Genomic DNA, 56,141 nt, shown 5'->3' on the forward strand with positions numbered 1-56,141 from the left:
TCCTCCCATGTCCAAGTCGTCGGCTGGCAGCAACCGCCGGATCATCCTGGCGGGGGCCAACCCTGGGCTGCGGCTGTTCGACGAGAACGGCAAGGTGACGGCGTACGCCTCGATCTGGATGGTCGACTGGTCCATCCGCGGCTCCGGTACGGCGGTCGTGCTCTGGTTCGACGGCATCGTCCGGGTGGTGTCGGAGGACGTCGATCTCGCCTCCTGGCTGGAGCGGTACTTCGTTCGCTCGTTCATCGAGGTGCAGGGTCTGCCGTGGCACGAGCCGGCGGTCGAGCGCGACCTGGTCCAGGTGTCGATGAACCTGGCCGACGGCCTCAGCGCCAAGGCGGCCGACATCCAGATCGAGATGGGCGGCGTACTGGACCGGCGGCTGTTCGCCACCGACGACTTCCCGCTCGCCGAGGGCAGCCACAGCCTGAGCCTGGTGATCGCCCCGGTCCGGTCGGCGACGGTCTCGATCGGCGGCGCCTCCGTGCCCGGCTTCGTCCAGGTCGACGGGTCGCCCGACAAGCCCGGCTCGTCCGCGTTCCTCACCACCGCCGAGGTCTGGCAGCGCTGAACCCTGCCTTACGCTGTACGAATCAAGCGTAGGAAGGGGATCCGCGTGGCGCTGCAGGCGAACTCCGAACCCCGGATCCCGTTGAGCCGGGACCGGGTACTGCGGGCCGCGGTCGCGATCGCCGACTCCGACGGGCTGGAGTCCGTCACGATGCGGCGGATCGGCGAGGCACTCGGCGCCGAGGCGATGTCGCTGTACTACCACGTCGCGAACAAGAACGACCTGCTCGACGGCATCGTCGACGTACTGATGGCCGAGCTCAACGAGACCGTCGACCGCGATGACGGTGCGCCGGGCGACTGGAAGGCCGCGATGCGGCGACGGATCCTGATCGCCCGGCACGTCATGCTGCGGCATACGTGGGCGCCGAGACTGCTCGAGAGCCGTACGGCGATGCGCCCGGCAGTGGTGCTGTACCACGATCGCCTGGTCGGGCTGATGCGGTCCGGAGGATTCTCGTACGACCTTGCCCACCACGCCCTGCACGCGCTGGGCAGTCGGGCGCTGGGGTTCTCCCAGGAGCTGTTCGATCCGTCCGCCGGCGGTGCGGGCGACCAGTCCGAGCGGATGATCGTGGACCTGGCGGACCAACTGCCGAACCTGGTCGGCATGCTGTCCGAGATCGCCCACGACGACCCGGAGTCCACGCTGGGCTGGTGTGACGACCAGGCCGAGTTCGAGTTCTCCCTCGACCTGATCCTCGACGGTCTGGACCGGCTCAAGTAGATCGCCTCCTCGCGAACTGTTGCATTTTCTTACGTCGTAAGGCAGCCTTACGACGTAAGAAACTTGGGGGTGGATGCGATGAAAGCCATCGTTCAACGCCGGTACGGATCGCCGGACGTTCTGGAGTTCACCGACGTCGAGCAGCCGGTGCCGGCCGATCGCGAAGTGCTGGTGAGGGTCCGTGCGGCGTCGGTCAATGCCCGCGACTGGCACGTGCTGCGCGGCGATCCGTACGTCGCCCGCCCGTCCGCCGATCTCGGCTGGCGCCGGCCCAACGTCCCGATCCGCGGCACCGACTTCGCCGGCACCGTCGAGGCGTTCGGCCCCGCGGTGACCGGGGTGCAGCTCGGCGACGAGGTGTACGGCGAAGCGAACGGAGCATTCGCCGAGTACGTCGCCGTCCACGTGGAGTCGTTCGAGACCAAACCCACCAACCTCAGCCACGAGCAGGCCGCGGCCATCCCGCTGGCCGCGAACACCGCCCTGATCGGCCTGCGCGACACGGCGAAGCTCCAGCCTGGCCAGCGCCTGCTGATCAACGGCGCATCGGGCGGCGTGGGGACGTTCGCAGTCCAGCTCGGCAAAGCCCTCGGCGCGGAGGTGACCGGAGTCTGCAGCACAGGGAACGTCGCCTTGGTCCGGTCACTCGGCGCTGACGACGTCGTCGACTACCGGCAGACCGACTTCAGCCGGACCGGTCAGAAGTACGACATCGTGCTCGACCTGGTGGGGAATCGGTCCCTGACGGCCCTCCGCCGGGCGCTGGTTCGCCGCGGCACCCTCCTCATGTCCGGGGGCGGGCTGTTCACCGGTGGCAGCCTCTTCGGTCCGCTAGGGCTGATGGTCAGAGGGAAGTTGTCAGCCCCCTTCGTGCCGCAGCGAGTGGCGCTCTTCACCGCGGTCCCGAGCCGGGGCAATCTGGCGACCCTTCGCGACTTCGCCGAGGCCGGCAAGCTCACGCCGGTGATCGACCGGACCTACCCACTCGCAGCCGCCGCCGACGCGATCCGCCACATCGAGACCGGCCACGCCCGGGCCAAGGTGGTCATCACCGTCTGAGCGCCCACCAGTTGTCCATCCGCTCCACTGCGGCCTGACCGCCGCCCAGCACCCGTTCGATCCGGAACAGGTACGCCGCAATCCCGGCCGCACCCTGCATCCAGCCCACACCCGGTGGCAGCAGCGGATCCTCGTTCTTGTGCTCCACGAACCGCCAGTACGCTGACCCGCCATCATGGATCGCCCGATCCACCACGGCATCCGCGAGCCGTACGGCGAATTCCAGGTCCCGCGGGTCACGATCGCGCTGCCACGCGTCCAGGAACGCGTCGCCGGCTCCCGCCGTACCACAGCAGCGTCCGTCGTTGTCCCAGAAGCCTGGGTGGAGTCGCTCGGGGATCCCGGAGTACCGGACGCTGTCCAGACACCGTCGGCGCCAGATCGTCGGCGACTCACCGGCAACCTGGTCCACGCCGGCGTACTCCAATGCGCTGAACAGCAACGCCGTACCGGCGCCGCCGTGGCACCAGTTGTACGTGTACTCGTCGCCATGGCGCTCTGCCCACGGGATCACCCGCGGCACCCGGAATCCCTTGCTGTCGTTGATCCCAGCGTCACGAGATGCTCGGCACCACGCCGTCCCGCGTCGACGAACTCCGGCCGCTCCAGTTCAACCCCGGCGACTGTCAGCACCGCCGCGATCCCTGCCAGCCCGTGCGAGAAGTTCGGCATCTCGAGCGGTTCCTCGGTCTTGAACCGTCGCGACACGAACTGCCAGTTCAGACCGGTGGGCAACTCCTCCTTCTCGCCCAGCAGCAGGTCCGCGGACCGATCGGCCAGGGGGCGGGCGTCCTCGCCGCGGCGGAGGGCCCACAACGCGGCCATCAGCACGGCCCCGGTCCCGAGCGTGACGTCGTTGGCCACCGCACCCTGGTAGTACGTGTCCTCGGCCTCGAGGAAGCCCTCGGGCCAGCCGTCCTTCGTAGCGATCTCCAGCGCGCGCCCGACCGCGCCGCCGGAACCAGGCTCGCCGAGCGCGGTGAGGACGCCGATCGAGCTGGCCAGGCCGTCGAAGTACGTGATCGAGGTGTCCGACGGGATCGTCGTGCGGATGCGGTCGGCGAGGGCTGAGGCGAGGCGTTGCTCGTCGGCGGTCCATGGGCGGGTGAGGTGGATCTCGGCCAGGGTGTGGGCGATGCCGCCGATGCCGCTGTGCATGCCGTCGCGGTACTCAGTCGGCTTCTCACCACCGGCCGCCTCCGGAATCCACGGCCCGTCGTCGTCCCACTGGACCTGCTGGAGCGCCCAGGTCCACGCCGCTTCGCCCAGATCGCCGTACTGCGTCACGGGCGGGCGTTGCGGAGCCGGATGCCGCTCCACTCGAGGGTGCTGGTGGTGGTCTCCGCCCAGAAGTCGTGCAGGCGGGGCAGGACGCGTAATTGAATGCCGGCTTCGTCGTGCAGCTCGAACAGGTCGCCGACGCGTTCGGGCGGACCGAGTGGCCGGACCTCCGTGGTCGCGACGAACGCCGCGTCGAACTCGTCGAACTGCTTGGCCGGCAGGCGATAGGCGTACAGCTCGACGGAGCGCATCGCATCCAGCCAGCCGTATTCGACCGCGTGCACGCGAGTCCCGGAGCCGACGCCGATGATGCGGTCACGGTCGTCAGTGGTGGTGGCGGGTCCGACCCACGCCATCGCGCGCGGGCACTGCCGGGGGAACCAGTAGTCGGGCGCGCGGTCGTAGCCGACGGCCCAGACGTACGGAGTGGCCTCTCGCGTCGTCTTGGCGACGTGCGGCCGGAAGACCTCGATGGTCGGATCTTCGGAGAAGTGCAGGACCTCACCAGCTGCCGGGCGCATGCTCGGCAGCTTAGTCAGATCGGCTGGTGAGGGCCTGAGGAATTACGGGTTGAGGCCGCAGTGGTCGCGCAGCCACGGCATCGGGTCGATCGCCTCGCCGCCGTCCGGGTGGACCTCGAAGTGCAGGTGCGGGCCGGTGGTGTTGCCGGTCGAGCCGACCGCGCCGACCTGGTCACCGGCGTACACGGTCTCGCCGACCGAGACGCTGAACTTCGACATGTGGTTGTACCAGGTGACGGTGCCGTCCTCGTGCCGGACCTGGACCTGGCGACCGTACGCGCCGGCCCAGTCGGCGAAGATCACCACGCCCTTCATCACGGAGTGGATCGGGGTGCCGGTGTCGGCGGCGAAGTCCGTGCCGGTGTGGTTGCGGGCCCAGCGGCTGCCGCCCTGACCGAAGGTCGCGGTGATGTGGTAGCCGCTCAGCATGATCTCGCAGCGGGTGGCGGACTCGCGGGCCTTCTTCTCCGCCGCGTCAGCCGCGGCCTTGGCCTTGGCGAGGGCGGAGGCACGCTTGCTGGTCAGCGCCTGGGTCGCGGTGAGCTTCGCGGCCCGGGCCTTGGCCAGCTGAGCGGCTGCGGCCTGCTTCTTGTTCGTGTCGTTGCCGGCCAACTGGACCCGGGAGGAGTCACGGGTGGCGAGCTGGCGCGCCTGGATGCGGGCCGTGGTGATGCCGGACATCGAACCGTTGTCCAGGCTGAGCGCGGCCAGGTTCACCGCCGAGTTGGCCTGCGTCGGCGAGGCGAGGGTGCTGTGGCTGAATCCCACAGCTCCTGCCGCCGCAGCCAGGGCTGCGGTCAGACCGACGATCTGGGTACTGCTGGGGGTGTTACGCCTGGCGACGCGATGCTTGGCACTGTGACGTCCTGCGCCGGGATTGCGCGCAGCGTTGCCGGGCGTGACGCGGTCTCCCGCGGCACGGTGCTGGGACACAACGTGGCCTTTCGGTCACAGGGGAGGGGCTGGAGGAGGAGGGCTAGGAGTGGGAGGGACTAGGAGGGGCTTGAATCTGTGCACCCTCCGGAGGATTTATTCCCCCGGCGGGCTCATGCACCATAACGGATGGGTCACGAGGCCACAAACCCCGCCACCCCCTTTTGGCGCCGTCCTTCACGAAACCTTTGCATGAGCGGCTGCACGTGCATTCGCCGTCGGCGCCTGGAAAGCTGCCCGGAAAGCTGCTTGGTCAGGCGGTTCCCGCGGCGGCGTCCTGCTCGTCCAGGTGGGCCAGCATCTCGGTGATCTGATGCACGACCTCGCCGTGGAACGGCAGGGACAGGTGGCCCACGCCGCGAACCCGCAGATTACTCGCGACCAGATCGGTGTGCCGGATCCGGGCCCGCCGCTGCGGCACGATCAGTTGGTCGACATCGCTGTAGAACGCGACGAACCTGGTCCGGCACCCCGGCGCCGGCTCGGCCAGTTCGGCCATCAGGTCGCTGTCCGGCCGCACCTGCTTCACCAACGGCCACGGCAGCAGCCGGGCCGCGACGGTGCCCTGGTGCGGCGTCCCGAGCGTGACGCAGGTGTGTACCCGCTGATCACCGCCGAGCCGCTGGACGTAGTACCGCGCGATCAGCCCGCCGAGGCTGTGTCCGATCACGTGGATCTGGTCCGACCCGGACGCCTCGCAGATCGCCTCGATCTCCTCGCCCATCCGTTCGGCGGTACGACGGACGTCCAGCGTCAGCGGTGAGTACGAGAACGTGTGGATGCTGCTGAACCCGCGACGCACCAGTTGGCGGCGCATCAGCGCGAAGATGGTGTGGTTGTCGATGATCCCGTGCGCCAGCAGGATCGGCGTACCGGCGGCTCTGACGTCGCTGACCAGCAGGCTGCGCTGGGCCGGAGTCAGGCCGGTCAGGGTGAGCCGCTCGGTGCGGGAGCCCGAGCTGCCGACCAGGCCGAGTGGGTACATCGCCAGGTGGGTGATGAGCCAGCCGATCTCGACGGCGGCGCCCTGGAGGACCCGCGGTGAGACTGCGGACCGGGCGCCGTACAGGAGTCCGTCCAGCGCGCCACGTACGCCGTCCTGCCAGGCACTCATCGGCGCCTCCTCACGCAACCAGACCCCCCGATTGGTCCGATCTCTTCCACGGTAACCAGTTCCCGCCTGGCGTGTCGGGGAACACACGCGTTCGTGTCTTATCCGGGATGAAGGGACCGGATAGCCTGCGAGCATGCCTCCTACGAGTCCTCTCCGGGTCGTCGTCGCCAAGCCTGGCCTGGACGGCCACGACCGTGGCGCGAAGGTCGTCGCGCGGGCGCTGCGAGACGCCGGCATGGAGGTCATCTACACCGGCCTGCACCAGACCCCGGAGCAGATCGTCGAGACCGCGATCGCGGAGGACGCCGACGCGATCGGCCTGTCGGTGCTGTCCGGGGCGCACATGACGCTGTTCAAGCGGGTCCGCGAACTGCTCACCGAGCGGGAGGCCGACGACATCGTGGTGTTCGGCGGCGGCATCATCCCGGACGCCGACCTGCAGCCGCTGGCCGAGCTCGGCGTCCACAAGATCTTCACCCCCGGCGCGACCACCACCGAGATCGTCGAGTGGGTCCGCGCGAACGTCGGCGACGCCTCCGCCTCGACGGCCTGACCCGGGCGATCCGCTCCGGAGCGTGATGACGACTGCCCGGAGTCGTTCTGAACAGTCACGGCCTGTTCAGCCAGGTTACTAACCGGTAATACCGAATCGTTAAGAAGCACCTGGTTGTGCGGGCTGTCGAATCGCGGTCGCATACAGCCATGCGGCTGTCCGTTTCACGGCTGTTCAGCGGCGGGCTGTGTGGCACAGAACACATAGCCCTCGATGTCGGTTACTGTCCGGACAGGCGGGGACACGGTGCGGTGGGGGACGGTGACCCGTTCTACGCAGGACCAAGCGATATCCCATCGGGAGAGGGCAGGTAGACGATGAGGTTTGAACGATCACATACACGCAGGGCCGCGTTCGTGGCCGTCGCCAGCAGCCTGGTGCTGCTCGCGTCCGCGTGTGGTGGCGGTGACGACGAGAGCAGCGGCGGCAGCGGCTCGTCCGGGGGCGCAGCGCTCGAAGGCCGCGGTCCGATCACGTTTGCCACCGGCAAGGACACCTCCGGGAACCTGACGAACCAGGTCGCGGCGTGGAACTCGCAGCATCCGGACGAGAAGGTCACGGTGTCGGAGTTGCCCGAGTCCGCGGACCAGCAGCGCGCGCAGATGATCTCGAACGCCCAGAACAAGTCCGACGCGTTCAGCGTGCTGAACCTGGACGTGGTCTGGACCGCGGAGTTCGCGGCCAACCGCTGGGTCACCGAGCTGCAGCCGGACCAGTTCCCCGACCTGGGCAAGCTGCTGCCTTCGACGGTCGACACCGCGAAGTACCGCGACAAGCTGTACGCCGTACCGGTGACGTCCGACGGTGGTCTGCTGTACTACCGCAAGGATCTGCTGGACAAGGCCGGTGTGCAGCCGCCGAAGACCTGGGAAGAGATGGTCGCCGCCTGTGCCAAGGTGAAGGCACTGCCGGAGGCCAAGAACATCGGCTGTTACGCCGGGCAGTTCGAGAAGTACGAGGGCCTCACGGTGAACTTCTCCGAGGCCGTCAACGGTGCCGGTGGTGTCGTCGTCGGTGATGACGGCAAGCCGAACGTCGACACCCCGGAGGCGCTCGCGGGTCTGACCGCGCTGACCGAGGGCTTCAAGTCGGGCTTCATCCCGAAGGCCGCCATCACCTACCAGGAGGAGCCGGGCCGCCGGGCGTTCCAGGAGGGCAACCTGCTCTTCCACCGGAACTGGCCGTACGTGTACGCGTTGGCGGGCAAGACCGACGGCTCGTCGAAGATCGCCGGCAAGTTCGCGGTCGCGCCGCTGCCGGGTATGACCGGTCCGGGCGTGTCCACCCTGGGTGGTCACAACTACGCGATCTCGGAGTTCGCCAAGAACAAGGCGACCGCGGCGGACTTCATCAAGTTCATGTCCAGCGAGGAGCGGCAGAAGGCGAACATCGAGAAGACCTCGCAGGCGCCGACCTGGGCCTCGTTGTACGACGACGCGACGCTGAACAAGCAGTTCCCCTACCTGGCTCCGCTGAAGGCCTCCATCGAGGGCGCGAAGTCGCGGCCCAAGGTGGTCAAGTACGGCGATGTCACGACCGCGATCCAGGAAGCGGCGTACGGCGCACTGACCGGCACGATGACGCCGAAGGACGCGTTGTCGGGTCTGCAGACCAAGTTGAGCACGCTCATCACTCAATGACCGAAGCGGCGGGGCCGGTGCGCAGCTTCACAGCTTCGTGCCGGCCCCGACCTGTCGCTGCCCGCTCGATGCGAGCAGAGAGAAGGAGGCAGAGGTGAGTACATCCGCCCCGGTCGCAAAGCGGCCGACACCGGAGACCACCAAGACGCCCAAGCGGCGGAGCTCGTTCAACGAGGGCACCGGCCGGCTGGCGGCGTTGCTGCTGTCGCCGACCATGATCGTGCTGATCCTTGTCGTCGGGTTGCCGATCCTCGCCGCGCTGCGCGAGTCGCTGTACCAGAGTGGTCAGCGGATCGACGAGTCAGGCTTCATCGTCCAGGGCTCCGAGTTCGTGGGTCTCGACAACTACACGGCGATCTTCTCCGGCGAGACCGGCCAACGATTCTGGAACGCCTTCTACAACACCACGTTCTTCACCGTCGCCTGTGTGGTCATCGAGACCATTCTGGGTGTCGCGATGGCCCTGGTGATGCACAAGGCGTTCAGAGGCCGCGCCATCGTGCGGGCCAGCATCCTGGTCCCGTGGGCGATCCCGACCGTCGTCTCGGCGCTGCTGTGGAAGTGGATCTTCCAAGCCGACGGTATCGCCAACGAGATGCTCGGCACTCAGATCCTGTGGTCCACCGAGGGCTGGCAGTCGGTGCTGTCGGTCATCGTCGCCGATACCTGGAAGACCGCGCCGTTCATCGGGTTGCTGGTTCTCGCGGGCCTGCAGACGATCCCGGACGAGGTCTACGAGGCAGCCAAGGTCGACGGGGCCAAGGCGTGGTCGGCGTTCGTCCACATCACCATGCCGTTGGTGAAGCCGGCGCTGCTGGTGGCAGTGCTGTTCCGCATCCTCGACACACTGCGGATCTTCGACCTGCCGTTCGTGCTGGTCGGCCCGAACAAGGAGTCGGTCGAGACACTGTCGATCCTGGCGTACCTCGAAGCCAACCAGACCCGGTACGGGCCGGCGGCGGCGTACGCGACCCTGCTGTTCATCTACGTCGCTGTGGTCGCGTACGTGTTCGTGAAGCTGCTGGGGGCCGACGTGTTCGGTGACGCGATCCAGCGCAAGTCGAAGAAGAAGAACGGCAGGAACGGGCGAGGCCGGGGCAAGCAGGCGGACCCGGGCGCCCCAGTGGCCGGACTGACCGCCGGTGGCGGATTGGGAGGTGAATGATGGCTGTTGTTGCTGAGAAGGCTCCCGCAAGGGTCGACATCAAGGCTGCCGAGGCGCCGTGGTACCGGCGCTGGCTGCCGCTGATCGGTGTCGCGCTGATCGTGCTCTACTGCCTGTTGCCGTTCTTCTGGATGGTGGTGTCGTCGCTGCGGCGGCCGACCGACCAGTTCGAGAACACGATCATTCCGTCGCCCATTTCGTTCACCAACTTCACCGACGTGTTCAAGCCCGGCACCGGGTTCCAGCGTGGTCTGCTGAACAGCCTGATCGTGGCCGGCACGGTGACGATCCTGACGCTGATCATCGGCATGGTGGCGGCGTACACCCTGGCCCGGCTGGAGTTCCGGGGCAAGAACTTCGTGCTGGCGATCATCATCGTCACCTCGATGTTCCCGGGGATCTCGCTGGTGATCCCGCTGAAGAAGCTGTTCGTCAACATCGACTGGATCAACACCTACCAGGCGATGATCGTGCCCAGCCTGTCGTTCGCACTGCCACTGGCGGTGTGGCTCCTGACCGCGTTCTTCCGGCAAATGCCACGAGAACTCGAACAGGCCGCGATGGTGGACGGCTGTACGCCGGCCCAGGCGTTCCGCAAGGTGATCCTCCCGCTGGCCGCACCGGGTGTGTTCACCACCGCGATCATCACCTTCATCGCGGCCTGGAACGAGTTCCTGATCGCGCTGAGCATGGTGAACAAGAAGGAGTACCAGACCGCCAACGTGGTGATCTCGCAGTTCACCGGTACGTCGGGACGTGACCAACCGTTCGGCAGCCAGATGGCCGCCGGTGTGGTCGTCACGATCCCACTCGTGATCGCCGTCCTCATCTTCCAACGCCGAATCGTCGCCGGCCTGACCGCAGGCGGCGTCAAGTAAGGCCCTGAGAACGAAGGCCCGCTCACCCGAAACGGTGAGCGGGCCTTCGTCGTTCTCAGGCTTCGAGCCAGGCGGTGGTGTCCGGGGGGAGTTGGTTGTTGGTGAGCGGCTGGCTGCTCAGGAGGAGCTGCTGGTGGGGTGGAAGCGGGATGGGGGCGTCGCTGAGGTTGACCAGGCAGCGGAAGCCGTCGCGGGTGAAGGACAGGACGCCGGCTGGGGGTTCGTCGTCCCAGGTGAGGCGGCCTTCGCCGAGGGCTGGGTGTGAGCGGCGAATGCGGAGCGCGGCTTTGTAGAGGTTGAGGTGGCTGTCGGGGTCGTTGGCCTGGGTCTCGGCGGTCAGAGCTGACCAGTCGGCTGGTTGCGGAAGCCAAGGCTGGTCGGTGCCTGGGCCGAAGCCGAAGGGCGGCTCCGAGCCGCTCCACGGGATCGGGACACGGCAGCCGTCGCGGCCACGGACGGTGTGGCCGGAGCGTTCCCACGTCGGGTCGTCGAGAACGTCCTCGGGCAGATCCTCGACCTCGGGCAGCGCAAGCTCGTCACCCTGGTAGACATACGCACCACCCGGCAGCGCGAGCTCGAGCAGCGCCGCGGCACGTGCCCGACGGCGGCCGAGCTCCAGATCGGTCGGTACGACGCCCGCGCCGTCCAGCGCGTCCCGCTGATCCCGGCCGTACCGTGTGCGATGCCGGATCGTGTCGTGGTTGCTCAGCACCCAGGTCGCCGGTGCGCCGACGGCCCACAGGTTCTCCGTGGTGTGGTCGATGACCTCCCGCAAGTCCTTCGCGTCCCACGCACACTGCAGTACGTCGAAGTTGAACGCGGAGTGCAGCTCGTGCGGCCGCACGTACTGCGCCAGCCGCTCGGCCGGCGACAGCCACGCCTCGGCCACGAACACCCGCGGTCCTTGTGGCGTATCGGCGTACTCGTCGGCGATCGCCCGCCAGCGCTGGTGGATCGTGTGTACGCCGGGCTGGTCGTAGAACGGGTTGCCGACGTACTTCTCCCGCGTCGGTTCCCCGTTGTGCAGCGGTACGTCGGGCAACGTGGAGTCCTTGGCCATCGAGTCGGCCACGTCGATCCGGAAGCCGTCGATGCCACGGTCGAACCAGAATCGCAGGATCGCGTCGAACTCCTCGATCACCGTCGGGTTGTCCCAGTTCCAGTCCGGCTGGGAGATGTCGAACAGGTGCAGGTACCACTGCCCGTCGTCGATCTGCTGCCAGGCGCCGCCGCCGAACGCGGCCGGCCAGTTGGTCGGCGGCAGGCCGCCTTCCTTGCCGTCGCGGAACCAGAACAGGTCCCGCTCCGGAGAGCCCTTGCCCGCCGCCAGCGCGGCTTTGAACCACGGATGCTCCCAGGAGCAATGGTTCGGCACCAGGTCGATGAGGATCCGCAGGCCGAGCGCGTGCGCCTCGGCGATCAGCGCGTCCGCGTCCGCCAGTGTGCCGAACTCGGGGTTGATGTCGCGGTAGTCGGACACGTCGTACCCGCCGTCGAGGAGCGGGGACGGGTACCACGGGCTGATCCAGATCGCGTCGATGCCGAGGTCGGCGAGGTACGGCAGCCGGGCGCGGATGCCGTTGACGTCACCCGTGCCGTCACCATTGGCGTCGGCGAAGGATCGCGGGTACACCTGGTAGACGACGGCGCTACGCCACCAGTCGTCAGCTGGTCTGGTCCCAGAGTCGAACACTGGATCGGTCATGCGTCCCAGCCTGGCACGGCCTGGGAAGAATCCTGTGACGGTCGTCTCAGCGTGTACCCCGGCTGTTGCCGTGCCCGGCACGGTGGCTAGTCTCAGGCCGACGGAACGCGCCGGCGACCGTGCCCCTCCATTGGGTTCAGCCCGCCTGCCGCGGCCTACTCGAACAGGTGCGAGAGAGGGACCACAGTCGTGGACTTGATGGAATACCAGGCGAAGACGGTCTTCGCCAAGCACGGGGTGCGGACGACCGTGGGTGCGGTCGTCACGACTCCCGAGGAAGCCCGCGCGGCGGCCGAGAAGATCGGTGGCCGAGTGGTCGTGAAGGCCCAGGTGAAGACCGGTGGCCGCGGGAAGGCCGGTGGCGTCAAGCTCGCCTCCTCGCCGGACGAGGCGGAGGAGAAGGCCCGCGAGATCCTCGGGCTGGACATCAAGGGCCACGTCGTCAAGATCCTGAACATCGTGCCGGCCGCGGCGATCGCCGAGGAGTACTACTTCTCCTTCCTGGTCGACCGGGCCAACCGCAACTACCTCTGCATCGCGTCGGCCGCCGGCGGCATGGAGATCGAGGAGGTCGCGCACACCAACCCCGACGCGGTGGCGCAGATCTCGATCGACCCGGCCACCGGAGTGGACGAGGCGAAGGCGCGGGAGATCGCCACGGCGGCGAAGTACCCCGCCGACGTGATCGACGCCGTCGTACCGGAGATCGTCAAGCTGTACGACGTGTTCATCGCCGAGGACGCCTCGCTGGTCGAGGTGAACCCGCTGGTCAAGCTCGCCGACGGCAACGTCGAGGCACTCGACGGCAAGGTCACCCTGGACGAGAACGCGGACTTCCGGCACCCGGACCACGCCGAGTTCGAGGACGTCTCGGCGGCGGACCCGCTGGAGGCGGCGGCCAAGGCCAAGGGCCTGAACTACGTGAAGCTGGACGGTTCGGTCGGCATCATCGGCAACGGCGCCGGCCTTGTCATGTCCACGCTGGACGTGGTCGCGTACGCCGGTGAGGAGTTCGGCGGCCAGAAGCCGGCGAACTTCCTCGACATCGGTGGCGGCGCGAGCGCCGAGGTGATGGCGAACGGGCTGGAGATCATCATCTCCGACCCGCAGGTGGAGAGCGTGTTCGTCAACGTCTTCGGCGGCATCACCGCGTGTGACGAGGTCGCGAACGGCATCGTGCAGGCGTTCGAGCTGCTCGCGAGCCGCGGCGAGGCCGTCAGCAAGCCGCTGGTCGTCCGGCTGGACGGCAACAACGCCGAGGAGGGCCGCCGCATCCTCGACGAGGCCGGCCTGGCCGGTCTGGAGCGGGTCGACACCATGGACGGCGCCGCCAGGCGGGCCGCCGAGCTGGCTGCGAAGTAAGGGATCGCTGAACATGTCTATCTTCCTGACCAAGGACAGCAAGGTCATCGTCCAGGGCATGACCGGCTCGGAAGGCACCAAGCACACCACCCGGATGCTTGCCTCGGGCACCAACATCGTCGGCGGCGTGAACCCGCGCAAGGCGGGCCAGAGCCAGGATTTTGACGGCAAGTCGGTCCCGGTGTTCGGCACCGTCGCGGACGCCGTCAAGGAGACCGGCGCGGACGTGTCGGTCATCTTCGTGCCGCCGAAGTTCACCAAGGACGCGGTGCTGGAGGCCGTCGAGGCCGCCGTTCCGCTGGTCGTGGTGATCACCGAGGGCGTGCCGGTGCACGACACCGCCGCGTTCTTCGCCGCCGCGCAGGCGTCCGGCACCACCCGGATCATCGGCCCGAACTGCCCCGGCATCATCACGCCGGGCCAGGCGAACGCCGGCATCATCCCGGCCGACATCGCGGGTGCGGGCCGGATCGGTCTGGTGTCGAAGTCGGGCACGCTGACGTACCAGATGATGTACGAACTGCGGGACTTCGGGTTCTCCACCGCGATCGGTATCGGCGGTGACCCGATCATCGGGACCACGCACATCGACGCGCTGCAGGCGTTCCAGGAGGACCCGGACACCGACGCGATCGTCATGATCGGTGAGATCGGTGGCGACGCGGAGGAGCGGGCAGCCGCGTTCATCAAGGCGAACGTGACCAAGCCGGTGGTCGGCTACGTCGCGGGCTTCACCGCGCCGGAGGGCAAGACGATGGGCCACGCCGGCGCGATCGTGTCCGGTTCGTCGGGTACGGCGGCCGCGAAGCAGGAGGCCCTCGAGGCCGTCGGCGTGAAGGTCGGCAAGACGCCGACCGAGACCGCCAACCTGATGCGCGAGATCATGCAGGGCCTGACCAAGTAGGCATCAGCAGTAGCAAGCGGGACCTGCGGCATGGGCCGCGGGTCCCGTTGCTGTTTGCAGGGGGCTTACCTGTAGGCGACGGAGCGCTCGGTCGCGCGGATCAGCGTCTCCCGGAAGCCGCTGTCGGTGACGTCGAGGCCCTTCAGGACCGGGAACAGCAGGTAGACCACGCGATCTCCGGAGGCCGCGACACCGATCCGGTAGGTGAACTTCTTCCCGTCACCGGTGTCGAACGACGCTTCCCAGGTCTCGCCCTTCATCACGCTGGTCACGATCTCGCCGGTCGAGTCCACCTTCGCGTTCGAGACTGTCTTCTCGCAGCCGTCGACGTTCTTGCGGATCTGGGCGACGAAGGTGCTTGCCGCCTTCGCGGTCGCGAACTTGGCCACCGTGTCGTCCAGGCCGAACTCGGTCGGCACCTTCGCATCCGGCGTGAGGTAGGTCTGGGAGCCGTACTTGGTCGCCTTCGCCTTCTTCGGATCGAAGTTCTCGCACTGGGTGCCGGGGCCGGTCTTCGCCGGGGTGCTCACCCACGGCTTGTCGATCTCGGACAGCACTGGCAGGTCGACCGGCGCCATGAACCCCGGGGCCTCGGTGCTCGGCAGCAGACTCGGCTTCGCCAGCGGTGCCGCTTTGCTGCAGCCGCCGGACTGCGCGCAGATCCGCTTCGCGGCCGCAGCCGCCGCGGCCAGTACGGCGTTCGGCGGGGGCGGCGTCCCGGCGATCGTGTCGTGCTCCAGCACCATGGTCGCCTGACCGGCCACCGAGACGGCGATGGTCTTGTACTTCGTCTTGGTGCCCGAAGGCTGCCCGAACACGGCGATCCAGCCGCGCTCACCGACGCCGGTGGTCAGGTAGCTCGCGGACAGCCGGGTCTGCTTCTCGGAGTTGCACTGGCCGAGCCAGCCGACGATCGAGGTGTACGCCTTGCCGGCCGCGGCCGCGTCGTTCGAGACCTCGACGTACTGGACCGCGGTCTGCTTGGTGGCCGTGTTCTGGAACGTGCGGACCCAGGTGCGCAGTCCTGCCGGGTCGGCGAACCGCTGGGACTGGCACGCGAACGCGCGGTCCGGCGCGGTGCTGCCGTCGGCGGTCTTGGTGATCGTCCAGGCCCCGGTCGCGCCCAGTGGCTTCGCGGTGGCGCCGTCGAGCAGGGCCTTGTCGTCGGTGAGCACATTCGAGTCGGCGGACTTGTCGTCGGAGGCGCCACTGGCGTTCGCGCCGGGTGAGTTGTCGCCGCCGAACGCGTTCAGGGCGGCGACACCGCCGCCTCCGACCAGAAGAACGACCGCGATACCGGCCGCGATCGTCTGGTTCCGCTTACGCGCCTTCTGCCGGCGCGCCTCCCGGGCAGCGGCACGACCGCCGCCGCGCGGTGCGCGGTGGGAACCGGCCAAAGCTCGACCTCCTGACTGATTCCACCCGACAGTACCGGGTGGATCCCGGTCGCCCACAGTCAGCTACCCGCCGGCGAGAGGGGGTGAACCGAGCGTGAGCAAGCGCGCCGAAGTCTTCCATATCCGGCGTGTCAGAACGAGTGGCATCTCGCGGCAGGGTGACGATGGGAGTCAGATGACCGACATGTTGAGCCGCCCGGGCGCCCGTGACGGCGGACCACACCAGACGCCCGGGCCCGCCCCGTCCGACGTCGTCGCCCCGACCAAGCCGGTGGTCCTGTCGGCGGCGCTCTCGGCCGGAGCCTGCCTGCTGACCGGTCTGCTCACGTGTGCGGCGGTGGCCGTGATCGGCTGGCTGGCCGCGACGTTCGGCGGCGCCTCCGGAGCTCTCCGCGCCGGCGCATCCGCCTGGCTGGTCGCGCACAAGGCCGGTGTGACGCTCGGCAGCGGTTCGCTCACGGTCGCACCGCTCGGTCTGACGTTGTTCTTCGGCTGGTGCCTGTACCGCGGCGGCAAGTCCGCGGCCAGGAACAGCGCCGCCGACCGGACCGGGGACCTGATCCTGCTGTCCGGAGTGTTCGCCGTCGTCTACGGCCTGGGCGGGCTGATCGTGGCGCTGCTCACAGCGGATGGATCGCTGAAGGTGCACCCGCTGGCGGCGTTCCTCGGTGCCGGGACGATCGCGTTCGTCGCCGGGACCCTCGGCATACTGGTCGAGTCCGGTGCGGCGGCGGACATCGCCGATGCGACACCGATCGGTCTCCGCGACACCGTGCCGGCCGCGGCGGCCGCCGTCCTGACCGTGATCGCGATCGCATCGATGCTGTACGGCGTACTGCTCGCGATCCATTTCTCCCGCATCACCGGCATGCTCGAGCTGCTGGACGCCGGTGTGATCGGATCGGTCGTGCTGTTCGCCATCTGCCTGATGCTGGTGCCGAACATGATCCTGTACGTCGTCTCGTTCCTGGCCGGACCCGGCTTCCAGCTGGGCGTGGGTACGACGATCGCCCCGACCGGAGTGGATGTCGGCAATCTGCCGGCGCTGCCGCTGCTGGCCGCAGTACCTGAAGATGGCGCAACACCGACCTACCTGCTCGCATTGACCGCTCTGGTCCCGCTGATCGCTGGCGTCGTGGCCGGGCTGGTCGTGGTGCGGCGCGGTCTGGTCGATGAGGAGGCGGATGCGCTCGGGTGGGACGCGTTCGCGCTCCGCGGTGGTATCGCGGCTCTGATCGCGGGCGTGATGCTCTACGTGCTGATGGCGTTGTCGGGCGGCTCGGCCGGCCCCGGTCGGATGTCGGCCGTGGGGATCCCGGCCGCGTTGCCGGCGGCCGGCGTACTGGCTGCCGGGATGGCGATCGGGGCGGCGATCACCGCCGCGGTGATCGCCTCCCGCCGACCGGCTGACGTTGAGGCGGACACCGCGGGATAAGGTTTGCGGCGTGACAGACCCGGTTGCGCCCACTCCTGAACCTGCACGCCTCGTCGTGCTGGTGTCCGGATCGGGATCGAATCTGCAGGCCTTGCTGGACGCCTGCGCCGACCCGGCGTACGGCGCTCGCGTCGTCGGCGTCGGCGCCGACCGGGACGGGATCGCCGGGCTGGACCGGGCCGCGACCGCCGGTGTGCCGACGTTCGTGCACAAGGTCAAGGACTACGCCGAGCGGGTCGAGTGGGACCGTGCGCTGACTACGTCGGTGTCCGAGCACAAGCCCGATCTGGTCGTGTCGGCCGGCTTCCTGAAGCTGGTCGGCGACGACTTCCTGGCCGCGTTCGGCGACCGGTACATCAACACCCACAACGCGCTGCTGCCCGCGTTCCCCGGCATCCACGGGCCGCGGGACGCGCTCGAGTACGGCGTGAAGGTGGCCGGCGCGACGCTGTTCTTCGTGGACGGCGGCGTCGACACCGGGCCGATCATCGCGCAGGTCGTCGTGCCGGTCGAGGACGACGACACCGAAGAAACCCTCACCGAGCGGATCAAGGAGGTCGAGCGCCGCCAGTTGGTGGAGTGGGTCGGCCGGCTGGTCCGCGAGGGCTGGACCATCACCGGACGAAAGGTTCGACTGAAGTGAGCACCGACCGCAGGCCGATCCGCCGGGCGCTGATCAGCGTCTACGACAAGACCGGTCTGGAGGAGCTCGCGACAGCACTGTCCGCGGCCGGCGTCCAGCTGGTGTCGACCGGTTCCACCGCGGCCCGGATCGCGGCGGCCGGCGTACCGGTGACCAAGGTCGAGGAGCTGACCGGGTTCCCGGAGTGCCTGGACGGGCGGGTCAAGACGCTCCACCCGAAGGTGCACGCGGGGCTGCTGGCCGACGTACGCAAGAACGAGCACGTCGAGCAGTTGGCAGAGATGCGCGTCGAGCCGTTCGACCTGCTGGTGAGCAACCTGTACCCGTTCACCGAGACCGTTGCGTCCGGTGCGTCGACGGACGAATGCATCGAGCAGATCGACATCGGCGGCCCGTCAATGGTCCGCGGTGCGGCCAAGAACCACGCCAACGTTGCCGTCGTCGTCTCGCCGTCCCGCTACCCGGAGGTCATTGCGGCGTTGGCTGCCGGTGGATTCAGCCTGGAGGAGCGGCAGCGGCTGGCCGTGGACGCCTTTGTGCACACGGCGTCGTACGACGTGGCCGTCGCTTCCTGGATGGGCAGTGCGCTCACCGACACCTCCGACGGCAGCGGGTTCCCGGCCTGGGCCGGTGCGACTTGGGAGAAGGCGGCGGTACTGCGGTACGGCGAGAACCCGCATCAGCCGGCGGCGCTGTACACCAACGGTCGTGGCGGTCTCGCCTCCGCGGAGCAGTTGCACGGCAAGGAGATGTCGTACAACAACTACGTCGACGCCGACGCGGCCCGGCGTACCGCGTATGACTTCAGTGAGCCGGCCGTCGCGATCATCAAGCACGCGAACCCGTGCGGCATCGCGGTCGGCAAGGACATCGCCGAGGCACACCGCCGCGCCCACGAGTGCGACCCGGTCTCGGCGTACGGCGGTGTGATCGCGACCAACCGGCCCGTCTCGGTGGACCTGGCCAAGCAGGTCGCGGAGATCTTCACCGAGGTGCTGGTCGCGCCGGCCTACGAGGACGGCGCTGTCGAGATCCTTCAGGGCAAGAAGAACATCCGGCTGCTGGTGGCGGCCGCACCGACCGACGGCGATGCCGTTGAGATGCGTGGGGTCAGCGGTGGGCTGCTGATGCAGCACGTCGATCGCTTCCAGGCCCCTGGTGACGACCCGTCCGCGTGGACGCTGGCGGCCGGTTCCGCGGCCTCGCCTGAGGTGCTGGCCGACCTTGCGTTTGCGTGGAAGGCGTGCCGCGCGGTCAAGTCCAACGCGATCCTGCTCGCCTCCGACGGCGCCTCGGTCGGCGTCGGCATGGGCCAGGTCAACCGCGTCGACTCCTGCCGTCTCGCCGTCTCCCGCGCGGGTGAGCGCGCCGCCGGCTCCGTGGCTGCCTCAGACGCCTTCTTCCCCTTCCCCGACGGACTCGAGGTCCTGATCGAGGGTGGCGTGAAGGCAGTAGTCCAGCCCGGCGGCTCCATCCGCGACGAAGCCGCCATCGAAGCCGCAGAGAAGGCCGGCATCACCATGTACTTCACCGCCACCCGCCACTTCTTCCACTGAGCCCGAGCCGCTGACGGCTTCGGACCGCGGACACCAAGTGGGGTCCCCGGACAGGAAATACCCTGTCCGCGGACCCCACTTCCTGTCCGAGACATCCGCTGCTGGTGCGCTCTTGCCTTACCCGTTGAGGTCGTGGCGGAACATCACTTGGTGGCCGTCGGCGCGGGTGGTGCCGTCGGCGTACCAACCTGTTGATTCGTAGAAGCGCTGGCCCTGGGGGTAGTCGGCCAGGGTCCACAGGATGGCTTGCTGGTAGGCGGCGAGCGCGTCGAGTGCGGTGCGCATGAGGTTGGTGCCGAGGCCGGTGCGCCAGTGGGCCGGGTCGACGGCGATCGTGTCGAGCTCGCCCAGCTGGGGATCGACCGGATCGCGGCTGGGCCCGATCCCGACCAAGCCTGCGATGGAGCCGTCGGCTTCGGCGACCCACCAGCTGGTGCGGTCGCTGGCCAGATCGGTTGCCCAGCGTTGGATCCGGCCCGCGTCGGCCTCGATCGGTGGCATCAGGCCGGTGAAGCCTGCGTTCCAGGAGTCGACATAGATCTCGACGACTCGCGGTGCGTCGTCGGCCGTGGCTGCACGGATCTGAACGGTCACGGCGTCAGTCTGCTACACCTGGAATGGCTGGGAGTCGACCAGGGTCAACCCAGGTTCGGGGCCTAGATACCTCAGGGTCGGGTGTTGACGGCTGTTCTGGTTGCTGACGCGTTTCATTGCGGCCATGAACCACGAGCGGTACGTGGTTTCGGGTCGTGCGTCCCACGTTTGTTCCAGGGCATGGCTGAGCAAGCCGCGTCGTTGGTGTGCGGGACCGGTTTCCTGGGCCGTCTCCGCGCTCAGGGATGCGGAGACCGCCAGCCGGGACGGCCCGGCGCCGGTGAGCACCTGGTAGAACAGCGGCTCGGGGCGGGTCAATCCGAGGACCAGCGTGTCCGATCCACAGGTGTCCGCGACCGAGACGATGCGCGCACCGGTCGGGCATTTCGCCCACAGCTCCTGGAAGAAGTCGTCCAGCAGCGGGCCGTCCGAGCACGCGAAGACCTCGTCCTTCAGATCCTGTTCCGGGATCGGGTCGCGGTCACGGACCTGGAACCCGTGACCGCACAGAACGAGGATCATCAAGTCGTCAGGCTGCAGCTGGCCGACGACTTTGGTGAGCCGGTCCTTGATGACGGCGACCCTGGTGTCGTACTCAGTCACCCATGCGCGAACGGTCAGGGACTGCGCAGGGATCACACCGGGCAGGAACCCCTTGTACCAGGCGATGTCGTTCAGCACACCCTGCAACGACGCGAAGGAATACCGCTCGCCGTCGTACCTGAAGGCTTTGGGTGCAGGGACGCCGATGAGGACGACGATCGCATTCCCCATGACGACTCAGCCGGCCGGCGAGGCCGACGGTGCGACTGACGAGGTGGCCGGCGCCGATGGATTGACCTGCGGGTCCGCGCCGGACTCGGCACCGGCCAGCCGGATCGCGATGAGCGATGCGACGACGAGGATGGCGACACCCGCGGACAGTACGGCGATCGTGCCGCGCAGGAGCCGAGCTTTGTCGAGAACCTCGGCGACGCCGTCGAGGGCGCCACGCTCGGCGATGGCCTGCTGTGCACGGAGACGTCCACGAGTCTCCAGCGCCGCCAGCCAGAGCCCGCCGAAGATGATGATCGCGCCGATAGCCGCCAGGATGAGAGCCAGCACGCCGGAGAACCGCTGCGCCCAGGTGCCCGTGATCTGTTGGTTGTCCCCGACGGTCGACACCGTCCCGGGGAGATCGATGCCGAACATCAGGACAGTCAGCAGGAGCACCACCAGGACGGCCGCCACAGCAGCCGCGATGCCACTGATCAGCGCGAACTTCGGATCGTACTCACCGGGCGCGATCTCGGCGACCTTGTCCTCGTCGTCAGGTTCAGCCTGCTCCTCAGCCACACGCTCCACCACACTGACGGCGGCCGGCGGTAGTGCAGTTCCGTTGACCGTGGCAACCACCTGATACTCGCCCCACGAGTCTTTGCCCGCAGTGAAGACGTGTTTGCCGGCTGTCCTGGGCACAAAGGGCGTGCCGGCACGGGTCCACGCGTACGTCGCGGATTCGTTGGCGGGATCCACCTCCGCGGTCAGCGTCACCTCCGTATCGGACGGAACCTTCAAGATCATCTGACCGCTCTCCGGGTCCGGCGTCGCCGGCGAGTCCCCACCTTCGGCCGACAACTTCACCTTGACTCTCGGCGTGCCCTGATCTTCAGCCGGCAACGTGACTTGAGTAGTCATCCCGGACGCCCCCCGCCCCTGATGGAATCGATCCCCCGAACGATGCCGCGATGGTGACACGCAGTAGCCGCGATGTCTACGGCCCGACCCCGGGCGATACCTCTTCGCGACCTAGTGGGATGTCACTCAGTTGGGGACGATGAGGCCCAGGGCGGCGATGGCGGCGCCGGCGGCGATCAGGAAGGCGGTGTCGAACATGCGGCCGCGGACGTGGAGGAGGCCGGCGGCGGTGTCGGAGAGGGTGGCGCGGAGCAGGCCGGCCAGGACGACGCTGCCGGCGAAGATCAGTACGCCGTTGCGCCAGTCGTAGAAGGTGAGGATGACCAGCCCGGTCGCGGCGACCAGGAGCGAGACCACCAACGGCCATTCGCTGCTGCGCTGAGCCTCGCCCGCCATCAGCACGTCACGCTCTTCTCGTTCCGTCCCGGCCGGGTCACTGCGCCAGGCTCGCTTCGGCGGCCTCGACCACGTTGGTCAGCAGCATCGCCCGGGTCATCGGGCCGATCCCACCCGGCATCGGCGCGATCCAGGAAGCCTGCTCGCGGGCGGCGGCCTCGATGTCGCCGACGATCTTGCCCTCGGCGTTCCGGCTGGTGCCGACGTCCAGCAGGACAGCGCCCGGCTTCACCATGTCCGCGGTGATCAGCCCGGCCGACCCGGCGGCGGCGATCACGATGTCGCCGGTGCGTACGACGGACGCCAGGTCGGTGGTGCCGGTGTGGCATTGGGTCACGGTGGCGTTCTCGCTCCGGCGGGTGAACAGCAGACCCATCGGGCGGCCGGCGGTCACGCCCCGGCCGATGACGACCACATGCGCGCCCGCGATCGGAACGTCGTACCGGCGGAGGAGTTCGACGCAGCCCTTCGGAGTGCACGGCAGCGGGCCGTCCTGGCCGAGGACGAGCTTGCCGAGGCTGACAGGGTGCAGGCCGTCGGCGTCCTTGGCCGGGTCGATCAGGCCGAGGATCGTGTTCGTGTCGACATGCTTGGGCAGCGGGAGCTGGACGATGAAGCCGGTGCAGTCCGGGTTCTCGTTCAGCTCGCGGACCTTCGCGGCGATCTCGTCCTGGGTCGCGGTGTCCGGCAGTTCGACCTGGATCGACGCGATCCCGACCGCCGCACAGTCACGGTGCTTGCCGGCCACGTACGCCCGGCTGCCCGGGTCGTCCCCGACCAGGATCGTGCCGAGCCCGGGCACCACGCCCTGCTCGGCCAGCTTCGCGACCCGGACCTTCAGCTCGTCCTTGATCGCCGCCGCGGTGGCCTTGCCGTCCAGAATCTGCGCCGTCACAAAGCAGGAGTCTGCCATGCGGACCGCCAGGCCATCACAACTGCCACCCAGCGCCGAGCTCACGTGGCGCGCCCCGCCGCGCCACGTGATTGTGATGGCGTGGCGGTCCGGGAATCCACCAGGCCTTGCCGCGGTTGAGGCAGATAGTTTATTCTTGAACTACTGAGCAGCGAGGAGACCACCATGCCCGCCGTGACCGTCAGCGACATCACTGTGCTGCCCCGCGTCCACCAGCCGGATCCGGCCGTCGCGCACGAGCGGGCGGTGAAGTCGGTGACGTCCGCGCCGAGCGGCTTCGAGGGTGAGGGATTCCCGGTACGGCGTGCGTTCGCCGGCGTCGACCTCCGCGACCTGGACCCGTTCATCCACATGGACCAGATGGGTGAGGTCGAGTACGCTCCGGGCGAGCCGAAGGGCACGCCGTGGCACCCGCACCGAGGCTTCGAGACCGTCACCTACATGCTCGACGGGATCATGGAGCACCAGGACTCCAACGGCGGCGGCGGTGTCATTTCGAACGGCGACACCCAGTGGATGACCGCGGGCAGCGGGCTGCTGCACATCGAGACCCCGCCGGAGCATCTGGTGCTGAGCGGCGGCTTGTTCCACGGCATCCAGCTGTGGGTGAACCTGCCGAAGGTGCAGAAGTGGGCGCCCCCGCGCTACCAGGACATCCGCGGCGGTGACGCTGCCCTGCTGTCCACGGAGGACGGCGGCGCGCTGATCCGGGTGATCGCGGGCTCGGTCGACGGCCATGACGGCCCCGGCTCGACCCACACACCGATCACGTTGGTCCACGCGACCGTGAGCCCGGGCGCCGAACTGGTACTGCCGTGGCAGCCGGACTACAACGCCCTCGTCTACGTGCTGGCCGGTCAGGGCACGGTCGGCGCCGAGCATCGCCCGTTCCGCAAGGGCCAGCTGGCGGTCTTCGGCCCGGGTGACACGATCCGCACCGCGGCGAGTACGACGCAGCCCCAGGCGGAGCCGAACCTGGACGTCCTGATCATCGGCGGCCGCCCGATCCGCGAGCCGATCGCGATGGCTGGGCCGTTCGTGATGAACACGCGCGCCGAGGTAGTCCAGGCCTTCGAGGACTTCCAGGCCGGCAAGCTCGGCTCGATCCCCGCCGTCCACGGCGCTCCGACGGAACTGCGCAGTACCGAGTAGCGTGTCCTGGACAACCTGAAACCCCGGTTCTACCTTCAAATGAAGGGGAAACGGGGATTTCAGGGGGCATCATGTCGCGTTTCCGGAAACTTGCGCTGATTGTGTCCGCGGTGGCACTGACCGTCGCCGCCGGTGCACCCTTCCCGGCCTCGATCCCGTTGCCGAACGACTTCCAGCCGGAAGGCATCGCCACCGGGCCCGGGGCAACGTTCTACGCCGGATCGCTCACCACGGGTGACATCTTCCGGGGCAGCCTGCGGACCGGCAAGGGTGCGATCTTCGTTGACGCGCCGCCGGGCCGCTCGGCCTCCGGGATGAAGGTCGAACGAGACGCGAAACGGCTGTGGGTGGCCGGCGGCGCGACCGGACATGCGTACGTGTACAGCACCCGCAGCGGCTCGACAATCAAGGATCTGGTGCTCGCCACCGGCGACAGCCTGATCAACGACGTCACGGTGACCGAGCATGCGGCGTACTTCACCGACACGTTCGCTCCAGTGATCTACAAGGTGCCGATCGGCCACCACGGCCGGATCGGCACGCCGCAGACGATTCCGCTCAGTGGGCCTGCCGCCGTGATGGGGGAGTTCCCCAATCTGAACGGGATCGGCGCACCCCGGAGCGGAAAGTGGCTGATCCTCGGGCGCTCGTCCCGCGGCGAGCTGTACCTGGTGAACCCGCGGACCGGTGCCAGCCGGACGATCGCGATCACCGGCGGCACCATCACCCCCGGTACACCGGACGGGATCCTGCTCGACGGCCGGACGCTGTGGGTGGTGGAGAACTTCGCTGAGCGGCTGGTCAAGATCAGGCTCAGTGGGGACCTGACCAGCGGCCGGATCACCGAGACCTTCACCAGCAAGCTGTTCCGCATCCCCACCACCGTGGCCAAGTCCGGCGACCGGCTCGCGCTGGTGAACGCCCGCTTCGATCTGGGCTTCCCACCGCCGTTCGGGCCGGGAGCACCAGCAGGCACCGACTTCGACGTGGTGCAGATCAACAAGCCCTGAGGTCAGCCCTCCGGGTAGAACAGGAACAGGGTGCAGCCCTTTTCCGACTGCGGCACATGGGACGACCCGGCCGGGGCATGGATGAACGAACCGGCCGGATAGTCGCGGATCCCGTCGTTGAACACACCATCGACGACGTAGACCTCCTCCGGTCCCGGGTCGTGTACGTCGATGCCCTCCCAGCAGGAGCCTGGGTCCATCCGGAGCACGTGCGCCGAGGCGACGCCGTTGGTCCACAGCGATCGCAGGCTGATTCCGGGGAACAGTTCACGGACCGGCGCGTCGTCGACCGACGCCCATTCGTAGTTCTGCATACCTACGATCCTGAGATATCCACAGGGATATCCCCAGTGTCTGGATAGTCTCGTTCAGGTACTTTTCTGTCATGAGTCCGCATCGCGTCGTCGCGCTGGTCTCGGCACCGCAGGGGAGCTTCGAGCTGGGCTGCGCGGCCGTCGTGTTCGGCAACGACCGGTACCGGTTCAGCGTGTGTACCGAGCGGCCGGGCGCGGTCCGGACGCTTGGAGGTTTCGACCTGCTGGTGACGTCCGGGTTGCGGGCGCTGGACCGCGCCGACACGATCGTCGTTCCGGGCTGGCTGCCGGTCGGCCGGATGCCGACCGACGCGGTGCTGCGCGCCTTGCGGCGGGCCCATCGACGTGGTGCCCGGCTGGTGAGCATCTGCTCGGGTGCGTTCGCGTTGGCGGCGACCGGTCTGCTCGACGGTCGCCGCATCACCACGCATTGGCGGCAATGCGACGTACTGCAGCAGCAGTTCCCCGCGGTCCGGGTGGATCCGGATGTGCTCTACATCGACCACGGTGACATCGCGACGAGCGCCGGCTCCGGTACCGGGATCGACCTGTGTCTCCATCTCGTCCGCAACGACCACGGCGCCGCGTACGCCGCTCAGATCGCGCGGACGATGGTGATGCCGCCGCACCGGGAGGGCGGCCAGGTCCAGTACCGGACCGACGACCGCCCACAGTCTCCCGATGCGTTGGGTGCCTTGCTGGACTGGGCGACCGAGCGACTCGCCGAGCCGATCACCGTGGACGACCTGGCCGCGCGGTTGAACGTGTCACCGCGGACACTCGCCCGACGCTTCGCGATCGAGCTCGGAGTGGCTCCGGGGCAGTGGCTGCTGGCGCAACGGATCGGCCGGACCCGTGCCCTGCTGGAGGAAACCGACCTCCCGATCGAGACCATCGCGACCCGCGTCGGCCTCTCATCGGCCACCAACCTGCGCCGCCGCTTCCACACCGCCGTCCGCACGACGCCCAGTGCCTACCGCCGAGCCTTCCGAGCTCAGAAGTCCCCGGAGTTGTCGAGGTCGATGTAGTAGCGGATCCGCGGGTCGTCCGGGTCGCCGCCGTACGCCTCGATGAAACGCCGAGCCGCGGGAGGGCCGCCGTACTGCGGATTGAGCTCGCCGGACAGGCTCTTGTACATCAGTGCGAGGTCTATGTAGCGGTCGCCGGTTCCGAGCCGGCTGAGGTCGAGGAGGCCGGTGAAGCGCAGCGTCTCGGGGTCGATGAAGACGTTCGGCGCCGCGTAGTCGCCATGGGTGACCATCTCCCGCTCACCCGGGAAGGGTGAGAGGAACGGGCAGTCGGGCAGTTCATGCAGCGCATGAAGGCCGTCCGCGATCGCGGTAAGGACGGCCGGCCGGTCGCGGGCCGGCCACGGCTGGGACGCGTCCCGACCGGGCAGCTCGCTGGTCAGCAGCCAGTTGTTGCCTCGATCAACGACTGTCGGACACGGGAAGCCGGTCGTGCCGAGCCAGGCCAACCGGTCGGCCTCGTCGTCGATGCCCGGACCTGCCTTGTAGAACAGGCGTTCCCGGCCTCGGTCGAGCCGTACGACGACTGCCTCGGAGTTGCCGAGATGGATCGGTTCGGCGCCGACGGCGCCGAACCCAAACACGAGGGAGTTAAGATACACACACCGAATATTTAGGTGCAACGCCGAGATCAGCTCCCCATTTCCGGTGTCGCCGTCGAGCGACCAGATCATCGCGCCACCCAGATCGCGCTTCGAGATGTACTGCGCCTTGCGCTTCATCTCCACCGGGTCGTCCCAGGTCCAGAACGTCGTACCGTCGAAGATCCAGGCGAAGCCGGCCTTGTTGTCGCGGTAGACGGTGTAGTTGGACAGCTGCGCCTTGAGATAGCGGTAGTCGTCCGTACCGGGCTCGAACGTGCCCGGTGCGGCGCCCGTCGAGGGCTGGAAGAGGCCGTGGTTCTGATCGGTCACGCCGGTCCAGCCGTGGGAGTAGAACGGCACGCCCATGACCAGTTGGCTCCGGGGTGCGCCCCGGGCCAGGTAGGCGTCGATCGTCACCTGCGAGCTGAACTCCGGTGTGGTCGGGTCACCCTTCGGTCCGTCGATCGCGGACTGCTGGTTCGTCAGCTGCTCCCACGGGCCGTGGTAGTCGTACCCCTGCGTCGTACCGAAGGTCAGGTCCTTGAACAGCTTGCGGACCTCGAACCCGTTGTCGATCATCGTCGGATTCGCCGGCAGGAACGCGGTCAGGTTGTAGCGGCCCTTGAACGGCCAGGACAACCGGTCGAGTTGGGTGCGGTACTCGTGGACCAGGGCGGTGAAGTTCTGCTTGTCCTCGGGCCGGATCACGTTGCCCGGGTTGCCCTCGCTGCCGGGCCACTCCCAGTCGAGATCGATCCCGTCGAAGACACCCTTGGCGGCACCCGCGGGCAGGCCGGGCAGGTTGCCCTTCAGCCACATGTCCACACAGGACTTCACATGCGCGGCCCGCGAGGCCGGCGTGAGTGCGGCGTCGGAGAAGTACTTCGAGCCGGTCCAGCCGCCGAGCGAGATGCTGATCCGCAGCTTCGGGTACTTCTTCTTGAGTTTCCTGAACTGGTTGAGGTTGCCGTTGAGCACCTGCCCCGGCTCGTCGGCCTGGCCGTCGACGCTCTGCTCGGCGCTGAACGGCCGCTGGTAGTCGGCCCACGCGTCGCTGCTCAGGCAGTTCCCGGCAGCGTCGACGAACCCGAACGCGTAGTTGATCTGGGTCAGCCGCGCGGCCGACCCGTTCTTGACCAGATCGCTGACCAGGAAGTTCCGGTCGTACCCGCTCCAGTTGGTGTAGTACCCCACCACCCGCTTGCTGTCGTGCGCCTCGGCCGGTACGGCGGCAATGCCCGCCATCCCGACCCCGGCCGCGACCAGCAACGCCACACTCCGACGTCTCATTCGACTCCCCACCTGGCGGTTCGAGGGACAAAGTGCGCTCACAGTAGGACTGTTCCGACGATTTACACAATGTCTCTACCAAAAAATCTCTGACCTAGAATTCGCGGATGATCAGACCCGCGACGGACGGCGACGCGGACGCGGTCACGACGATCGTGAAGACCGCGTTCGAGGGCTACATCCCGCGGATGGGCGTGGCCCCGATCCCGATGGTGATGGACTACCGCGCGGCCATCGCGGCCGGGAAGGTCTGGGTGGCCGGGGAGCCGATCGCGGGCCTCGTGGTGCTGGAGGACAAACCGGACTCGCTGCTGCTGGACGTGCTCGCCGTCTCGCCCGAGGCCCAGGGCCGCGGCATCGGCGCCGCCCTGCTGGCCTTCACCGAGTCCGAGGCAAGGGCTCGCGGCTTCGACCAGATCACCCTCTACACCAACGCCGCGATGACCGAGAACCTCGCCTACTACCCGCGCCACGGGTACGTCGAAACCGGCCGCGAGACCGTCGAGGACCGGCACCGCGTCTTCTTCCGCAAGGACCTCGCGTAGGGTCGCCGGCATGACGGACGTGCGTGCGGATCTGGCGCCTACGGGTGCGTTGCGGGCTTCGATCAACCTGGGCAACCCAGTGCTGGCGCAGGGGACTTCCGAGCAGCCGGGCGGGGTCACGGTGGACATCGCGCGGGAGATCGGGCGGCGGCTCGACGTACCAGTGGAGCTCGTCTGTTTCGACGCCGCGCGGAAGTCGTTCGAGGCGATGGCGACCGGCCAGGCGGACATCTGCTTCCTCGCCGTCGATCCCGCCCGGGCCACGGAGGTCGCGTTCACCGCGCCGTACGTCGTCATCGAGGGCGTTTTCGCCGTACCGCGAGACTCTGCCCTCACGACCGTCGACGAGGTGGACAGCCCAGGGGTCCGCATCGGCGTGAAACAGGGGTCGGCGTACGACCTCTACCTCACCCGGGAGTTGCGGAACGCAACCGTCGTCCGCGGCAACGAAGGTGTTGACGTGTTCCTCGCCGAAGGCCTCGAGGCCGCGGCCGGGATCCGGCAGCCGATCGCCAGGTTCGTTGCCGCCACCCCCGAGGTGCGGCTGATCGACCAACGATTCATGGAGATCCGGCAGGCCGTCGGCACCACGAAGAACCGCCGTCCGGAGACCGTTGCCTTCCTCCACGATCTGGTCGAGGACCTGAAGGCGAACGGATTCGTTGCCGACTCCCTCCTTCGGTCCGGGCAGCCCGACGCCTCGGTCGCTCCGCCCGCCTGACGCTCGGTGCCCGATCGGGCACCGGCCGGGCAGGTTGATGCCACGGCAGCCGATTCGCGAAACCATCCGGTACGGTCCGGACATCTAACGGTGTGTGGCTGATCGGCTCCGCTTCGTGAGGCGTGGTTGATCAGTCCGTCGTGAGGACAACCGAACGGGAGGGTCTCCATCGTGGTATCCACACCACGATCGAGGCGTATCGGCGTTGCCGCCGTCGCCTCGATCGCTGCCTTGGGTCTGGGGCTGTCCGGCCCAGCACAAGCATCAGCCGCTCCAGCACAACCACATCCCCTGGCCGCCAAGGCGACGGGCCATGCACCGGATCAGCGCGTCACACTGGTCACCGGCGACCGGATCACACTGTACGGCGGCGATCCGGGCCGCGCCTCGGTCGAGCCAGGCGCCGGCCGCCGCGGCATCGTCTTCTCGACGCAGCGCGTGCAGGACCATCTGTACGTCGTACCGTCCGACGTCCGCGAGCGGATCGCCCAGGGGCATCTGGACCGCCGGCTGTTCGACGTCACCGGCCTGATCAACGCGGGGTACGACGACAAGTCCACCGGCGCGATCCCATTGGTCGTGACGTACGCCGGTCAGGCGAAGACGCGATCCACCGCGCCCGGTGCGACGGTGACCCGCCAGCTGCCGGTCGTCAACGGCGCCGCGCTGAGGGTGGACAAGGCGAAGGCCGGTGCGTTCCTGGCCGGAGTCACCTCGACCCGTTCCACGGCCGGCGTCGACAAGATCTGGCTGGACGGCAAGCGTGAGATCAGCCTCGACCAGTCGGTGCCGCAGATCGGCGCACCGGCCGCGTGGCAGGCCGGCTACACCGGCAAGGGCATCTCGGTCGCCGTCCTCGACACCGGCATCGACACCTCGCACCCGGACCTGGCCACCCAGGTCGCGGGGGCGAAGGGCTTCACCGAGGAGCCGGCCGAGGACCTGGTCGGCCACGGCACCCACGTCGCGTCGACGATCGCCGGTACGGCGGCCGCGTCGGCCGGCAAGTACAAGGGTGTCGCGCCGGACGCGAAGCTGTACGACGGCAAGGTCTGCGAGCAGGGTGGCTGCACCGAGTCCGCGATCATCGGCGGGATGGAGTGGGCCGCGACCGAGGTGAAGGCCAAGATCGTCAACCTCAGCCTCGGTGGCACCGACACCCCGGACGTCGACCCGCTCGAGGAGGCCGTCAACCGGCTGACCGCGCAAACCGGCACCCTGTTCGTCATTGCTGCAGGCAACGACGGTCCCGGTGACAGCACCGTCGGTTCGCCGGGCAGTGCGGACGCCGCACTGACCGTCGGAGCCGTGGACAAGCAGGACAAGCTGGCCGAGTTCTCCAGCCGCGGTCCGCGGGTCGGCGACGGCGCGGTCAAGCCCGACGTCACCGCGCCCGGTGTCGCGATCGTCGCGGCGAAGGCGAAGAAGTCGATCATCGGTACGCCGGTCGGTGACCAGTACCTGATGCTCGACGGTACGTCGATGGCCACCCCGCACACCGCCGGCGCGGCCGCACTGCTGGCCCAGCAGCACCCGGCCTGGAAGGCCGCCGAGCTCAAGGGCGCGCTGATGGCGTCCGCGAAGCCTGCCGCCGACCAGACCGCGTTCGAGCAGGGCGCCGACCGGATCGACGTTGCCAAGGGCATCAAGCAGAGCGTGATCTCCGAGCCTGGCAGTCTCTCGTTCGGTACGGCGGTCTGGCCGCACAACGACGACTCCCCGGTCACCAAGACGCTGACCTACCGCAACCTCGGCGACAAGCCGGTGACCCTCGCCCTGACCTCGAGCCTGGTGGGTCCGGACGGGAACCCGGCCCCGGTGAGTGCGCTGGAGCTCAGCGCGGACAGCGTCACCGTGCCCGCCGGCGGCACCGCGTCGGTCCAGGCCACGTCGAACACGAACCACAGCGGCCCTGACGGCGGCTACTCCGGCCGGGTCACCGCGACCGCCGGCGACAGTTCGGTCGTGTCCGCGATCGGTGTGAACAAGGAGAAGGAGAGCTACGACCTGACGGTCAACGCGATCGGGCCGGACGGCAATCCGGCGCCGGTCAGCGGACTGGTGTTCGGGCTCGAGACCGATGTCTTCACCTTCCTCGACGACGCGAGCGGTACGGCGAAGATCCGGTTGCAGAAGGGTGAGTACGCCGTACAGGGCGACCAGTTCGTCCCGAAGCCGGGCGGAGACACCGGCGACTACTACTCCCTCGTCCAGCCGAGTGTGCAGCTGACCACGGCCACCACGGTGGTGCTGGATGCCCGGGCCGCCAAGGACATCAAGGTCACTGTGCCGCAAGCGGACGCGGCCGTCGCGGTCGCCGACATCGGGTACGACCGGACGGCTGCTGACGGGGTGCGCGGCCTTCTCTCGTCGGCGCTGTTGCTGGACTTCAATGGTGTGCACACCGCGCAGGTGGGTGAATCGCTGCCGCCGGAGCAGATGACCGGCCACGTGTCGTCGCAATGGGCGAAGCCGTCCGCGGACGGGTCGTTCGCCAAGTCGCCGTACCTGTACGCCGTGATGGACACGACGCCGGGCGGATTCCCGACCGGGCTCGACCGCAAGGTGGAGGCGAAGGACCTGGCCGTGGTGAACCAGTCCTTCAACGCCACCAGTGATCGCCAGGTCGAGCGGGTCGTGTTCGGTACGGCGCCGCACTCGAGCGGGGGCTGGGCGGTCGTGCTGCCGTACGACACCCCGGCGACGACGAAGCTGCTGCTCGAGGACAAGCCGGTCAGTTGGAGCTCGGAGATCAGCGAGGTCGTGCCGAGCACGGATCCGGAGGACCCGTTCCCGGTCACGGTCACCCGGCTGGCGTCGCCGGCCAAGGAGTACCAGGCCGGCAAGTCGTACGGGCAGCGGTTCAACTCGGCCGCCTTCTCGACCAGTCCGGCCTACGCCGGCCGGATCGAGAACGACCTGGTGGTCGCGGCGTACTCGCTGGCCGATGCCGACGGCAACACCGGCGCCACCCGGACGGACACCGAGTCGAGCAAGCTCAGCCGGGACGGTCAGGTCGTTGCTGAGTCGCCGTACTTCGGCTCGGCTGAGGTGACTGGATTGCCCGCCGGCCGGGCGACGTACACGCTGGAATCGTCGCTGACGCGGGAGACGTGGTCCACCTTCACGACCCGGATGGACTTCAGGTGGACGTTCTCCTCGGCCGCGACGGCCAAGGAGACGTTGCTGCCGCTGATCGGAGTGCGGTACCAGCCGACGGTCGACAACCACAACGTGGCCGCGCGCAGGCCGGTGACGGTCTTGCCGGTGGTCGTCGACGCACAGACGGGCGCGAGCCTGCCGGGGATCCGCAAGCTGGATCTGCAGGTGTCCGGTGACGACGGCAAGACCTGGCACAAGGCCGGCGTCGTACCGACCGGGAAGGGCACCTACAAGGCGATCTTCGCGACGCCGGCCGGTGCGAAGTCCGTCTCGCTGAAGGCCCACCTGGTCGATGCCGATGGCAACGTCACCGACCAGACTGTGATCGGCGCCTACCCGCTCGGCTGATGACGCTCGAAGGCCCCCGGGAAAACCCGGGGGCCTTCGTCCGTGCGGAGGATCAGCCCAGCAGGTTGAGTGCCTGGACCGCGTCGCGCTCTTCGGCCAGCTCGGAGGTGCTGGCGTCGATCCGGGCGCGGGAGAAGTCGTTGATCTCCAGGCCCTGGACGATCTCCCAGTTGCCGTCCTTGGTGGTCACCGGGAACGAGGAGATCAGGCCCTCGGGGACGCCGTACGAGCCGTCGGACACGACCGCCATCGACAACCAGTCGCCGTCGGTCGAGCCGCGCAGCCAGTCGCGGGTGTGGTCGATGGTGGCGGCCGCCGCCGACGCCGCCGAGGACGCGCCCCGGGCCTCGATGATCGCCGCGCCGCGCTTCTGCACGGTCGGGATGAAGTCGCTCTCCAGCCAGGTCTGGTCGTTGATCACCTCGGCCGCGTTCTTGCCGGCCACCTCCGCGTGGAAGATGTCCGGGTACTGGGTCGCCGAGTGGTTGCCCCAGATCGTCATCTTCTTCAGGTCGGTGACGTGGACGCCGGCCTTCTTCGCCAGCTGGGCCAGCGCGCGGTTGTGGTCCAGCCGGGTCAGCGCCGAGAACCGCTCGGCCGGGATGTCCGGCGCGTTGCTCTTCGCGATCAGCGCGTTGGTGTTGGCCGGGTTGCCGGTCACGCTGATCCGGACGTCGTCCGCGGCGTGGTCGTTCAGGGCCTTGCCCTGGACGGTGAAGATCGCGCCGTTGGCCTCCAGCAGGTCACCGCGCTCCATCCCCTTGGTCCGTGGTCGCGCTCCCACCAGCAGCGCGACGTTCACACCGTCGAAGACGACGTTCGGGTCGTCGCCGATCTCGATGCCCGCCAGTGCCGGGAACGCCGAGTCGTCGAGCTCCATCACCACACCCTCGAGCGCCTTCAGCGCCGGAGTGATCTCCAGCAGCCGCAGCTCGACCGGAGTGTCCGGCCCGAGCAGCGCGCCGCTCGCGATCCGGAACAGCAGGCTGTAGCCGATATTCCCGGCGGCTCCGGTAACGGCCACCTTCACCGGTGTAGTGCTCACGACACGCTCCTCGAACTGATTTGACTGTGTGCTTCGGACGCTAGCAAGCCGCGCGCCCCACTCCAACGCTGGGGCGTCGCCGACTTCCTCACATCTGTCTTCACCACCCCGACACCTGGCGTCCTCGGCGCGGCCCCCGCGATGTGGCTCCCCGACCTGAAGGTGTGTCCAATTCCTGACGTGTAAGGAGAAGCACATGAAGCGAACGGTGCTGCCCCGCCGATTCGTCCCTGTCGCCGCCTCGGCGCTCGCGGTGACCGCCGCGGTCCTGGTGCCGCAAGCGGTCCTGCAGTCGGCTCCGGCGGCCGATACCGCGGCGCAGTCGGCCGCCCGCCACCACGACGATTTCGTCATCGTCGGGCACCGGGGTGCCTCCGGCTACCGCCCGGAGCACACGCTGGCGTCGTACGAGCTGGCCGCCCGGATGGGAGCCGACTACATCGAGCCTGACCTCGTCGCCACCAAGGACCGCGTCCTGGTCGCCCGGCACGAGCCGGAGATCGGCGGTACGACGGATGTCGCGGCGCACCCGGAGTTCGTCGGCCGGAAGAAGACCAAGCTGCTCGACGGTGTCGCGGTGACCGGCTGGTTCACCGAGGACTTCACCCTCGCCGAGCTGCGGACGTTGCGGGCCAAGGAGCGGATTCCGGACGTCCGCCAGCACAACACGGTGTTCAACGGGCACTACCAGATCCCGACGTTCCAGGAGGTCATCGACCTGAGCCGCCGGCTGTCCAAGGAGCTCGGCCGCCCGATCGGCATCTACCCCGAGACCAAACACCCGACGTACTTCCAGCAGCAGGGCCTCGCGCTCGAGCCGGAGCTGGTCAAGGCGCTGGACCGCAACGGCCTGAACCGCAAGGACGCCAAGGTGTTCGTGCAGTCCTTCGAGGTGTCCAACCTCAAGGCCCTGCACAAGCAGTTGCAGGTCCCGCTGGTCCAGCTCACCAGTTCGTCCGGGGTGCCGTACGACTTCGTCGCCGCGGGAGACAAGCGCACGTACGCCGACATCGTCAGCCGGGACGGCCTGCGTGAGGTGGCGACGTACGCCGACGGGCTCGGTCCGTCGAAGGACCAGGTGATCCCGCTGGACGCGGCCGGCAAGCTCGGCAAACCGACGAGCCTGGTCGCGGACGCGCACCGCGCCGGTCTCGTCGTCCACCCGTACACCTTCCGGGTCGAGAACACCTTCCTGCCGACCGAGTTCGACAGCTCCACAGTGGCCACCGACTCGGGCAACCTGTTCGGCGAGATCGCGGCGTACCGCGAGGCCGGGATCGACGGGCTGTTCACCGACAACACCGACATCGCGGTGGCGCAGGAGAAGGAAGCCGGGTAGCTGAAAAGATGGGTGGGTGGAACGCAAGGTCGGATCCGGGACCGCGACCGTCGAGGCGGACGCCGATGGGACGTTCGTGCTGCGGGTCGACGGGTCGCTGCAGTCCCAGGTCGACCTTGCGGACCCCACCCACCTGTCGTTCGAGTACATGCGCCGGATCGGCGACGTGGTCGACGCCGTCGCGCCACGGCGCCAGCCGGTCGCGGTCGTCCACATCGGTGGGGCGGCGCTGAGCCTGCCGCGGTACGTCGCGAGCACCCGGGCACGGTCGCGGCAGATCGTCCTCGAACCCGACGAGGACCTGACCGAGTTCGTCCGGGAGGCGCTGCCGCTGCCGAAGCGCTCCGGCATCAAGGTGCGCGCCGTCACCGGCCGGGCCGGGATCACCCAGTTGTACGACGATTCGATGGACCTGCTGATCCTGGACGCGTTCGAACGCGAGGCGGTGCCGGCGAACCTTGTCACCAGCGAGTTCTTCACCGAGTGTGCGCGGGTGCTGCGGCCGACCGGCGTACTGGTCGCGAACCTGATCGACGGGTCGGCCGGGCTGCCGTTCATCCGCCGGGTCGTGGCGACTGTCCGCGGGGTGCTCGGCGACGGCGTCGTCCTCGCCGAGCGGAAAGTCCTGCGTGGCAAGGGGTTCGGCAACGTCATCCTGGTCGCGTCAGCACAGTCCGTGCCCGACCTGACCGCGGCCGGCCGACGGGCTCAGCCGCCGTACGACGTGATGCCGCTGAGCGAACTGGCCGGGAAGGCGGCGCCGCTCGTCGACGCGGAAGGGTTCGTCACGCCGCCGGCACCGCCGGGGACCTTCCGGAGCTGATCCGGTCGACGGCCTGCGCGACCGCCGCCCGCTCGGCGGGCGTCGCGCCGATCGCGCGCACCAGGTGGTCGAGTCGATCGCGACCGGCCAGACGCGTGCCCTGCAGCCACCCTTGAATGGTGGTGCGCGGGATGCCGGTCAATCGAGCCAGAGTCCGCAGCGATCGTGGCCGGGCCAGCGTGGCCAGAGCGCTACCCAGGTCTTCGAGTGTGGTGGCGAGCTGCAGCAGCCCGAGGACATCCTGCGGATCGCGGCCCGCGGTCTCCCAGTGACGCCGCCACACGGGCATGAGGTCGGGTGGGACGCCACAGCCGGTCAGGAACGCGGCCGTCACTTCCCAGGTCGGCAGCTGCTTGCCGCCGGCGGCGCGGACCAGGTGCGCGTGTGAGTAGTGCGCTCGCTCGGCCAGTTCGCGGTACGTCAGCCCGGCCTGTCGTCGTACCCGCTGCAGTGCCGCGGCGAAGGCTTCCACATCCTGCATTGCGACCTCCTCGCGATCAAACATAATCCAACATGAATGAACAGATCAAGTGACAGGAGTCAAGGTAGGCTTGGCCAATGTCCGTTGCGAAGGTCGCCGCTCTGGCCTACTACCCGGTGAAGGGTCTGTCCGGTGTGCCGGTGGAGCACGCCGAGGTGGGGCCGACCGGGCTCCGGCACGACCGGAACTTCATGCTGGTCGAGCCCGACGGCACGTTCCTGAGCCAGCGCAGCCTGCCCGCGATGGCGTCGCTGCGGGCCGAGATCCTCAGCGACGGTGACGCGCTCCGGTTGTCCGGCCCCGGCGTACCGGACGTCGAGGTCCAGGTCCGGTACGACGGGAAGCGGCGCGACGTCAGCCTGTTCGGGAAGTGGTTCGGGCAGGGCGTCGTCCAGGACCCGGCCGCGGACAGCTGGTTCACCGAACGGCTCGGCAGGCCGGCGGCGCTGGTCCGGGTCACGCCCGAGCACGAGCGGCCGGGCTGGGGTGTGCATCTGGGACAGACCGGGTTCGGCGACGCGCACGCGCTGATGATCACCTCGCTGTCCTCGCTCGACGGCCTGAACGAGCGGATCGTCGAGCGCGGTGGCGACGCGATCCCGATGAACCGCTTCCGCCCGAACGTCGTCGTGGCCGGCTGGCCCGAACCCCACACCGAGGACAAGGTGCTGCGGATGTCGGCCGGCTCGGTCGAGATCGGGTACTCGGCACGCTCGATCCGGTGCGCGGTTCCGACCGTTGACCAGGCGACGGGCGAGAAGCGCGGGCCGGAGCCGACCCGGACGCTGGCGACGTACCGGCGCCAGCCTGACTACGGCGGCGGCGTCAGCTTCGGCATGAAGGCCGCAGTACTTGCCGAGGGCACCCTTCACGTGGGTGATGAGATCTTGGTACACGAATGGATCCCGGCCGGGGCGGACCCGGCGCGGACCGAGCGGTAGCGTCCGAGACTCCACCCGACAGCGGGGGGGAGTCGTGCGCAACGCCGATGGCAGGACGTGGTCCGGGCGGGAGAGCGTCACCTTGTAGCTCGATGGGTTATTGGGGAGCGCATCGGTCGTCGTACGCGACGTATGCCTACACCTATGGCTCGTGCATGCTGCATGAGTTGGAGCGGCCGTCAGTTCGACGGACCTGACGTCGTTCTGGAGATCACACGCCGTCGGTTAGCGCCGTCGCGACGCCTTGATCCAGGACGCGCAGACGGTCACTCAGTCCCGCGGCTGTGAACGCCGCCGTCAACTTGTCGGGGCCTTCGGAGAAGTGCGCCCAGCCCTCGGTGTGGACTGGGACGATGACCGAAGGGTCAAGGAGATGCGCGGCCTCGACCGCGGCCTCCGTCGTCAGCGTCAGGGGTGCTCCATCCAGGAGCGCCGTACGTGCTGCGCCGGCGAAGAGGACGGCGACGTCGAACGGGCCGAAGCGGTCGGCGATCTGCTTCACCAGATCCACCGAGGCGTTGTCTCCCGACACGTAGACGGTCGGCAGACCTTCGCCGCTGAGCACGAAGCCGGTGACGACTCCCGTGACCGCCTCCGCGCCCTCAGGACCGTGCAAGGCGGGTACGCCGGTCACCGTCAGCACGCCGCCGCCCGGTCGCTGCAGGTCGTACGGCTCCCAGTTCGCCAGACCGTGGACACCGGGGATCCGGGTGGCCGCATCCGGAGTCGACAGGACCGCGGGGATCGACGGCAGCAGCGCGCGGCCGGCGTCGTCCAGGTTGTCCTTGTGCTGGTCGTGCGACAGCAGGACGGCATCGATCGTCCCGAGCTCCGCGGCCGGCACCGCCGGACCAGTCAGCTTGGTCATCACCCGCCCGCCCGGCAGTTCGTAGTCTTGGGGCTCGTCGAAGGCGGGATCGGTCAGCAGGTTCAGCCCACCGAGGCTGATCAGGGCGGTCGGGCCGCCGATGTGCGTGATCTTCATACCTCGATCTTCCGGCGCGTCTGCGTGGTCCACCATTGGCCCGCGAGCCACAGTTCCTGAAGATCGGGCCATACTGGTTCCATGCATACAGTCGCCGTCCTCGCGTACGACGGGATGAGCCCGTTCCATCTATCCGTGCCCTGCCTGGTCCTCGGCGACCGCCAGGGTGCGCAGGGTCAGTACGACGTACTGGTCTGCGCCGAGGAGCCGGGGCAGCTGCGGACCAACGCGGGCTTCGGGATCACGGTCGAGTGCGGGCTCGAGGTGATGGATCGGGCGGATGTGGTGATCCTGCCGAGTTGGGATCCGGACCGCGAACCGTCCGCCGTACTGCTCGACTCCATCCGGCGGGCGCATGCGCGCGGTGCCACTGTGGTCGGGCTGTGCATCGGGGCGTTCCTGGTCGCCGCCAGCGGGATCGCGGACGGCCGGGAGATCGTGACGCATTGGCGATGGGCGGATCGGCTGCAGGAGCGGTACCCGGGCATCACGGTGCGCGCCGACGTGCTGTGGTCGGATCTGGGGGATTTGCTGACGTCCGCCGGGACGGCCGCGTCGCTTGACTGCTGCCTGCATCTGGTGCGCACCCACCACGGTGTCGAGTTGGCCGAGCGGTTGGCCCGGAGCATCGTGGTGGCGCCGCATCGCAGTGGTTCGCAGGCGCAGTACATCCCGGTCCCGGTGCCGCCGGATCCCAGTGACGACGTCATCGAGAAGGCGATGGTCTGGGCTCGTGCTCGGCTGGATCAGCCGGTGTCGCTTGATGAATGGGCGGGTGCGGTTGCGCTGTCGCGGCGTACCTTCACGCGGCAGTTCCGCGCGCGGACCGGTAGCTCGGGGCAGGCGTGGCTACTGCGGCAGCGGCTGGATCGGGCCAGGTTGTTGCTCGAGACCACCGATCACCCGGTCGAACGGATCGCCACCGACAGCGGCTTCGGCAGCAGCGCAGCCCTCCGGCACCACTTCCACACCATCCTCGGCACAACCCCCCAACGCCACCGCCAGGACTTCGCCGTCTGACCCCGCTCGTGGAGGGGAGGGTCAGAGGATGAGGAGAAGCATGTAGAGGGCGGGGGCGGCGAACGTGATGAGGAGGATCCAGGCGATCATCCGGTGCCGGGGCTTGTCGCGATCCAGCGACGAGGCGAAGTACAGTACGGCGCCTTCCTCGGTGTGCCGGCTCAGGCCCATCCGCCGTGCTTCCTCGGGCCGCGGATCCGGGCGCTCGTCCGCGAGCGCGTCCGGCGGGATTCCGAAGTGCGCGGGCCGGGCTGGGTCCAGATCATCACGTTCCCCGTACATCCGGCCTCCCGCAGGGTTGGTGGACCATGAGTCGTTCTTACATGGTCGCACCAACAACCTACGAAATCCGCGTGCGTCTTACGAGAAGTCGGCCACCCAGGCGTTCCGGGGGGTCTTGCCGGTGCCGGTGATGGCGCACACGAAGCCGGTGCAGTGCGGTGTCGAGCCGTAGCCGACGCCCAGCGTCTTGTGGCCGCAGTTCAGGATCGTCTTCGAGCTCTGCGACATCATCTGGTTGAAGGCGTCCTGGGCGCTCCACCGGTCGCCACCTGCCGCGCTCATCGAGCCGTTGCTGTCGTTGACCGAACCCGAGTCGGAGTTGCTGATCGCGTCGTCCCGAGCGGCGCTGGTGATGTTGCTGTCGCGCTTGAGTGGCGCACAACCGTTGTTCTGGCGGGCGTTGTCGATCATGGTGAACAGCGGCAGTTCGTCCGAGGTCATGCTGCCGTCATCCGGCGGTGGTGGGGGCGGGTTCTGCGTTGCCGGGGGTTCGGACGGGGACGTGGTGGTCGGGCGGTCGTCGGGGGTGGCGGTGGGGTCCGTCGTACGACCCTCGGTCGGGCTCGCGGTCTGGCGATCGGTGGGCTCGGTGGTCGACGGCGTGGTGCTGGGAGTCGCCGAGTCCGTGGGGGTGGGAGTCGCTGACGGCGGGACCGTCGGCGTAGCCGTCGGGGTCGGTGGTGCGACGACCGGCTTGGTCGTCGGCGTGATGTAGGTGTCGTCGGTCCGGGTGACGATCGGGATCGACGCGTCGGCCTGGTCGTTCTGCGGCTGGTGCAGCAGGATCCAGGAGATCGGGGTGATCACCAGCATCACGGACGCGACCGCGATCAACGAACGCCGTCCTCGGGCAGCCTTCCCGGCCGCCGCCGCACGAGCCGCACTCCGCGACCCGCCGCGCCCGCCACCGGAACCACCGGCGCCGCCGAGACGACGCTCAGCGCCGGAACCACTCGCGTCGCGGTCCGCGGTCCGCTTGTTCCCCGCTCCGCTCCGAGCGCCGAGCTCAGCCCCCGTCGTACCAGCGCCAGATCCAGCGCCCACAGACTCGCCGGCCCCAAGCCGGCTTGTTGTGTCCGCAGGACCAGTAGCGCCACCAAGCCCGGTAGCGCCGGTCCGCGACCCACCGAGTCCGGTGGAGCCGGTCCGAGGGCTGGTTCCGAGGTGCGCGGTCCCGGTGGCGGTCAGGGTCCCGAACTCGTTCCCGATCCCGGTAGGACCCGCGGTCCGAGCCTCGTACTCCGACCCGCTCGTGCCGCCGCTCCGGGCGCCGTACTCCACGCCGGCTCCGGACATGCCGCCGCTCGGGGCGCCGTACTCCGTCCCCGTCGGGCTGCCGGTTCGGCCGTACTCCGTCCCGGTCGTGCTGCTGCCCCGGGCGGTGGAGTCCGTGCCAGTTGTGTCGCTGGAACCGGTGGGCTTCGTGCCGCCCGAGTCCACTCGGGAGGTGAAGTCCCAGGCAGATGCCGGGGTTCCGCCCGAGCGTCCTTCGTCGGGGTTGGTGAAGTCCCAGGCGGAGGCGGCCGTGCCGGCGGGTGGTTCCGAGGCGCGGGCGTCGGCTTGGGATGCGAAGTCCCACGCCGAGGCCGGAGTACCCGAGGCTTGTCCGCGGTCGCGGGACTCCGCCTGTGCGGCGAAGTCCCAGGCGGATGCGGCGGTCCCGGCCGTGCGTCCGCTGGATTCGGACGAGGTCCTGGGGGCTGCCACCCGGCGCGCGTTGTACTGCGGGGTGTCCGAGGACGCCGGCCGGCGGGCCGCACGTCGGGCTCCGCTCTCGGTCGATGCCTCGTCATCCTGCGCACCGGCCGTCGACTGGGTGACCCACGAAGGAGAGCCGGCCGCCCGCGTGCCCGAGCCACTGAACCCCGGCTGTGACGACCCGCCGAAGCCCGACTCGGGCGAGTTGAATCCTGAGGAGCGCGGGGCGTACTGCGGGGTGGTGTCGGGGCCGGACCACAGGGGTGCGTCGTCGGTCGGGCGAGGTGCGTACCGCGGTGGTTCGGGAGGGGCCGGCGGGGTGGTGTTCTCCGCCGGGGTGGACCGGTTGGACCGGGCTGATCGCGAGGAGGCGCGGGTCGCCTTCCTGCGTGGCTTGTACCGGCCGCTGCCGCCGGACTCGGACATTATGTCGTTGTTCCCTTCACTGTCGCCCCAAGACGTGCCTCGTCAGTCGTCTCACCGGAGCCCCCCAGGACGGACCGGCGACCTGACAAGAACGGACCTACCCGCAGTGACCGGCCCTGAACCGGCCGGACATTGTGACCGTGAGACAACGTCTCCGCCACACTCTGTGTTTTCCACACAATGACAGCCCTCAGCTCCGGCCGAAGTCCTGGACCCAGCTGCCCGGGCCCCAGTCGGACCGGACCTGACCCGAGTCGTAGCCGATGCCGATCGAGGTGAACCGGCAGTTCAGGATGTTCTTGCGGTGCCCGTCGCTCTGCATCCAGGCAGCGACGACCTTCTGTGCGGTGGAGTAGCCGGCGGCGATGTTCTCGCCCCAGCTGGAACCGCGGTACCCGGCGGCCGCCATCCGGTCGCCCGGATCCTGGCCGTCGGGGTTGGTGTGGTCCATGTAGTGCCGGCGGACCATGTCGGATGCGTGCCGACCGGCCGCGTTGACCAGTGCGCTGTCCAGCCGGAGCGGACCGCAGCCTTGCTGCTGCCGGATCTGGTTGGTCAGGTTCAGCACCTCACGCTCCTGCGAGTTGGTGCCGCCACCTCCGGGCGGCGGGTCGCTCGGTGCCGGGTCCGTGGTGACTGTCCTAGTCGGCGTACTGCGGCTGGGCCGCGGCTTCGGCCGGTCGCTGCCGTTCGTGGTCCGCGGTGGTGCCGGGGTCACCGTCACCGTCGTGACCGGGTCGGTCGGCATGGTGAGACCGTCCGTGGGGGTGGTGCTCGGGGTGCCGCTGGTCTGCGGCGTGTCCGACGACGTCGTGGTCGACGCGGCCGCACCAAGAATCGGGGGGACGATGGTGGTCGCGCCGTTCGGCAGGGTCTTGGTCACAGTGATACCCGGCGTCCCCGGCCGGGCGTCGTCGCCCGTGGAGTCCTGCCGGGTGTCCTCGGAGACGTTCAGAACCTTGGTCGCGTCCTCGACCGTGGAGGGGTCGCGTGACATCAGCCAGACCACCGGGCCGATCGCGAGCAGAACCGACAGGGCGCTGACGGTCGGGCCGATCAGGCCGCGACTACGCCGGGGCGCACGTCGGGTTCCGCGGTGTCGCCGGGGGGGAGGCGAGTCCGTCATGGGTGGGCGAGTCCTCTTCGTCTTTCGTCGTACCGAGTACTTCGTCGTTCCCCTCGGGTCCAGCCAGGTCCCCCCTGGTGTCAGGCAGTGACCCTAACCGATCAGATAGGTCACCGTTACAGATCCGCGATCCCTCTTAACGATTCCTGAAGGTTGGCGGAAACCGATTTCCCACCGACTCGCCCACGAGCCGGTGGCAACGATGTGAACGGTGCGGATCAGCCGCCGAAATCCTGTACCCAGGCGCCGTTCGACCAGTCCGGTTTGACCTGGCCGGAGTCGTATCCGACGCCGAGCCACTTGTAGGTGCAGTTGAGGATGTTCTCCTTGTGGCCGGGGCTGTTCATCCAGCCCTTCACCACCGCCGCGGCACTGGAGTAGCCGACGGCGATGTTCTCGGCCATCGCACCGCCGCTGTAGCCGGCCGCCTTCATCCGGTCGAACGGACTACGGCCGTCCAGGCTGTCGTGCGCGAAGTAGTGCTTGTCGACCATGTCGGACGCGTGCGCCTCGGCGGCCCTGGACAGTGCACTGTTCATCCGCAGCGGCCCGCAGCCGGCCTTCGCCCGCTCGTCGTTGGTGAGCGACAGCACCTGTGCCTCGGCAGTGCCCGATCCACCGGACGGCTTGGTCGTCGTCCTGGTAGGCCTCGGAGTAGACGTGTGGCTCGGCTCCGGCGCCGGCTTCCGGGTGGCGTCGCGGCTGGGCTCCGTACTCCTCCGGGTCGGCGTCGGTGTCGGGCTCTTGGTCTTCGGCCGCGTCGGCGTCGCTTTCGGCGGCGTCGGCGTCGGACTCGGTGTGTACGCCGGAGTGCTCGGGCTGATCGGCGTCGACGAGGCGTCGTCGGTGATCGAGGGGATCGGCTGCTCCTGGCTGGTCGGCCTGCCCGAACCGGTGTCCCGCAGCACGAACCACCCGATGCCCGTCAGCAGGACCAGGGCGGACAGAGACGCGAGGATGGGACCGGCCACTCCGCTACCAAGCGACCGTTTGTGGTTCGTCATGGTGTGCAGCCTTGCCCACGGCGGTACGGCGTCACTCCCGCCCCAGCCGCACTTCACGAAGCTTTGACAAACTCATGCGTTTGAACGCAGGGTCAGCGAGAGCGGGCGATGATGATGTCCGCCACGACCTTCCACCCCAGGCTGCGGTACAGCCGCAGGCCGTCGATGGACGCGATCAGGATGCCGCGCTTGGCGCCCTGGGCCGCAGCCGTCTCGACCAGCGAAGCCATCACCGCACTACCGAGACCGCGCCGTCGATGCGCCGGATCGGTCTCGATCCGGTCCGCCACGGCGTCCGCGCCGACCACCGCCATCCGCCCGCTCGACACCACGCCGCCGTGCAGGGTGGCGCGGGTGATGATCAGGTCGGACTCGAGCTCGGTGTGCAGGGCATAGCGTTCGTGCAGCTTCAGCGCCGGCTGCTCCGACAACTGGATCGTCATCAGCCAGTCCTGGTCCTGCTGGACCTCGAGGCCGAGATCCTCGAGCTGCTCGATCCGGGCCTCTTTGTCGTCGGTGGCCAGCGTGATCCAGCCCGCCCCGCGACCACCGCCCTCGGCCAGAGCCAGCTCGGCCGCGCGTTCGACGCGTTCCGGTTTGTCGTCGGCATCCAGGACGACGTACTCCATCGCGCGGTTCTCCTCACCCGCGCGGACGGTCAAGATGCCGTCGTTGTCGTCCTCCACAGTGGTCCAGCCCCGCGAGACTGACCACCCGGCCTGCCAGCGGCGGACCAGCTCCTCACGATCTCTCACCCGTCGATTCAAGCAGCCAGATGCCGAGACGGCGAGGGGAAACGGTGTGGTCTGGCACCAACTGGCCGTACTCCGCCGATTTCGGGCGGTGACCACTACCGCCCGGACCGGTGAGTCCGCAAGTCCTGGGTCCGTCCGATTCCGGCCGTACGGCGGTCAGCCCGGCAGCCGCTCCGACGCGAGCAGGTCGAAGCCGAAGTGGTCGACGTACGTCCCGTCCCGGCGTGCCGCCGCCTGCCGCATCCGGGCGAACTGGGTGAAGCCGTTGACCTCGGCAACGTGCGCCGACGCGCTGTTGCCCTCGGCAGCCAACAGGACCAGGCGGCGCCGGCCCAGACCGCCTTCGGCCACAGGCTTGAAGGCGTGGTCGACCAGCAGTCCGACCGCGGTCGACATCACCTTCCGTCCACGCGCGTCCGGGTGCATCCAGTACCCGATCTCGCCCACGGTTTTGTCCATCCGGGTGCTCATCCCGAAGATGCTGACGCACCCCAGCAGTTCGTCGGTCTCCTGGTCGGCGACCGCCCACGAGATCCCGTTGCCCGACGCCAGGTTGTCCTGCCGGTTCCGCATGAAGCCGTGCGCGTCCCCGAGCGTGTACGGCGACGGCAGATCGGCCAGCCAGTACTGCGTCCTCTCGTCGCTGCATGCCTCGACGATCCGCTCGGCATCCGACGACCGGAACGGGCGCAGCCGCAGACCATTGCCTTCGAGCACTGCCACATCCCACCAGATGCCGTGCGGCCCTAGTTCGTCGTCCCGCCCGACCGAGGCGATCCACTCGTCATACCGCACACCACGCGACCGCCCACCCCCTGGTACGACGACCACGCCGTGGAAGCCGGCCTTCCACGCAACCCGGCGCGACGCCCAGTTGCCGGTGAAGGCCCGCCAGATCACGCGGTCCCAGCCGAGGACGTCGAACGCGTGCCGGACGGTCAGCTTCAGCGCCCGGGTCATCACCCCGGCGCCGCGGACCTCCGGTGTCACACCGAACCCGACCTCGCCGACCCCGCCCTCACCGTCGCGCAGGTCGATGGTCCCGGCGTACCGGCCGTCGTACTCGATCGCCCAGGCCCACATGGTGCCGTCGCGCCAGCCGTCCGGGATGAGTTCGGTCAGGTAGTTGACCGCGTGCTCGCGCAGGTAGGGGACCGGAATCGTGGTCCACCGCTGCATCACCGGGTCCTGGCACATCTGGTAGACGGACTCGATGTCGTCGGCCGTGTGCGCGCGCAGGGTCACCACGCCATCGGTCAGGACCGGAACATCCTCGGGAAATCGCATACTTCAGGGTGACAAGGTGTCATCGTCGCGGCAATGCCATTTCCCTGACAGCAGCACGTTCTCCGTCTAGTCTGTGGGGGTGAATGCAGCTGGAACAGAGGCCCCGAAGGGCCGGGGAGGGCAGCTGGCCGCCCAGCGGCAGGCCACGATCGTTGCCGAGGTCAACAGTCGTGGCGCGATCACCGTGGCCGAACTGGTCGACCGGTTCGGCGTGTCGGACATGACGATCCGGCGCGATCTGGACGCGCTCGACTCGAGCGGCCTGCTGCACAAGGTGCATGGCGGTGCCACCTCGGTGGGGCTGCGGAGTGCGCACGAGCCCGGGTTCGACGCCAAGCTGACGCAGGAGTCCGCGGCCAAGCAGGCGATCGCGGCCGAGGCGGCCGGACGGGTGCAGCCGGACAGCGCGATCGGCATCGGTGCCGGTACGACGACGTACGCGCTGGCACGTCAGCTGCTCCGGGTGGAGAACCTGACGGTCGTGACGAACTCGGCGCGGATCGCGGATGTGTTCCACGGCAACAGCCGCTCCGACCGCACCGTCGTACTCATCGGTGGCATTCGTACGCCGTCCGATGCGCTGGTCGGACCGATCGCGACAGCGGCGCTGGCGTCGCTGCACCTCGACCTGCTGTTCCTCGGTGCGCACGGCGTCGACGCGGAGCACGGTCTGAGTACGCCGAACCTGATGGAGGCCGAGACCAACCGCTCCTTCATCGGCGCGAGTCGCGAGGTGGTCGTGGTCGCGGACCACACCAAGTGGGGCACGGTCGGCCTGAGTACGTTCGCCACCTGGTCGGACCTGGACGTCATCGTCACCGACTCCGGCCTGTCCACCGCAGCCCGCAAAGCCATGCGCGACACAGGGTGTGATCTGGTCATAGCGTCATGAGCCCTCGCCGCGGTCGGCCGACGGTTTGATGGGATGGGGTAGGAAAAGAAGAAGCCGGGAGGGGCCGGGGATGAGGAGCCGGGAGGCTCCGCTCGGTAGGCCGTACTGGGTTCTCTGGACCGCCGGCGCTGTCTCGTTCGCCGGTGACGGGATCATGTTCGGCGCACTGCCGTTGCTGGCCGCATCGATCACCCGCGATCCCCGCATCGTCTCGCTCACCGAGGCGGTCACGAACGTCGGCTGGCTGCTCCTCGGCCTGATCTCCGGCGTGATGGTCGACCGCTGGCGGCGTACGACGACGATGTGGATCGTCGACGCGATCCGGGCCGTGGTCGCCGGCGCGTTCGCGGCCGTCGTCCTGCTCGACCTGGGGACGATCCCGATCCTGTTGCTGACCGCGTTCCTGCTCGGTCTGCTCGCACCGTTCTTCGACAACGCCGCGTCGGTCGTGGTCACCGACGTCGTCGTACCGGCCTCACTCGAACGGGCGAACGGCTACAGCCAGGCCGCGCTCGTGGTGCTGTCGAGCTTGATCGGTCCGCCGTTGGGCGCAGCGTTGTTCGTGCTGAGCCGCGGACTACCGATCCTGCTGAACGCCGTCTCGTTCGCCGGGGCGGCGTTGCTCGTCTGGATCGTCCGGAAGTCCGCGCCGGCTCGCGTCGTCGACGCCGACCGCCACCTCGGCCGCGAACTCAAGGAAGGACTCGTCTATCTCTGGCAGCACAAGCTGCTGCGATCACTGTGCCTGCTGCTCACGATCGTGAACGCGGTCGGCGCCGGCATCGTCGCGATCCTGGTGCTGTACGTCCTCGAGGTGCTGCACCTGCCGCAAGCGGGCTTCGGCTGGCTGGTCGCGATCTACGCGATCGGCGGTGTGCTCGGTGCGTTCGTCGCGCCGCGGTTGTCCCGTCGGCTCTCGACCTCCACCAGCCTGATCGGGGCGATGCTCATCAGCGGCGTCGCGGTCGTGCTCTTCGGCGTACTGTCCGACCTGGCCCCGGTGGCCGTGGCCGCGGTGGCCCTTGGCTTCGGCAGCACCTGGTGGAACGTCGTCTCGATCACTTTGCGGCAGCGCGTCGTACCGGCCGAGCTGCTTGGCCGGGTGACCGCGGTCTATCGGATGGTCGCGTTCTGCGCGGCACCGCTGGGTGCGGTCGGTGCAGGGTTCCTCGCCCACCGCACCGACCTGCGCACTCCGTATCTGGTGATGGGCCTGATCCAGGTGGCGGCCACCGTCGTCTCCGCGCCGTTGATCCGGCGCGAGGTGCGAGCGGCGACGACTATGCCTTGATGGTGTACCTCAGTCGGCGCGCGACGCTCCTGCCGACGGTGTTGCTGCCAGCGCGCTGGGGGCGTTGAAACCGTGTTCCGCAAAGGCTTTCTCGATCGCGGCCAGGACCGAGTCGGCCGCGCTCGCCTCGGTCAGCGCGATGATGCAGCCACCGAAACCGCCGCCGGTCATCCGCGCACCGAGCGCACCGGCCGCGAGAGCGGTGTCGACCGCGACGTCCAACTCGGGCACGGTGATCTCGAAGTCGTCCCGCAGCGACGCGTGCGACGCGGTGAACAACGGCCCGACGTCGCGCAACCGGCCGGCATGCATCAACGCCACCGCGTCCTCGACCCGGCGGATCTCCGTGACCACGTGCCGCACCCGGCGCCGTACGACGTCGTCAGGCAAACGATCGAGTGCCGCGTCGAGATCCTCGAACGCGATCGATCGCAACGCCGGTACGCCGAGCTCCGCCGCGGCCTGCTCGCAGCTCTTCCGGCGGGCGGCGTACTCACCGTCGACGTGCCGATGCGGTGCCTTCACATCCACGACCAGCAACGCGAGGTCGTCGGCGGCCGGGTCGAACGGGATCTGCTCCGTCGACATCGCGCGGATGTCGAAGTACAAGGCATGACCGGCGGTGCAGCACATCGACGCCATCTGGTCCATCAGTCCGACCGGCGCACCGACGTACTGGTTCTCGGCGCGTTGTGCGAGCCGCGCGACCTCGCCGGGGTCGACTTCGAGGTCGCGCAGCCCGAGCAGCGCGACGGACGTTGCGCACAGCAGGGCCGCGGATGAGGACAGGCCGGCGCCCGAAGGGAGATCGGAGTCGACCAGCAGGTTCGCGCCGCCGATCGCATAGCCGGACTCCCGCAGGATCCAGGCCGCACCCGCCGGGTACGCCGCCCAGTCACCGACCGAACCCGGTGTCAGCTCGTCGATGGCGAACTCGATCACACCCCGATGCCCGGTGGAAGCGACCGCGATCCGGCCGTCGTCACGTTGCGACGCGGTCACCAGGATCCGGTTCGGCAGGGCGATCGGCAGCACCAGGCCGTCGTTGTAGTCGGTGTGCTCGCCGATCAGATTGACCCGGCCCGGCGCCCGCCACCTTCCGTCCGGCGTGGTGCCGAAGACGTCCTCGAACGAGCTCACGAACCAACCTTCCGCAGGGTCTCGGCCACGTCCTCGGGCCGGGTGTCGCTGATGAACGCGCCCATCCCGGACTCAGACCCGGCCAGGTACTTGATCTTGTCCGCGGCCCGGCGGATGGACAACAGCTCGAGGTGAAGGTAGCCGAGCTCGCGGTCGATCCGGACCGGGGCCTGGTGCCACGCGGCGATGTAGGGCAGCGGGTCGCCGTACAGGCCGTCGAGCCGGCTCAGTACGTCGAGGTACAGCTCGGCGAAGTCGTCGCGCTCGCCGACCGACAGCTCGTCGATCCCGGCCACCTGCCGGTGCGGGTACAGGTGAACCTCGACCGGCCAGCGGGCGGCCTCGGGCACGAACGCGGTCCAGTTGCCGTTGTCGGCGATGACCCGGGTGCCTTCCTTGCGCTCGGCGGCCAGCACGTCGGCGAACAGGTTGCTGCCGGCAACTTCCTGGTGCCGGCGGGCCTGGGTCATCAGGGTGCGCATCCGCGGCGGCAGGAACGGGTAGGCGTAGATCTGGCCGTGCGGGTGGCTCAGCGTCACGCCGATCTCGCGGCCGCGGTTCTCGAACGGGAAGACCAGCTCGACGTCGTCGCGGGCGCCGAGCTCGGCGGTCCGGTCGGCCCAGGTGTCGACCACCAGCCGGGCCTGGCCCTGGGACAGGTTGGTGAAGGACTGGTTGTGGTCGCTGGTGAAGCAGACCACCTCGGTCCGGCCCGGGCCGGCGAAGGACGGGAACCGGTTCTCGAACACCGCGACGTTGTAGTCGTGGTCCGGGATCTCGGTCGGGTTGCCCGGCTTGCTCGCGCACAAGGGGCACTGGTCGGCCGGCGGCAGATAGGTCCGGGTGTTGCGGTGGGTCGCGTACGTGATCACGTCGCCGGTCAGCGGGTCGGTCCGCAGCTCGACCTGGGGCTGTGGTGCCGGCAGCCCGCGGGTGTCCTCCAGCGGAACCCGCACCGGCGCATCGGCCGGGTCGTAGTAGATGAGCTCGCGCCCGTCGGACAGCTTGGTGTCCGTCCGGCGCGCGCCACGCGGTGTGTTCATCGATTGACCCTCCCGGCCGGCCCGACACTGGTCAGCCAGGAATCATCGTAAACCAACAAACTCGAACATGCATGCTGGGGTGGCCCACCGGTAGGGTAGGTAAATGGACGACTACGCCCAACGAACGCCCTCTCGGCATCCGACGAGAGGGCGCTAGGAACTCCCACCCATGAACGACACGCTGCTCAATATCGTCCTCATTCTTGTCTTCGTGCTGATCGGTGGGGTCTTCGCCGCAGCCGAGATGGCCCTGGTCTCCCTGCGCGAGAGTCAGCTCAAGTCCCTGTCGCACCGCGGCCGGCGCGGCGAGATCGTGGCCAAGGTCGCCGCCAACCCGAACCGGTTCCTGTCCGCCGTCCAGATCGGCGTGACCCTGATGGGCTTCCTGTCCGCCGCCTTCGGTGGCGCGACGCTGGCCGACTCACTCTCCCCGCATCTGCAGAAGCTGGGCCTGCCCGAGTCGGTCGCGAACACGGCCGCCCTGGTGCTGATCACCATCGCCATCTCCTACGTCTCGATCGTGCTCGGCGAGCTCGCGGCCAAGCGGCTCGCGCTCCAGCGGGCGGAGACGTTCGCCCTCGGCCTCGCCCCACTGGTCGACCGGATCGCCTCGATCGCCCGCCCGGTCATCTGGCTGCTGTCCAGGTCCACCGACCTGGTGGTCCGCGCGCTCGGCGGCGACCCGAACGCGAACCGTGAGGTGATGTCCGACGAGGAGTTGCGCGACCTGGTCTCCGGGCACGAGTCGCTCGGCGAGGAGGAACGCCGGATCGTCGACGACGTCTTCGAGGCCGGCGGCCGGCAGTTGCGCGAGCTGATGCTCCCGCGTACGGAGGTGGACTTCGTCGACGCGGAGATGCCGGCGTACAAGGCGGTGAAGTTCGCGGCCGAGCGGCCGCACTCGCGCTACCCGGTGATGAACGGTTCCGCCGACGACATCGTCGGGTTCGTCCACGTCCGGGACCTGTTCGACCCGGCGGTCGCGTCCCGCTCGGTCCGGGTCGGCGACCTGGCCCGCGAGGTGCTGATGCTGCCGGACACCGCGAAGCTGCTGCCCACGCTGACCGAGATGCGCCGCCGTAGTACTCACCTGGCGATCGTGCTGGACGAGTACGGCGGTACGGCGGGCATCGTCACGCTGGAGGACCTGGTCGAGGAGCTGATCGGCGACATCCGGGACGAGTACGACGAGGAGTCCGTCGAGACCACCCGGCTCCGCAGCGGCGACATCGAGGTCGACGGCCTGCTCAACCTGGACGACTTCGCCGAGGAGACCGGTGTCGAGCTCCCGGACGGCCCGTACGAGACCGTCGGTGGGTTCCTCGCCGCCCGGCTCGGCAAGGTCCCGGCCGCGGGCGAGGAGGTCCAGGTCGCCGACCACAACCTCATCGTGATGGCGATGGACGGCCGCCGGGTCGCTCGCGTCCGGGTGCACCTGATCAAGCCGACAGATGGTGAGCCGGTTCCGGATGCGGAGCCAGCGTCCGCCGCCGACTGACGATCACCAGACCGCCGACGACGTACCCGAGTCCCTGGAAGACGAGGACCGGGATGATGCCGACCGCGTCGCCGAGGACACCGGCGGTCACGATGCCGGCCAGCACCGCGACGCCTTCGGCGGCAGCGATCGCGCCGAAGACCCGGCCGCGGATGCGGTCCTCGGTGAGACGTTGCAGCACGGTCATCAGGCCGGCGATCGTGAATGCGCCGGGTACGCCGACGACGATCATGCAGACGAACGCCGGGATCAGACTGTCCGAGACGAGCGGATAGCAGAACAGCGTCAGGTCGACCAGGCCGAACAGCAGTGACCCGACGCCGAGCATTGTTGCTGCAGGCAACCGTGAGCCGATCGACGCCGCCACCAGACCGCCGACGATGCCGCCGATCGCCTGCGACGAGACGATCAGGCCGTACGCCTTCCCGTCGCCGCCCAGCTCGGCACTGACGAACGGTGCGAACAGCGTGCTCATCACGCCTTCGCCGACACTGGTCACAATGCAGAAGCCGAACAGCAGCCGCATCCCAGCACTGCCGACACACAGCCGGAGTCCTTCGGTCCATTCCGCTTTCAGCCGCTTGATCGCCCCTTCGGCGGCCTGCTCCGCGGACTGTTCTTCCTGGTGGCGTGCGGCGCGGTGGCGAATACCGGCGACGAGCGCGACCGCGACCAGGAAGGTCGCCGCGTCCGCGATGGCCAGCAGGGACAGGCCGCCGACGGCCGCGAGCACACCGCCGAGTGCGGCGCCGACGAGCCGGGCGATGTCGCGGATCTGACTGTTCAGGGCGTTGGCAGTCACGAGTTGCTCGGACTCGACCAGAGCCGGGACGAGAGACTGCTCGGCCGGGGTGAAGAACTGCTGAAGACAACTCTGTGCGAGGACGACGCAGTACACGATCCAGATCGCGCTCTCGTCCCGAACCGCCAGGAGCGGAAGCAGGACCACGGCGTTCAGGATGTTCGTCACGATCATCGTCGTACGCCGGTCCCAGCGGTCGACGAAGACGCCGGCCAGCGAGCCGAGCAGGACCGGTGGCACAAACGATGCCAGCAGCAGGCCGCCGGACGCGAGGGTGGATCCGGTCAGGACGTACACCTGGAACGCCAGGCCGGTGCGCAGCAGCCAGTCGCCGGTCAGAGAGATCAGCCCGGCGCCCAGCATCAGCCGGTAGTCGCGTTGCCGCGCGAGGACGCCCCACAGGTCCTTCATCGCTACTCCTCCTCTTCCGGGGTGATCGTGACGATCTGCGTGATGGCGACGTGCCGGCTCCCGGCCGGACGGGTGGACTTGTCGTCGATCGGCCGCTCGTCGATGTACCGCTGGACGAGAGCGTTGATCTGCTCGACCAGCTCGGCCAGCTCCTCGCCGGTCAGGTAGACACCGCTCTGCCCGATGCCGGAGTGGTCACGCCAGATCGGGTCCTCGGCCGGCCGCTGCTGCTGCCACTTGCTGAGTGACTCCAGCGCGCGCTCGGCCAGCAGTTGCTCGAGTACGTCGGCCGCCGCGGCGCCTTCCGGGGTCTGGGCGGCCTCGCGCCACGACTGCGACGTCGACACCAACCGCCAAGGCCGCTCACGGTTGTCCTTGCCGGGAGCGGGCTCGACGAAGTCGTACTTCGCCAGCTGCCGCAGATGGTGTGAGGCGAGTGCCTGGCTGATCCCGAGCCGCCGCGCCGCGTCGGCCGCGGTCATCGGCCCCTCCCGCCCCAGCAACCCCTGCAGATCCAGTCGCACCGGGTGTGCCATCGCCCGGATCGCGAGCGGATCGTCGAGCAGCCGCGTCCGTCGCGGCTCATTCTCCAAAGACATGCTTGGAATATGCGCCGCGCCGACTGCGATGTCAAGCCATTGCTTGGAATGTTGTGCCGGTACGGCGGTCAGCCGGTCTGGTCGCGGATCCACTCGAGGCCGGTCTCGGCCTGGTCCAGGACGGAGACGTGACCGTCACCGGGGAGGAGGCGAAGGGCGGCCGGGCGGATGTGCCGGGCCAGCCAGGCGCCGTGCGAGCTGGGGATGATGCCGTCGGTCTGGCCGTGGAAGAGCAGAGTGGGCGCGGTGATGCTGGTCGGGTCGCAGCCCCAGGGCACTACATAAGAACAGTCGTCGTCGATCAGGCCGTCGGGGCCGTCGGGCATCGACTTGTCGCCGGCGACCGAACCCAGCCAGCCCCACGGACCCTCGAACATCGCCAGGTCCGTGGCGGTGAACTCCGGGTCGTACTCGACGCCCGAGGCCTCGTGCCGTACCTTCGCGTCCCGGCCGGCCGCCGCGGCCTGGAGTGATGCCAGTCCCGACGGGATCATCCCGTCGTACCAGTCGAGACCGTCGGCGTCGTACGGCGCGATGGCGGCAAACGTCGTGACTGCCTCGACCCGATCGCCGAGGATCGCGGCGGCACCGAGGGCGTACGAACCACCGCCCGAGTAGCCCATCAGTGCGAAGGTGCCGATGCCGAGGGAGTCCGCGACTGTGATCAGGTCGGCGGTGACCGACGCCATCGTCCGCCCCGGCGCCGCGGTCGAACCGCCGTACCCGGGCCGGTCGAACGAGATCCACCGGATCCCGAGCCACTCGCCCGCCTCGCCCAGCGGCGCCGGCGGGGCACCGAGGTTCGGCGTGCCGTGGTGCCAGAACACCGCCAGCCGCGCGTCGTCGCCGGGCGCGCTGTCATACACATGCAGCGTGCGCCCGTCCGCGAGCCGGAAGTCCATCTCGTACATGTCGCTCACCTTAGGTCCGTTGAGGGTTGGCGAGCGGTACGTCGGAGGGCCGCTGAAGGACTCGACATTTCGGGGCAGCGAACTCTGCCCGGACGCGAAATGTCGAGTCCTCCGGGCTGCCTCCGACCTCTGCTGCGAAGATCCACCCAGACTCCGAAAGGAACCGTCATGAAGTACCTGCTGCTGATTCACAGCAACCCGATCACCTGGGCGCACCCGTCCTTCCTGCACACCGAGGAAGGCCGGGCGCTGCCGAAGAAGGCCCGCGACGCACTGGCCGCGCAACTCGAGAACCTCCTCAACGAGCTGGACAAATCCGGTGAGCTGATCAACGCCGTACCGCTCGAGCCGCCGGCCAGCACGAAGGTGGTCCGGGTCCGCAAGGGCGTCCGCGCCACCACGGACGGCCCCTACTCCGAGGCCAAGGAACAGCTCGCCGGCGTCTTCCTCGTCGACGTGGACACCCCCGAACGCGCCGAGGAGATCGCCGCGACCATCCCGGAGGCCGAGTTCTACGCGGTCGAGGTCCGCCCGGCCTCCGTTTTCGACTAGGTGCGTCTCTCACTTCCCTGCGTGCCGCAGGGAAGTGAGAGGTGTGGCCTAGCTGACCAGCCGGGTGTGGTTCTCCTGGGTCGCGAGGGCGGGGTCGAGGGCACCGAGGGCCAGCCAGGTGGCGCCGCCGACCCCGTCCCGGGCGGTCAGGACCTCGCCGGAGAACTGCCGATGGATGTTTTCCCGGATCAATCTGCCGACCGGTGACGATTCACCCGCGACACTTCCCGCGAGGACCATCGGGCCTTTGTCCGACGTTGTCGTGAGCCGGCTCACTGTTTCTATGAGCAATTCGGCTGCGCGTTTCACCAGAGCCCGTGCGGTCTCGTCATTCTGTTCGTACGCCGTCACGACCGTCCGTGCCAACTCGGCGAGCAGGACGGGCGGCCGGCTGTTCACCGTCCTGATCAAATCGTCACGCAGTACGTCGTATCCCTCACGCAAGGGGATCGTTGGCTCCTCGCGGTCCGGCAGGATCGCCTGCACGACGGCCTCGCCGAGGAGGCCGATCGGCTCGCCGAGATCGAGAGCGAGCAACACACTGCGCACAGCCTCCCGGCCCAGCCAGAATCCGGAGCCCTCGTCGCCCAGCAACCAGCCGTGGCCGCCCGCG

Annotated in this window: 56 protein-coding genes (1 of these 56 only partly in view); 27 read left to right on the forward strand and 29 right to left on the reverse strand. The window is 68.6% G+C overall.

What is annotated here, in order from left to right:
* Positions 1-7 precede the first annotated feature (7 nt).
* The 3 genes from AB0I34_RS29435 (at position 8) to AB0I34_RS29445 (ending at position 2,356) form a co-directional block, all read left to right on the forward strand.
* Positions 8-571: a hypothetical protein gene (locus tag AB0I34_RS29435; protein WP_360451303.1), complete on the forward strand. Its 564-nt coding sequence runs from the start codon at positions 8-10 to the stop codon at positions 569-571.
* Positions 572-616: 45 nt separating this feature from the next.
* Positions 617-1,297 (forward strand): TetR/AcrR family transcriptional regulator C-terminal domain-containing protein, encoded by a 681-nt coding sequence (locus AB0I34_RS29440; protein ID WP_360451305.1) that lies wholly within the window; start codon positions 617-619, stop codon positions 1,295-1,297.
* 78 nt (positions 1,298-1,375) lie between these two features.
* Positions 1,376-2,356 (forward strand): NAD(P)-dependent alcohol dehydrogenase, encoded by a 981-nt coding sequence (locus tag AB0I34_RS29445; protein ID WP_360451308.1) that lies wholly within the window; start codon positions 1,376-1,378, stop codon positions 2,354-2,356.
* Here AB0I34_RS29445 and AB0I34_RS29450 read toward each other — a convergent pair.
* The 5 genes from AB0I34_RS29450 to AB0I34_RS29470 all read right to left on the reverse strand — a co-directional run bounded on the left by AB0I34_RS29450 (position 2,346) and on the right by AB0I34_RS29470 (position 6,205).
* The gene (locus AB0I34_RS29450; protein ID WP_360451311.1) at positions 2,346-2,879 is read right to left on the reverse strand and encodes a lanthionine synthetase LanC family protein; all 534 of its coding nucleotides are present in this window, start codon (positions 2,877-2,879) and stop codon (positions 2,346-2,348) included. The genes AB0I34_RS29445 and AB0I34_RS29450 overlap by 11 nt on opposite strands.
* Positions 2,867-3,643 (reverse strand): hypothetical protein, encoded by a 777-nt coding sequence (locus AB0I34_RS29455; RefSeq protein WP_360451314.1) that lies wholly within the window; start codon positions 3,641-3,643, stop codon positions 2,867-2,869. The genes AB0I34_RS29450 and AB0I34_RS29455 overlap by 13 nt, the downstream gene beginning before the upstream one ends.
* Positions 3,640-4,158: a DUF6886 family protein gene (locus AB0I34_RS29460; protein WP_360451317.1), complete on the reverse strand. Its 519-nt coding sequence runs from the start codon at positions 4,156-4,158 to the stop codon at positions 3,640-3,642. The genes AB0I34_RS29455 and AB0I34_RS29460 overlap by 4 nt, the downstream gene beginning before the upstream one ends.
* 42 nt (positions 4,159-4,200) lie before the next feature.
* Positions 4,201-5,091, reverse strand: a complete 891-nt coding sequence (locus AB0I34_RS29465; RefSeq protein WP_360451320.1) for a M23 family metallopeptidase — start codon at positions 5,089-5,091, stop codon at positions 4,201-4,203.
* Between the two features lie 253 nt (positions 5,092-5,344).
* Positions 5,345-6,205, reverse strand: a complete 861-nt coding sequence (locus tag AB0I34_RS29470; protein WP_360451323.1) for an alpha/beta fold hydrolase — start codon at positions 6,203-6,205, stop codon at positions 5,345-5,347.
* 133 nt (positions 6,206-6,338) lie between these two features.
* On the opposite strand from AB0I34_RS29470, the gene AB0I34_RS29475 reads away from it, so the two are divergent.
* The 4 genes from AB0I34_RS29475 to AB0I34_RS29490 all read left to right on the forward strand — a co-directional run bounded on the left by AB0I34_RS29475 (position 6,339) and on the right by AB0I34_RS29490 (position 10,441).
* Positions 6,339-6,758: a cobalamin B12-binding domain-containing protein gene (locus AB0I34_RS29475; protein WP_360451326.1), complete on the forward strand. Its 420-nt coding sequence runs from the start codon at positions 6,339-6,341 to the stop codon at positions 6,756-6,758.
* 356 nt (positions 6,759-7,114) lie between these two features.
* Positions 7,115-8,398 (forward strand): ABC transporter substrate-binding protein, encoded by a 1,284-nt coding sequence (locus tag AB0I34_RS29480; protein WP_360451328.1) that lies wholly within the window; start codon positions 7,115-7,117, stop codon positions 8,396-8,398.
* Between the two features lie 94 nt (positions 8,399-8,492).
* A complete protein-coding gene (locus AB0I34_RS29485) occupies positions 8,493-9,563 on the forward strand; it encodes a sugar ABC transporter permease (RefSeq protein WP_360451330.1) in 1,071 nt (356 codons plus the stop codon).
* Positions 9,563-10,441, forward strand: coding sequence for a carbohydrate ABC transporter permease (locus AB0I34_RS29490; protein ID WP_360451333.1), 879 nt, complete (start codon positions 9,563-9,565; stop codon positions 10,439-10,441). The genes AB0I34_RS29485 and AB0I34_RS29490 overlap by 1 nt, the downstream gene beginning before the upstream one ends.
* 55 nt (positions 10,442-10,496) lie before the next feature.
* Here AB0I34_RS29490 and AB0I34_RS29495 read toward each other — a convergent pair whose 3' ends face one another.
* Complete coding sequence (locus AB0I34_RS29495) at positions 10,497-12,146, reverse strand: glycoside hydrolase family 13 protein (RefSeq protein ID WP_360451335.1); 1,650 nt, start codon at positions 12,144-12,146, stop codon at positions 10,497-10,499.
* A gap of 189 nt (positions 12,147-12,335) precedes the next feature.
* Between AB0I34_RS29495 and sucC the strand changes: the two genes are divergently transcribed.
* Positions 12,336-13,508, forward strand: a complete 1,173-nt coding sequence (gene sucC, locus AB0I34_RS29500; protein WP_360451338.1) for an ADP-forming succinate--CoA ligase subunit beta — start codon at positions 12,336-12,338, stop codon at positions 13,506-13,508.
* 13 nt (positions 13,509-13,521) lie between these two features.
* Positions 13,522-14,412, forward strand: coding sequence for a succinate--CoA ligase subunit alpha (gene sucD / locus AB0I34_RS29505; protein WP_360451341.1), 891 nt, complete (start codon positions 13,522-13,524; stop codon positions 14,410-14,412).
* A gap of 65 nt (positions 14,413-14,477) precedes the next feature.
* Here sucD and AB0I34_RS29510 read toward each other — a convergent pair whose 3' ends face one another.
* Positions 14,478-15,809, reverse strand: a complete 1,332-nt coding sequence (locus AB0I34_RS29510; RefSeq protein ID WP_360451344.1) for a hypothetical protein — start codon at positions 15,807-15,809, stop codon at positions 14,478-14,480.
* Between the two features lie 175 nt (positions 15,810-15,984).
* On the opposite strand from AB0I34_RS29510, the gene AB0I34_RS29515 reads away from it, so the two are divergent.
* From AB0I34_RS29515 to purH, 3 genes are read left to right on the forward strand one after another with little or no spacing between them, the layout of a single operon-like run.
* Positions 15,985-17,244: a DUF6350 family protein gene (locus AB0I34_RS29515; protein WP_360451346.1), complete on the forward strand. Its 1,260-nt coding sequence runs from the start codon at positions 15,985-15,987 to the stop codon at positions 17,242-17,244.
* A 10-nt stretch (positions 17,245-17,254) separates the two neighbouring features.
* On the forward strand, positions 17,255-17,887 hold the full coding sequence (gene purN, locus AB0I34_RS29520; RefSeq protein ID WP_360451348.1) for a phosphoribosylglycinamide formyltransferase: 633 nt from the start codon (positions 17,255-17,257) through the stop codon (positions 17,885-17,887).
* Positions 17,884-19,443 carry a bifunctional phosphoribosylaminoimidazolecarboxamide formyltransferase/IMP cyclohydrolase gene (gene purH, locus AB0I34_RS29525; RefSeq protein ID WP_360451350.1) on the forward strand — a complete coding sequence of 520 codons (1,560 nt, stop codon included), beginning with the start codon at positions 17,884-17,886 and terminating at the stop codon, positions 19,441-19,443. Before purN ends, purH begins: the two co-directional genes overlap by 4 nt.
* A gap of 117 nt (positions 19,444-19,560) precedes the next feature.
* Here the strand turns inward: purH and AB0I34_RS29530 are convergent, their stop codons facing one another.
* From AB0I34_RS29530 to AB0I34_RS29550, 5 genes are all read right to left on the reverse strand, one after another.
* A complete protein-coding gene (locus AB0I34_RS29530; protein ID WP_360451352.1) occupies positions 19,561-20,037 on the reverse strand; it encodes a GNAT family N-acetyltransferase in 477 nt (158 codons plus the stop codon).
* Between the two features lie 12 nt (positions 20,038-20,049).
* Positions 20,050-20,811: a hypothetical protein gene (locus tag AB0I34_RS29535; RefSeq protein WP_360451355.1), complete on the reverse strand. Its 762-nt coding sequence runs from the start codon at positions 20,809-20,811 to the stop codon at positions 20,050-20,052.
* Positions 20,812-20,817: 6 nt separating this feature from the next.
* Positions 20,818-21,714, reverse strand: a complete 897-nt coding sequence (locus AB0I34_RS29540; protein ID WP_360451357.1) for a hypothetical protein — start codon at positions 21,712-21,714, stop codon at positions 20,818-20,820.
* A 126-nt stretch (positions 21,715-21,840) separates the two neighbouring features.
* Complete coding sequence (locus AB0I34_RS29545) at positions 21,841-22,110, reverse strand: DUF3017 domain-containing protein (RefSeq protein WP_360451457.1); 270 nt, start codon at positions 22,108-22,110, stop codon at positions 21,841-21,843.
* Positions 22,111-22,147: 37 nt separating this feature from the next.
* Positions 22,148-23,005: a bifunctional methylenetetrahydrofolate dehydrogenase/methenyltetrahydrofolate cyclohydrolase gene (locus AB0I34_RS29550; protein WP_360451360.1), complete on the reverse strand. Its 858-nt coding sequence runs from the start codon at positions 23,003-23,005 to the stop codon at positions 22,148-22,150.
* Between the two features lie 183 nt (positions 23,006-23,188).
* Between AB0I34_RS29550 and AB0I34_RS29555 the strand changes: the two genes are divergently transcribed.
* Together AB0I34_RS29555 and AB0I34_RS29560 are read left to right on the forward strand one after the other, a co-directional pair.
* Positions 23,189-24,175 (forward strand): pirin family protein, encoded by a 987-nt coding sequence (locus AB0I34_RS29555; RefSeq protein WP_360451363.1) that lies wholly within the window; start codon positions 23,189-23,191, stop codon positions 24,173-24,175.
* A 110-nt stretch (positions 24,176-24,285) separates the two neighbouring features.
* Complete coding sequence (locus AB0I34_RS29560; protein WP_360451365.1) at positions 24,286-25,185, forward strand: hypothetical protein; 900 nt, start codon at positions 24,286-24,288, stop codon at positions 25,183-25,185.
* 2 nt (positions 25,186-25,187) lie between these two features.
* On the opposite strand, the gene AB0I34_RS29565 is transcribed toward AB0I34_RS29560, so the two are convergent.
* Positions 25,188-25,499 carry a cupin domain-containing protein gene (locus AB0I34_RS29565; RefSeq protein ID WP_360451368.1) on the reverse strand — a complete coding sequence of 104 codons (312 nt, stop codon included), beginning with the start codon at positions 25,497-25,499 and terminating at the stop codon, positions 25,188-25,190.
* 71 nt (positions 25,500-25,570) lie between these two features.
* On the opposite strand from AB0I34_RS29565, the gene AB0I34_RS29570 reads away from it, so the two are divergent.
* Complete coding sequence (locus AB0I34_RS29570; protein WP_360451370.1) at positions 25,571-26,527, forward strand: helix-turn-helix domain-containing protein; 957 nt, start codon at positions 25,571-25,573, stop codon at positions 26,525-26,527.
* Here the strand turns inward: AB0I34_RS29570 and AB0I34_RS29575 are convergent.
* Positions 26,494-28,401, reverse strand: a complete 1,908-nt coding sequence (locus AB0I34_RS29575; protein WP_360451373.1) for a glycosyl hydrolase family 18 protein — start codon at positions 28,399-28,401, stop codon at positions 26,494-26,496. The two genes, AB0I34_RS29570 and AB0I34_RS29575, sit on opposite strands and share 34 nt — an antisense overlap.
* A 107-nt stretch (positions 28,402-28,508) precedes the next feature.
* On the opposite strand from AB0I34_RS29575, the gene AB0I34_RS29580 reads away from it, so the two are divergent.
* The 3 genes from AB0I34_RS29580 (at position 28,509) to AB0I34_RS29590 (ending at position 33,177) form a co-directional block, all read left to right on the forward strand.
* A complete protein-coding gene (locus AB0I34_RS29580) occupies positions 28,509-28,946 on the forward strand; it encodes a GNAT family N-acetyltransferase (RefSeq protein WP_360451376.1) in 438 nt (145 codons plus the stop codon).
* A 10-nt stretch (positions 28,947-28,956) separates the two neighbouring features.
* Positions 28,957-29,667 carry a transporter substrate-binding domain-containing protein gene (locus AB0I34_RS29585; RefSeq protein ID WP_360451379.1) on the forward strand — a complete coding sequence of 237 codons (711 nt, stop codon included), beginning with the start codon at positions 28,957-28,959 and terminating at the stop codon, positions 29,665-29,667.
* Between the two features lie 171 nt (positions 29,668-29,838).
* Entirely contained in the window at positions 29,839-33,177 is a 3,339-nt protein-coding gene (locus AB0I34_RS29590) for a S8 family serine peptidase (protein ID WP_360451382.1), read from the forward strand.
* A 52-nt stretch (positions 33,178-33,229) separates the two neighbouring features.
* On the opposite strand, the gene AB0I34_RS29595 is transcribed toward AB0I34_RS29590, so the two are convergent.
* Positions 33,230-34,222, reverse strand: a complete 993-nt coding sequence (locus tag AB0I34_RS29595; protein ID WP_360451385.1) for a malate dehydrogenase — start codon at positions 34,220-34,222, stop codon at positions 33,230-33,232.
* A 196-nt stretch (positions 34,223-34,418) separates the two neighbouring features.
* Here AB0I34_RS29595 and AB0I34_RS29600 point away from each other — a divergent pair, with 196 nt between their 5' ends.
* The gene (locus tag AB0I34_RS29600; protein WP_360451388.1) at positions 34,419-35,561 is read left to right on the forward strand and encodes a glycerophosphodiester phosphodiesterase; all 1,143 of its coding nucleotides are present in this window, start codon (positions 34,419-34,421) and stop codon (positions 35,559-35,561) included.
* Between the two features lie 16 nt (positions 35,562-35,577).
* Positions 35,578-36,384: a fused MFS/spermidine synthase gene (locus AB0I34_RS29605; RefSeq protein WP_360451391.1), complete on the forward strand. Its 807-nt coding sequence runs from the start codon at positions 35,578-35,580 to the stop codon at positions 36,382-36,384.
* On the opposite strand, the gene AB0I34_RS29610 is transcribed toward AB0I34_RS29605, so the two are convergent.
* Positions 36,347-36,865 (reverse strand): helix-turn-helix transcriptional regulator, encoded by a 519-nt coding sequence (locus AB0I34_RS29610; protein ID WP_360451394.1) that lies wholly within the window; start codon positions 36,863-36,865, stop codon positions 36,347-36,349. The two genes, AB0I34_RS29605 and AB0I34_RS29610, sit on opposite strands and share 38 nt — an antisense overlap.
* A 77-nt stretch (positions 36,866-36,942) precedes the next feature.
* On the opposite strand from AB0I34_RS29610, the gene AB0I34_RS29615 reads away from it, so the two are divergent.
* A complete protein-coding gene (locus AB0I34_RS29615) occupies positions 36,943-37,806 on the forward strand; it encodes an MOSC N-terminal beta barrel domain-containing protein (RefSeq protein WP_360451397.1) in 864 nt (287 codons plus the stop codon).
* A 211-nt stretch (positions 37,807-38,017) separates the two neighbouring features.
* On the opposite strand, the gene AB0I34_RS29620 is transcribed toward AB0I34_RS29615, so the two are convergent.
* A complete protein-coding gene (locus AB0I34_RS29620; protein ID WP_360451400.1) occupies positions 38,018-38,791 on the reverse strand; it encodes an MBL fold metallo-hydrolase in 774 nt (257 codons plus the stop codon).
* Between the two features lie 81 nt (positions 38,792-38,872).
* Here AB0I34_RS29620 and AB0I34_RS29625 point away from each other — a divergent pair, with 81 nt between their 5' ends.
* Positions 38,873-39,811 carry a helix-turn-helix domain-containing protein gene (locus AB0I34_RS29625; RefSeq protein ID WP_360451403.1) on the forward strand — a complete coding sequence of 313 codons (939 nt, stop codon included), beginning with the start codon at positions 38,873-38,875 and terminating at the stop codon, positions 39,809-39,811.
* 21 nt (positions 39,812-39,832) lie between these two features.
* On the opposite strand, the gene AB0I34_RS29630 is transcribed toward AB0I34_RS29625, so the two are convergent.
* The 4 genes from AB0I34_RS29630 to AB0I34_RS29645 all read right to left on the reverse strand — a co-directional run bounded on the left by AB0I34_RS29630 (position 39,833) and on the right by AB0I34_RS29645 (position 43,936).
* Positions 39,833-40,093 (reverse strand): hypothetical protein, encoded by a 261-nt coding sequence (locus AB0I34_RS29630; protein ID WP_131352892.1) that lies wholly within the window; start codon positions 40,091-40,093, stop codon positions 39,833-39,835.
* Between the two features lie 78 nt (positions 40,094-40,171).
* Complete coding sequence (locus AB0I34_RS29635; RefSeq protein ID WP_360451406.1) at positions 40,172-42,217, reverse strand: CAP domain-containing protein; 2,046 nt, start codon at positions 42,215-42,217, stop codon at positions 40,172-40,174.
* Between the two features lie 190 nt (positions 42,218-42,407).
* The gene (locus AB0I34_RS29640; protein ID WP_360451409.1) at positions 42,408-43,214 is read right to left on the reverse strand and encodes a CAP domain-containing protein; all 807 of its coding nucleotides are present in this window, start codon (positions 43,212-43,214) and stop codon (positions 42,408-42,410) included.
* Between the two features lie 347 nt (positions 43,215-43,561).
* Positions 43,562-43,936, reverse strand: a complete 375-nt coding sequence (locus AB0I34_RS29645; protein WP_360451412.1) for a CAP domain-containing protein — start codon at positions 43,934-43,936, stop codon at positions 43,562-43,564.
* 13 nt (positions 43,937-43,949) lie between these two features.
* Here AB0I34_RS29645 and AB0I34_RS29650 point away from each other — a divergent pair, with 13 nt between their 5' ends.
* A complete protein-coding gene (locus tag AB0I34_RS29650; protein ID WP_360451415.1) occupies positions 43,950-44,414 on the forward strand; it encodes a hypothetical protein in 465 nt (154 codons plus the stop codon).
* A gap of 25 nt (positions 44,415-44,439) precedes the next feature.
* Here AB0I34_RS29650 and AB0I34_RS29655 read toward each other — a convergent pair whose 3' ends face one another.
* On the reverse strand, positions 44,440-45,102 hold the full coding sequence (locus AB0I34_RS29655) for a GNAT family N-acetyltransferase (RefSeq protein WP_360451418.1): 663 nt from the start codon (positions 45,100-45,102) through the stop codon (positions 44,440-44,442).
* A 156-nt stretch (positions 45,103-45,258) separates the two neighbouring features.
* Positions 45,259-46,389 carry a GNAT family N-acetyltransferase gene (locus tag AB0I34_RS29660; RefSeq protein ID WP_360451421.1) on the reverse strand — a complete coding sequence of 377 codons (1,131 nt, stop codon included), beginning with the start codon at positions 46,387-46,389 and terminating at the stop codon, positions 45,259-45,261.
* Between the two features lie 79 nt (positions 46,390-46,468).
* On the opposite strand from AB0I34_RS29660, the gene AB0I34_RS29665 reads away from it, so the two are divergent.
* Both AB0I34_RS29665 and AB0I34_RS29670 read left to right on the forward strand, forming a co-directional pair.
* Complete coding sequence (locus AB0I34_RS29665; RefSeq protein WP_131352887.1) at positions 46,469-47,281, forward strand: DeoR/GlpR family DNA-binding transcription regulator; 813 nt, start codon at positions 46,469-46,471, stop codon at positions 47,279-47,281.
* Between the two features lie 70 nt (positions 47,282-47,351).
* Positions 47,352-48,572, forward strand: a complete 1,221-nt coding sequence (locus AB0I34_RS29670; RefSeq protein ID WP_360451424.1) for an MFS transporter — start codon at positions 47,352-47,354, stop codon at positions 48,570-48,572.
* A 9-nt stretch (positions 48,573-48,581) separates the two neighbouring features.
* On the opposite strand, the gene galK is transcribed toward AB0I34_RS29670, so the two are convergent.
* A complete protein-coding gene (galK, locus tag AB0I34_RS29675; protein WP_360451427.1) occupies positions 48,582-49,712 on the reverse strand; it encodes a galactokinase in 1,131 nt (376 codons plus the stop codon).
* Entirely contained in the window at positions 49,709-50,755 is a 1,047-nt protein-coding gene (gene galT / locus AB0I34_RS29680; protein ID WP_360451430.1) for a galactose-1-phosphate uridylyltransferase, read from the reverse strand. The genes galK and galT overlap by 4 nt, the downstream gene beginning before the upstream one ends.
* Positions 50,756-50,924: 169 nt before the next feature.
* On the opposite strand from galT, the gene AB0I34_RS29685 reads away from it, so the two are divergent.
* Positions 50,925-52,253: a hemolysin family protein gene (locus tag AB0I34_RS29685; protein WP_360451433.1), complete on the forward strand. Its 1,329-nt coding sequence runs from the start codon at positions 50,925-50,927 to the stop codon at positions 52,251-52,253.
* Here AB0I34_RS29685 and AB0I34_RS29690 read toward each other — a convergent pair.
* The 3 genes from AB0I34_RS29690 to AB0I34_RS29700 all read right to left on the reverse strand — a co-directional run bounded on the left by AB0I34_RS29690 (position 52,195) and on the right by AB0I34_RS29700 (position 54,976).
* A complete protein-coding gene (locus AB0I34_RS29690; protein WP_360451436.1) occupies positions 52,195-53,466 on the reverse strand; it encodes an MFS transporter in 1,272 nt (423 codons plus the stop codon). The two genes, AB0I34_RS29685 and AB0I34_RS29690, sit on opposite strands and share 59 nt — an antisense overlap.
* A gap of 2 nt (positions 53,467-53,468) precedes the next feature.
* Positions 53,469-54,065 (reverse strand): helix-turn-helix domain-containing protein, encoded by a 597-nt coding sequence (locus AB0I34_RS29695; RefSeq protein ID WP_360451439.1) that lies wholly within the window; start codon positions 54,063-54,065, stop codon positions 53,469-53,471.
* Between the two features lie 68 nt (positions 54,066-54,133).
* Entirely contained in the window at positions 54,134-54,976 is an 843-nt protein-coding gene (locus tag AB0I34_RS29700; protein WP_360451442.1) for an alpha/beta hydrolase, read from the reverse strand.
* Positions 54,977-55,144: 168 nt separating this feature from the next.
* Here AB0I34_RS29700 and AB0I34_RS29705 point away from each other — a divergent pair, with 168 nt between their 5' ends.
* Complete coding sequence (locus AB0I34_RS29705) at positions 55,145-55,528, forward strand: YciI family protein (protein ID WP_360451445.1); 384 nt, start codon at positions 55,145-55,147, stop codon at positions 55,526-55,528.
* A gap of 48 nt (positions 55,529-55,576) precedes the next feature.
* Here AB0I34_RS29705 and AB0I34_RS29710 read toward each other — a convergent pair whose 3' ends face one another.
* Positions 55,577-56,141: the 3' portion of a BadF/BadG/BcrA/BcrD ATPase family protein gene (locus AB0I34_RS29710; RefSeq protein ID WP_360451448.1), read on the reverse strand. It continues 425 nt past the right edge of the window; the window shows 565 of its 990 coding nt (coding positions 426-990); its start codon lies beyond the right edge, outside the window; its stop codon occupies positions 55,577-55,579.

It is taken from the genome of Kribbella sp. NPDC050281, assembly GCF_040655855.1.
GTDB lineage: Bacteria > Actinomycetota > Actinomycetes > Propionibacteriales > Kribbellaceae > Kribbella.

Excerpts from the sequence above, each read along its gene's own strand:
- AB0I34_RS29435 (WP_360451303.1), top strand. The coding sequence starts at position 8 with ATGTCCAAGTCGTCGGCTGGCAGCAACCGCCGGATCATCCTGGCGGGG.
- AB0I34_RS29445 (WP_360451308.1), top strand. The coding sequence starts at position 1,376 with ATGAAAGCCATCGTTCAACGCCGGTACGGATCGCCGGACGTTCTGGAG.
- AB0I34_RS29460 (WP_360451317.1), bottom strand. The coding sequence starts at position 4,158 with ATGCGCCCGGCAGCTGGTGAGGTCCTGCACTTCTCCGAAGATCCGACC.
- AB0I34_RS29470 (WP_360451323.1), bottom strand. The coding sequence starts at position 6,205 with ATGAGTGCCTGGCAGGACGGCGTACGTGGCGCGCTGGACGGACTCCTG.
- AB0I34_RS29475 (WP_360451326.1), top strand. The coding sequence starts at position 6,339 with ATGCCTCCTACGAGTCCTCTCCGGGTCGTCGTCGCCAAGCCTGGCCTG.
- AB0I34_RS29490 (WP_360451333.1), top strand. The coding sequence starts at position 9,563 with ATGGCTGTTGTTGCTGAGAAGGCTCCCGCAAGGGTCGACATCAAGGCT.
- AB0I34_RS29495 (WP_360451335.1), bottom strand. The coding sequence starts at position 12,146 with ATGACCGATCCAGTGTTCGACTCTGGGACCAGACCAGCTGACGACTGG.
- sucD (WP_360451341.1), top strand. The coding sequence starts at position 13,522 with ATGTCTATCTTCCTGACCAAGGACAGCAAGGTCATCGTCCAGGGCATG.
- AB0I34_RS29515 (WP_360451346.1), top strand. The coding sequence starts at position 15,985 with ATGACCGACATGTTGAGCCGCCCGGGCGCCCGTGACGGCGGACCACAC.
- AB0I34_RS29535 (WP_360451355.1), bottom strand. The coding sequence starts at position 20,811 with ATGGGGAATGCGATCGTCGTCCTCATCGGCGTCCCTGCACCCAAAGCC.
- AB0I34_RS29540 (WP_360451357.1), bottom strand. The coding sequence starts at position 21,714 with ATGACTACTCAAGTCACGTTGCCGGCTGAAGATCAGGGCACGCCGAGA.
- AB0I34_RS29545 (WP_360451457.1), bottom strand. The coding sequence starts at position 22,110 with ATGGCGGGCGAGGCTCAGCGCAGCAGCGAATGGCCGTTGGTGGTCTCG.
- AB0I34_RS29555 (WP_360451363.1), top strand. The coding sequence starts at position 23,189 with ATGCCCGCCGTGACCGTCAGCGACATCACTGTGCTGCCCCGCGTCCAC.
- AB0I34_RS29565 (WP_360451368.1), bottom strand. The coding sequence starts at position 25,499 with ATGCAGAACTACGAATGGGCGTCGGTCGACGACGCGCCGGTCCGTGAA.
- AB0I34_RS29570 (WP_360451370.1), top strand. The coding sequence starts at position 25,571 with ATGAGTCCGCATCGCGTCGTCGCGCTGGTCTCGGCACCGCAGGGGAGC.
- AB0I34_RS29575 (WP_360451373.1), bottom strand. The coding sequence starts at position 28,401 with ATGAGACGTCGGAGTGTGGCGTTGCTGGTCGCGGCCGGGGTCGGGATG.
- AB0I34_RS29580 (WP_360451376.1), top strand. The coding sequence starts at position 28,509 with ATGATCAGACCCGCGACGGACGGCGACGCGGACGCGGTCACGACGATC.
- AB0I34_RS29585 (WP_360451379.1), top strand. The coding sequence starts at position 28,957 with ATGACGGACGTGCGTGCGGATCTGGCGCCTACGGGTGCGTTGCGGGCT.
- AB0I34_RS29600 (WP_360451388.1), top strand. The coding sequence starts at position 34,419 with ATGAAGCGAACGGTGCTGCCCCGCCGATTCGTCCCTGTCGCCGCCTCG.
- AB0I34_RS29610 (WP_360451394.1), bottom strand. The coding sequence starts at position 36,865 with ATGCAGGATGTGGAAGCCTTCGCCGCGGCACTGCAGCGGGTACGACGA.
- AB0I34_RS29615 (WP_360451397.1), top strand. The coding sequence starts at position 36,943 with ATGTCCGTTGCGAAGGTCGCCGCTCTGGCCTACTACCCGGTGAAGGGT.
- AB0I34_RS29620 (WP_360451400.1), bottom strand. The coding sequence starts at position 38,791 with ATGAAGATCACGCACATCGGCGGCCCGACCGCCCTGATCAGCCTCGGT.
- AB0I34_RS29625 (WP_360451403.1), top strand. The coding sequence starts at position 38,873 with ATGCATACAGTCGCCGTCCTCGCGTACGACGGGATGAGCCCGTTCCAT.
- AB0I34_RS29630 (WP_131352892.1), bottom strand. The coding sequence starts at position 40,093 with ATGTACGGGGAACGTGATGATCTGGACCCAGCCCGGCCCGCGCACTTC.
- AB0I34_RS29635 (WP_360451406.1), bottom strand. The coding sequence starts at position 42,217 with ATGTCCGAGTCCGGCGGCAGCGGCCGGTACAAGCCACGCAGGAAGGCG.
- AB0I34_RS29640 (WP_360451409.1), bottom strand. The coding sequence starts at position 43,214 with ATGTCACGCGACCCCTCCACGGTCGAGGACGCGACCAAGGTTCTGAAC.
- AB0I34_RS29660 (WP_360451421.1), bottom strand. The coding sequence starts at position 46,389 with ATGCGATTTCCCGAGGATGTTCCGGTCCTGACCGATGGCGTGGTGACC.
- AB0I34_RS29670 (WP_360451424.1), top strand. The coding sequence starts at position 47,352 with ATGAGGAGCCGGGAGGCTCCGCTCGGTAGGCCGTACTGGGTTCTCTGG.
- galT (WP_360451430.1), bottom strand. The coding sequence starts at position 50,755 with ATGAACACACCGCGTGGCGCGCGCCGGACGGACACCAAGCTGTCCGAC.
- AB0I34_RS29685 (WP_360451433.1), top strand. The coding sequence starts at position 50,925 with ATGAACGACACGCTGCTCAATATCGTCCTCATTCTTGTCTTCGTGCTG.
- AB0I34_RS29690 (WP_360451436.1), bottom strand. The coding sequence starts at position 53,466 with ATGAAGGACCTGTGGGGCGTCCTCGCGCGGCAACGCGACTACCGGCTG.
- AB0I34_RS29695 (WP_360451439.1), bottom strand. The coding sequence starts at position 54,065 with ATGTCTTTGGAGAATGAGCCGCGACGGACGCGGCTGCTCGACGATCCG.
- AB0I34_RS29700 (WP_360451442.1), bottom strand. The coding sequence starts at position 54,976 with ATGTACGAGATGGACTTCCGGCTCGCGGACGGGCGCACGCTGCATGTG.
- AB0I34_RS29705 (WP_360451445.1), top strand. The coding sequence starts at position 55,145 with ATGAAGTACCTGCTGCTGATTCACAGCAACCCGATCACCTGGGCGCAC.